Origin of the sequence: Streptomyces sp. NPDC012510 (assembly GCF_042955065.1) — a bacterium.
GTDB lineage: Bacteria > Actinomycetota > Actinomycetes > Streptomycetales > Streptomycetaceae > Streptomyces.
Genome location: NZ_JBIBEN010000015.1, coordinates 115,344 through 160,311, shown reverse-complemented (window position 1 = coordinate 160,311; position 44,968 = coordinate 115,344). Strand labels below are relative to the sequence as shown.

General features: G+C 70.6%; 37 protein-coding genes (1 of these 37 running past the window's edge). 17 read left to right on the top strand and 20 right to left on the bottom strand.

The features are described from left to right. Nucleotides 1-212: 212 nt before the first annotated feature. Nucleotides 213-392, bottom strand: a complete 180-nt coding sequence (locus tag ACFY9I_RS26870) for a hypothetical protein (protein ID WP_391005906.1) — start codon at nt 390-392, stop codon at nt 213-215. Between the two features lie 602 nt (nt 393-994). Here ACFY9I_RS26870 and ACFY9I_RS26865 point away from each other — a divergent pair. The 8 genes from ACFY9I_RS26865 (at nt 995) to ACFY9I_RS26830 (ending at nt 11,690) form a co-directional block, all read left to right on the top strand. After that, complete coding sequence (locus ACFY9I_RS26865) at nt 995-4,909, top strand: nitrate- and nitrite sensing domain-containing protein (protein WP_391005903.1); 3,915 nt, start codon at nt 995-997, stop codon at nt 4,907-4,909. A 9-nt stretch (nt 4,910-4,918) separates the two neighbouring features. Continuing rightward, nucleotides 4,919-5,332 (top strand): roadblock/LC7 domain-containing protein, encoded by a 414-nt coding sequence (locus tag ACFY9I_RS26860; protein WP_003973453.1) that lies wholly within the window; start codon nt 4,919-4,921, stop codon nt 5,330-5,332. A gap of 111 nt (nt 5,333-5,443) precedes the next feature. After that, nucleotides 5,444-5,842: a DUF742 domain-containing protein gene (locus ACFY9I_RS26855; RefSeq protein ID WP_086754757.1), complete on the top strand. Its 399-nt coding sequence runs from the start codon at nt 5,444-5,446 to the stop codon at nt 5,840-5,842. Continuing rightward, nucleotides 5,823-6,398, top strand: coding sequence for an ATP/GTP-binding protein (locus tag ACFY9I_RS26850; RefSeq protein WP_239757449.1), 576 nt, complete (start codon nt 5,823-5,825; stop codon nt 6,396-6,398). Before ACFY9I_RS26855 ends, ACFY9I_RS26850 begins: the two co-directional genes overlap by 20 nt. Before the next feature lie 398 nt (nt 6,399-6,796). Beyond that, nucleotides 6,797-10,036, top strand: a complete 3,240-nt coding sequence (locus ACFY9I_RS26845; RefSeq protein ID WP_391005900.1) for a nitrate- and nitrite sensing domain-containing protein — start codon at nt 6,797-6,799, stop codon at nt 10,034-10,036. Nucleotides 10,037-10,046: 10 nt separating this feature from the next. Then, entirely contained in the window at nt 10,047-10,460 is a 414-nt protein-coding gene (locus tag ACFY9I_RS26840) for a roadblock/LC7 domain-containing protein (RefSeq protein WP_004983065.1), read from the top strand. A gap of 98 nt (nt 10,461-10,558) precedes the next feature. Then, entirely contained in the window at nt 10,559-11,128 is a 570-nt protein-coding gene (locus ACFY9I_RS26835) for a DUF742 domain-containing protein (protein WP_391005897.1), read from the top strand. Beyond that, a complete protein-coding gene (locus ACFY9I_RS26830; RefSeq protein WP_013000463.1) occupies nt 11,109-11,690 on the top strand; it encodes an ATP/GTP-binding protein in 582 nt (193 codons plus the stop codon). Before ACFY9I_RS26835 ends, ACFY9I_RS26830 begins: the two co-directional genes overlap by 20 nt. 155 nt (nt 11,691-11,845) lie before the next feature. On the opposite strand, the gene ACFY9I_RS26825 is transcribed toward ACFY9I_RS26830, so the two are convergent. From ACFY9I_RS26825 to ACFY9I_RS26815, 3 genes are all read right to left on the bottom strand, one after another. Beyond that, on the bottom strand, nt 11,846-12,040 hold the full coding sequence (locus ACFY9I_RS26825; protein WP_391005893.1) for an acyl-CoA carboxylase epsilon subunit: 195 nt from the start codon (nt 12,038-12,040) through the stop codon (nt 11,846-11,848). Nucleotides 12,041-12,097: 57 nt separating this feature from the next. Next, complete coding sequence (locus ACFY9I_RS26820; protein ID WP_391005890.1) at nt 12,098-13,681, bottom strand: carboxyl transferase domain-containing protein; 1,584 nt, start codon at nt 13,679-13,681, stop codon at nt 12,098-12,100. 165 nt (nt 13,682-13,846) lie between these two features. Further along, a complete protein-coding gene (locus ACFY9I_RS26815) occupies nt 13,847-16,237 on the bottom strand; it encodes a polysaccharide lyase family 8 super-sandwich domain-containing protein (protein WP_391005888.1) in 2,391 nt (796 codons plus the stop codon). Nucleotides 16,238-16,384: 147 nt separating this feature from the next. On the opposite strand from ACFY9I_RS26815, the gene ACFY9I_RS26810 reads away from it, so the two are divergent. Further along, on the top strand, nt 16,385-17,002 hold the full coding sequence (locus tag ACFY9I_RS26810; protein WP_391005885.1) for a YceI family protein: 618 nt from the start codon (nt 16,385-16,387) through the stop codon (nt 17,000-17,002). A 103-nt stretch (nt 17,003-17,105) separates the two neighbouring features. Here the strand turns inward: ACFY9I_RS26810 and ACFY9I_RS26805 are convergent, their stop codons facing one another. After that, a complete protein-coding gene (locus ACFY9I_RS26805) occupies nt 17,106-17,681 on the bottom strand; it encodes a YdeI/OmpD-associated family protein (protein ID WP_391005883.1) in 576 nt (191 codons plus the stop codon). A 38-nt stretch (nt 17,682-17,719) separates the two neighbouring features. Beyond that, nucleotides 17,720-18,592, bottom strand: coding sequence for a phosphotransferase (locus ACFY9I_RS26800; protein ID WP_391005880.1), 873 nt, complete (start codon nt 18,590-18,592; stop codon nt 17,720-17,722). Between the two features lie 231 nt (nt 18,593-18,823). Here ACFY9I_RS26800 and ACFY9I_RS26795 point away from each other — a divergent pair, with 231 nt between their 5' ends. Beyond that, a complete protein-coding gene (locus ACFY9I_RS26795; RefSeq protein WP_391005877.1) occupies nt 18,824-19,606 on the top strand; it encodes a trypsin-like serine protease in 783 nt (260 codons plus the stop codon). 96 nt (nt 19,607-19,702) lie between these two features. Here ACFY9I_RS26795 and ACFY9I_RS26790 read toward each other — a convergent pair whose 3' ends face one another. The 6 genes from ACFY9I_RS26790 to ACFY9I_RS26765 all read right to left on the bottom strand — a co-directional run bounded on the left by ACFY9I_RS26790 (nt 19,703) and on the right by ACFY9I_RS26765 (nt 26,923). Further along, nucleotides 19,703-21,085 carry a hypothetical protein gene (locus ACFY9I_RS26790; protein ID WP_391005874.1) on the bottom strand — a complete coding sequence of 461 codons (1,383 nt, stop codon included), beginning with the start codon at nt 21,083-21,085 and terminating at the stop codon, nt 19,703-19,705. Nucleotides 21,086-21,215: 130 nt separating this feature from the next. After that, nucleotides 21,216-22,820: a citramalate synthase gene (gene cimA, locus ACFY9I_RS26785; RefSeq protein WP_391005871.1), complete on the bottom strand. Its 1,605-nt coding sequence runs from the start codon at nt 22,818-22,820 to the stop codon at nt 21,216-21,218. A gap of 358 nt (nt 22,821-23,178) precedes the next feature. Then, nucleotides 23,179-23,514 (bottom strand): hypothetical protein, encoded by a 336-nt coding sequence (locus tag ACFY9I_RS26780; protein WP_391005868.1) that lies wholly within the window; start codon nt 23,512-23,514, stop codon nt 23,179-23,181. 63 nt (nt 23,515-23,577) lie between these two features. Further along, entirely contained in the window at nt 23,578-24,399 is an 822-nt protein-coding gene (locus ACFY9I_RS26775; protein WP_391005865.1) for a GAF domain-containing protein, read from the bottom strand. A gap of 137 nt (nt 24,400-24,536) precedes the next feature. After that, on the bottom strand, nt 24,537-25,625 hold the full coding sequence (locus tag ACFY9I_RS26770) for a branched-chain amino acid aminotransferase (protein ID WP_391005862.1): 1,089 nt from the start codon (nt 25,623-25,625) through the stop codon (nt 24,537-24,539). Between the two features lie 254 nt (nt 25,626-25,879). Continuing rightward, nucleotides 25,880-26,923, bottom strand: a complete 1,044-nt coding sequence (locus ACFY9I_RS26765; RefSeq protein WP_391005859.1) for a 3-isopropylmalate dehydrogenase — start codon at nt 26,921-26,923, stop codon at nt 25,880-25,882. A gap of 166 nt (nt 26,924-27,089) precedes the next feature. Here ACFY9I_RS26765 and ACFY9I_RS26760 point away from each other — a divergent pair, with 166 nt between their 5' ends. Next, nucleotides 27,090-28,670 carry a fibronectin type III domain-containing protein gene (locus tag ACFY9I_RS26760; RefSeq protein WP_391005856.1) on the top strand — a complete coding sequence of 527 codons (1,581 nt, stop codon included), beginning with the start codon at nt 27,090-27,092 and terminating at the stop codon, nt 28,668-28,670. A gap of 54 nt (nt 28,671-28,724) precedes the next feature. Here ACFY9I_RS26760 and ACFY9I_RS26755 read toward each other — a convergent pair whose 3' ends face one another. The 3 genes from ACFY9I_RS26755 to ACFY9I_RS26745 all read right to left on the bottom strand — a co-directional run bounded on the left by ACFY9I_RS26755 (nt 28,725) and on the right by ACFY9I_RS26745 (nt 32,047). Continuing rightward, the gene (locus ACFY9I_RS26755) at nt 28,725-28,856 is read right to left on the bottom strand and encodes a hypothetical protein (protein WP_005479955.1); all 132 of its coding nucleotides are present in this window, start codon (nt 28,854-28,856) and stop codon (nt 28,725-28,727) included. A gap of 382 nt (nt 28,857-29,238) precedes the next feature. Next, nucleotides 29,239-30,870, bottom strand: coding sequence for an L-glutamate gamma-semialdehyde dehydrogenase (pruA, locus tag ACFY9I_RS26750; RefSeq protein ID WP_391005853.1), 1,632 nt, complete (start codon nt 30,868-30,870; stop codon nt 29,239-29,241). 250 nt (nt 30,871-31,120) lie between these two features. Next, nucleotides 31,121-32,047: a proline dehydrogenase family protein gene (locus ACFY9I_RS26745; protein ID WP_391005850.1), complete on the bottom strand. Its 927-nt coding sequence runs from the start codon at nt 32,045-32,047 to the stop codon at nt 31,121-31,123. A 127-nt stretch (nt 32,048-32,174) separates the two neighbouring features. Here ACFY9I_RS26745 and ACFY9I_RS26740 point away from each other — a divergent pair, with 127 nt between their 5' ends. From ACFY9I_RS26740 to ACFY9I_RS26720, 5 genes are all read left to right on the top strand, one after another. Beyond that, nucleotides 32,175-33,377 carry a helix-turn-helix domain-containing protein gene (locus ACFY9I_RS26740; RefSeq protein ID WP_391005847.1) on the top strand — a complete coding sequence of 401 codons (1,203 nt, stop codon included), beginning with the start codon at nt 32,175-32,177 and terminating at the stop codon, nt 33,375-33,377. A 158-nt stretch (nt 33,378-33,535) separates the two neighbouring features. Continuing rightward, nucleotides 33,536-35,023, top strand: coding sequence for an ABC transporter substrate-binding protein (locus tag ACFY9I_RS26735; RefSeq protein ID WP_391005845.1), 1,488 nt, complete (start codon nt 33,536-33,538; stop codon nt 35,021-35,023). Nucleotides 35,024-35,124: 101 nt separating this feature from the next. Continuing rightward, the gene (locus ACFY9I_RS26730; RefSeq protein WP_391006106.1) at nt 35,125-36,951 is read left to right on the top strand and encodes an ABC transporter permease subunit; all 1,827 of its coding nucleotides are present in this window, start codon (nt 35,125-35,127) and stop codon (nt 36,949-36,951) included. Continuing rightward, the gene (locus ACFY9I_RS26725) at nt 36,948-37,964 is read left to right on the top strand and encodes an oligopeptide/dipeptide ABC transporter ATP-binding protein (RefSeq protein ID WP_391005843.1); all 1,017 of its coding nucleotides are present in this window, start codon (nt 36,948-36,950) and stop codon (nt 37,962-37,964) included. The genes ACFY9I_RS26730 and ACFY9I_RS26725 overlap by 4 nt, the downstream gene beginning before the upstream one ends. Then, nucleotides 37,961-38,644, top strand: coding sequence for an ATP-binding cassette domain-containing protein (locus ACFY9I_RS26720; RefSeq protein ID WP_391005840.1), 684 nt, complete (start codon nt 37,961-37,963; stop codon nt 38,642-38,644). The genes ACFY9I_RS26725 and ACFY9I_RS26720 overlap by 4 nt, the downstream gene beginning before the upstream one ends. 6 nt (nt 38,645-38,650) lie before the next feature. On the opposite strand, the gene ACFY9I_RS26715 is transcribed toward ACFY9I_RS26720, so the two are convergent. Beyond that, nucleotides 38,651-39,259: a TetR family transcriptional regulator gene (locus ACFY9I_RS26715; RefSeq protein WP_391005837.1), complete on the bottom strand. Its 609-nt coding sequence runs from the start codon at nt 39,257-39,259 to the stop codon at nt 38,651-38,653. A 96-nt stretch (nt 39,260-39,355) separates the two neighbouring features. Between ACFY9I_RS26715 and ACFY9I_RS26710 the strand changes: the two genes are divergently transcribed. After that, nucleotides 39,356-40,957, top strand: a complete 1,602-nt coding sequence (locus tag ACFY9I_RS26710) for an MFS transporter (protein WP_391005834.1) — start codon at nt 39,356-39,358, stop codon at nt 40,955-40,957. Nucleotides 40,958-41,134: 177 nt separating this feature from the next. Here ACFY9I_RS26710 and serA read toward each other — a convergent pair whose 3' ends face one another. The 4 genes from serA to ACFY9I_RS26690 form a co-directional block, all read right to left on the bottom strand. After that, a complete protein-coding gene (serA, locus tag ACFY9I_RS26705; RefSeq protein WP_391005832.1) occupies nt 41,135-42,724 on the bottom strand; it encodes a phosphoglycerate dehydrogenase in 1,590 nt (529 codons plus the stop codon). A gap of 257 nt (nt 42,725-42,981) precedes the next feature. Next, on the bottom strand, nt 42,982-43,983 hold the full coding sequence (ilvC, locus tag ACFY9I_RS26700) for a ketol-acid reductoisomerase (RefSeq protein ID WP_033526863.1): 1,002 nt from the start codon (nt 43,981-43,983) through the stop codon (nt 42,982-42,984). A gap of 118 nt (nt 43,984-44,101) precedes the next feature. Continuing rightward, nucleotides 44,102-44,629, bottom strand: coding sequence for an acetolactate synthase small subunit (gene ilvN, locus ACFY9I_RS26695; protein ID WP_037712203.1), 528 nt, complete (start codon nt 44,627-44,629; stop codon nt 44,102-44,104). 25 nt (nt 44,630-44,654) lie between these two features. Further along, nucleotides 44,655-44,968: the final stretch of an acetolactate synthase large subunit gene (locus ACFY9I_RS26690; protein WP_391005828.1), read on the bottom strand. Its footprint extends 1,534 nt past the window's final position; 314 of the gene's 1,848 nt are visible here — the last part of the coding sequence; its start codon lies beyond the right edge, outside the window — the gene reads right to left on this strand; the stop codon is at nt 44,655-44,657.

The following is a 44,968-nucleotide window of genomic DNA, read 5'->3' as shown; positions in this document are numbered from 1 at the left end:
TTGCGGCCCCCCCTCACCGGCGGGGGCTGTGTGCGCCCCCCCCCGCATCCCGCGGCGGGGGGGGCCCGCCCCGCCAATCCGGGGGGGGGCCACCGGGCGGGGCGCCGGGGGGGGGCGGGGCCCCCTTCGGGTTCGCACGCGGGAAACCCACTGATTTTTCACAGGAACCGACTTGAGCGGCCGGCGGATTCCGCGCGTACTTGGACGTGCGACTACTCCGCCGCCCTGCCCGGGACCGTCACCAGGACCGTCCGGCGGGGGTTGGCGGTCTGGGAAGGGAGGTCGACGGAGTGCTCCTGCTCCGGCGTGCGCAGTTCCTCGGCGTCGGCGAGGTGGGCCAGCGTGGTGCGCCGGGGGTTGGCTATGGTGCGGAACATCGTCGTCGTCTTCACGGTTGTTCGAGACCTCGTCGTGTACGGGCGCAGGGCGGACCGCAAGGGCCGTCCGCGAAGCGCGGGTTGTCGGATTCGCCATCCCTGTAAAGCGTCAGGCTAAACATCCGATTCCCGGGTCAAGTCGCGAAGAAGGCATGATCGGCATGTGAGTTTGCTCACTCACTCATGGGCAAACCGGACAATTCAAGCCACCAACGCGCCCCCGCAAAACGGACATCAGCGACCTGAAGCCCTCATTCCGCTCCTGATCATGGCGACTGGGACACCCTGTCCGCAGCGGTGGTTCGCCGGAGTATGTCCGGTATGGGAGGGAATCCGCTCCACGGGCGGTGACATGCCCCTCACGTGCTGTCACAGTGAACAGACCGTTACCCATTGGCCTTGTTGCAGGTCCGGCACTGTGCTGGAATTCCACGGACCGCCGCCGGATCGTGCCGGCGCGCAGGGGCGCAACAGCAGCGCCTGGCGGCGGTGGAAGGGGGAGCCAGCGCCGGTCACTCACGACCATCAATGGGGACGTATTCAGGGCGCCCCCGAAGACGCCGACACCGTCCCGCCGTTCACGCGGTGGGACGCCTGGTCCAGAGGTTGCGACGCTAGTGCAGGGACGTTTCAAGAGGGATGGCAGCGCTTCGGCGGAGCCGGAGCCACACAACGGAACCGGTAACGGTTCCTCCCCCCAGCACGCCCAGAACCCGGGTCCGGCGGAGATCGGCGACGGCGGTGAGCGCTCCGGGCGCCCCGGCGCGTCAGTTCCTTCCGCGCCGCCCGGGAAGCCCAAGGGCGGCAGCAAGGCCGGCGCCGGAAGCGCCGGCTCTCGAATAGCGCTGCGCAACTGGCGCATCTCGACCCGTCTCGTGTCGCTGCTCGCCCTCCCCGTGGTGGCGGCGACCTCCCTCGGCGCCCTGCGTATCGGCGACAACGTCGACGACATCCAGCAGCTCGACAACATGCGGCTGCTGACCGACATGACCAAGCAGGCGACCGAGCTCGCCGCCGCGCTCCAGCAGGAGCGCGACCTGTCCGCCGGTCCCCTCACACACGGTGTGGACGCCGCCGACTTCACCGTCAAGGGCACCCGGGAGAAGACGGACCAGGCGCGCGTCCAGTTCACCGACGCCACCCAGGCCGCCGAGACGTCGAGCACCACCGAGAAGCTGCCCGGTGTCCGCGACAGCCTCGTCCGTGTCGTGCGCGAGCTGTACAACCTCAGCAGCATCCGCAAGAACGCCTACGCGGACCCCAAGAACTCCACGCAGACCGTCGAGGCGTACCACCGTCTGATCACCCAGTTGCTGGACCTCTCCACGGACATGGCCGAGGCCACCAGCAACCCGGACATGATCAAGCGCACGCGTGCCCTGGCGGCGTTCTCCTCCGCCAAGGAGTACGCCTCGATCCAGCGCGCGGTCATCGCTGCGGCCCTGCCCGAGACCGACGACAAGAACGGCTCGCTCTCCGAGAACGACCGGCTGTACGCCAACTCCGCCCTGGCGAACGAGGAGTCGGACCGCAGCACCTTCTCCGACATCTACGGTGACGGCGCCGAAGAGCTCACCAAGCCGATCGACGACGCGAGCCCCACCATCGAGGCCGCCGACGTCTACGCGGACCGCGTGCTCGCCAGTGCCGGCGGTCTGGGCGGCCAGGACAAGCGGTCCTACAAGGACTGGACCGACGACTCCTCGGCCAAGATCGAGCAGATGAAGAAGATCGAGGGATCGCTCCTCGAGCAGATGGAGCAGACCGCTCGTAATCTGCGTGCCGACGCCGAGCAAGAGGCGATCATCTCCGGTGCGCTGATCCTGCTCGTCCTCGGTGTCTCCCTGGTCGGCGCCTTCGTCGTGGCCCGGTCCATGATCCGCTCGCTGCGGCGGCTGCAGGACACCGCGACCAGGGTCGCCCAGGACCGGCTGCCCGAGCTGGTCAAGCAGCTGTCGGAGTCGGACCCGCAGGACGTCGACACCTCCGTCGAGTCGGTCGGTGTGCACTCCCGGGACGAGATCGGCCAGGTGGCCGCGGCCTTCGACGACGTGCACCGCGAGGCCGTCCGTCTCGCCGCCGAGCAGGCCCTCCTGCGGGGCAACGTCAACGCGATGTTCACCAACCTCTCGCGCCGCTCCCAGGGCCTCATCCAGCGTCAGTTGTCGCTCATCTCCGAACTGGAGTCCCGCGAGGCCGACCCGGACCAGCTCTCCTCGCTGTTCAAGCTCGACCACCTCGCCACGCGCATGCGCCGTAACGGTGAGAACCTCCTCGTTCTCGCCGGTGAGGAGCCCGGCCGCCGCTGGACCCGCCCGGTCCCGCTGGTCGACGTGCTCCGCGCCGCCGCGTCCGAGGTGGAGCAGTACGAGCGCATCGAGCTGGCGTCCGTGCCGACCACCGAAGTGGCCGGCCGGGTCGTCAACGACCTCGTGCACCTGCTCGCCGAGCTGCTGGAGAACGCCACCTCGTTCTCCTCGCCGCAGACCAAGGTCAAGGTCACCGGTCACGCGCTGCCCGACGGCCGGGTGCTGATCGAGATCCACGACACCGGTATCGGTCTCTCCCCCGAGGACCTCGCCGCGATCAACGAGCGGCTCGCCTCGCCGCCCACCGTGGACGTCTCGGTCTCCCGCCGCATGGGTCTGTTCGTGGTCGGCCGGCTGTCGCAGCGGCACGGCATCCGTATCCAGCTGCGTCCGTCCGACTCGGGCGGTACGACCGCGCTCGTCATGCTCCCCGTCGACGTGGCGCAGGGCAACAAGAAGCCCACCCCGGGCAAGCCCGGTCAGGGTGGTCCCTCCACCGGTGGTCCGGCCGCCGCGCAGGCCGCGGCCGGTGCCGCCGCCGCGCGTCGTCAGGCAGGCAACCAGTCGGGACCGCCGCTCGGCGGTGGCCCCTCCGCCGGTGGCGGACTCCTGGGCGGCGCGCCGCAGCGTGGGCAGGTCGGCGCGGGCCAGGGTCCGCGCGCCGCGCTGCCCGGCAACCCCAGCGGTCCGGGCGGCTTCGGAAACCCCGGTGGGCCGCGTGGCCCGCAGGGCGGTCCGCCGGCGCCCCCGCAGGGCGGCCGACCGGCTCCGGCCGGTGCCGGTGCCGGTGGGTTCGGCGGCGGTCAGGCGCCGGGTGCCCCGCAGGGCCTGCAGGCCGCAGGGACCGGCGGCCCCATGAACTTCGAGAGCTTCGACGACTCCGGACGCCAGAGCGGCTTCCCGGGCGGCGGGTCGGGCCTGCGCCCGGCCGGCGGCCCCGGTGACGCCGGTGCGGGCCGTCCGGGCGGGGCCGAGAGCGGCCCCGGCGCCGTGCCGCCGAAGCAGGGCAAGGAACGTTCCGGTAGGCGCCGTCCGCAGCTGCCCGGCCGCGGTGGCCCGCGCGCCGAACTGCCCGGCGGCAACTCCCCGGCGCGGCCGAGCTGGAGCGACGACAACGCGCAGCCGCCGGTGCCGCGTGCCTCGCTGGACGCCCCGCGCGGCCACGAGGAGCAGCCGGACGTCACCGCTCCGATGCCGCGCATCGACCCCCACCAGGGTCCGGGCTCGCCCGCGGACTTCCCGCCCTCCCCGCGTGCCGACTTCGACAGCCGGCGCCCCGGCGCGGGTACCCCGCAGAACGGCACCGGGTCCTACGTCCGCTCCGACGTGTTCGGCGGGGCCGGTGCTCCGCCGGCGCCCACGGGCCCGTCCCGCGGCGGCGCGCAGGACCCGTCGTCCACCGGCCAGTTCGCCACGCCGGGCTACGACGGTTCCGGCACCGGTCAGTTCCCGGCGCCGGGGCGGCAGAACCCCCGGGACACCGAGCAGTTCGGGGCACCCGGCCGACAGAACCAGCAGGACTCGGGCGAGTTCGGCACATCCGGCCAGAACGGCCGGGGCACCGGGCGGTTCGAGGCCCCGACCCACCAGAACCATCAGGACACCGGCCAGTTCGAACGGCCGCAGGTCAACGGCGAGAACTTCGGCGCCCCGCGTCCCCCGGTGCCGCCGCAGCGTCCGCCGGTGCCCCCGCAGCGCCCCGCGCGCCCTCAGGAGCCGGAGGCGCTGCCGCCGGCCACGGGCCCGATGGACGGCCGTACCCCGCTGTACGACACGCTGGAGACCAACTGGTTCCACGGTCAGGGCGGTCAGGGCGGTCAGAACGGGCAGCAGCCGGGCGTCGGTCCCGCGCAGCAGCAGCCGACCGCTCCCGCCCACCAGGCTCCGGCCGCTCCCCAGCGTCCGGCGCCCCCTGCCGCGCCCGCCTCCTCGGGCTGGCGCAGCACACCCAACGACGACCTGGTCCGCCAGGCAGAACGTGTTCGTCAGCCGTCGGCGGGCGGGGTCACCACCTCCGGCCTCCCGCGTCGGGTCCCGCGTGCGAACCTCGTGCCGGGCACGGCTCAGCAGCAACAGCACCAAACCGGTCCGCAGGTCTCGCGTTCGCCTGACGACGTTCGCGGCCGGCTGACCAATCTCCGTCGGGGCATCGCGCAGGGTCGACAGGCCGGTACCGGCCAGACCGGCAGCTTCCCGAGCCCCACTCACCAGCAGGAGCGTTAGTTGAGCCAGATGAGCCAGGCGGCACAGAACCTCAACTGGTTGATCACCAACTTCGTGGACAACACCCCCGGGGTGTCCCACACCGTCGTCGTGTCCGCCGACGGTCTTCTTCTGGCGATGTCGGAAGGTTTCCCTCGCGACCGTGCCGACCAGCTCGCCGCCGTCGCCTCCGGGCTCACCTCGCTCACGGCCGGGGCGTCCCGGATCTTCGAGGGCGGGAACGTGGCCCAGACGGTGGTGGAGATGGAACGCGGGTTCCTCTTCCTCATGTCCGTCTCCGACGGATCTTCCCTGGCCGTCCTCGCCCACCCCGAGTGCGACATCGGCCTCGTCGGTTACGAGATGGCGTTGCTGGTCGACCGCGCGGGCGCTGTGCTCACGCCCGACCTGCGCGCCGAACTCCAAGGCAGTCTGCTCCACTGACGCCTGCGGATCCACAGAACTCACCACATCACCGTCCGGCCGCCACAGTCCCCCCACCGGCCCCCGTCAGACGGCTCGACTGACCGACTTGCTGTCCCGCTCGGAGGATCAATGACCCCGCCCACCGCTCCTCACGATCCGTACGCAGAGCCGTACGGAGACGAGGGCGACCAGCCGCTGGTTCGGCCGTACGCCATGACCGGTGGCCGGACGCGGCCGCGTTACCAGCTCGCCCTCGAGGCGCTGATCAGCACGACGGCAGACCCCGCGCACCTGATGGGGCTGCTCCCCGAGCACCAGCGGATCTGCCACCTGTGCCGCGAGGTGAAGTCGGTGGCCGAGGTCTCGGCCCTGCTGTCCATGCCGCTCGGCGTGGCCCGGATCCTTGTCGCGGACCTCGCCGAGGCCGGACTCGTCGCGATCCACCAGCCCGGCGGCGACGAGAACGCCGGTGGTGCCCCGGACGTGACTCTGCTGGAAAGGGTGCTCAGTGGACTTCGGAAGCTCTGAAGCGGGACGGGCCACCACCTCGGCGAAGATCGTGGTGGCGGGCGGCTTCGGCGTGGGCAAGACCACGTTCGTCGGGGCCGTCTCGGAGATCAACCCGCTGCGTACCGAGGCCGTCATGACGTCCGCGTCCGCGGGCATCGACGACCTCACCCACACCGGGGACAAGACGACCACCACGGTCGCCATGGACTTCGGCCGCATCACGCTCGACCAGGACCTCATCCTGTACCTCTTCGGTACACCGGGTCAGGACCGCTTCTGGTTCATGTGGGACGACCTGGTGCGTGGCGCCATCGGGGCCGTGGTCCTGGTCGACACCCGCCGGCTCGCCGACTGCTTCCCCGCCGTCGACTACTTCGAGAACAGCGGGCTCCCCTTCGTCATCGCCCTCAACGGCTTCGACGGGCACCAGCCGTACACGCCCGACGAGGTGCGGGAGGCTCTGCAGATCGGGCCCGACACCCCGATCATCACGACGGACGCCCGCCACCGCGCGGACGCCAAGTCGGCCCTGATCACCCTCGTCGAGCACGCGCTCATGGCGCGGCTGCGCTAGGCCAGGGGGCACAAAAAGCCGTACCTGGACCTAAAACAGGACTCAAGTCCACAACGTCATACGGCAGTTGTCGTAGTTACACCGAAGCCGGCTGTGTCCTTTGACACGGTCGGCCTCGGTGTTCATAACGTTTCGACAGAGAAATAGGGTGGTACGACCACGCGTCGCGGTCGATCGGTGCCGCTGCGCTCACAAGGGACCCGCTTTTTGCTGGGGCTCGCTCTTTATGACCGTTTTATCTGGGACTTACATCACGCGGAATCGTTGCCTCCCAGTGTTTGGAAGTCCTCAGCGTGACGTGCTGGAATGCCTGAACTGCCCATTAGTCAAAGACGTACTAGGGCGTGGAGTCACCCGCGGCACGACGTAGGTGCCGGCGCCGAGAGGTTGTTGGTCGAGTGAGGCGAAGCAAGAAAGGTCCCGAGCCGTCGGCGCGGGGCAACTTCACCCCGCCGCCGCGCGGAGCGGCACCCGCACAAGTGACCGGACCGGAGCCGTCGGCAGCGTCCGCGCCCAGCGGCAGTCGTCTCTCCCCGCGCAACTGGCGTGTACCCACCCGCCTGAACGCGATTCTCCTCATACCCGTGCTGGTCGGCCTGGTCATGGGCGGTTTCCAGGTGAAGGGCTCGATCGACACCTGGCAGGAGGCGCGGGACGCCGAGAAGGTCGCCAAGATCGTGGCCGCCGCCGGTGTCTACGCGGAGGCCCTCCTCAACGAGCGTGACCTCTCCGCCCAGCCGCTGCTGGACGGCGACCGGGACAGCGAGGTCGTCAAGGACGCCCGCGCCTTCACCGACGAGAAGGCGGACGCCTTCCACACGGAGGTCGTCGGGATGCCCGCCGGGCAGGGCCTGGAGCGCCGTCTGCGTCTGGTGGAGGAGGCCGAGCCGTCGCTGGAGAAGCTCCGGCAGACCGCCTTCACCCGGGCAGCCGACCCGGTACAGACCGAAGAGGGCTACGTCACCGTCGAGCACCTCCTGGCGGAGTTCTCCAACGAGCTCGGCCTCGGTACCGGCAACATCACCGCGTACGGCCGTACGGTCTACGCGGTCACGCTCGCCAAGGGCGCCGCCTCTCTGCAGCGCTCGATCGGCACCCACCTGCTGGTCCGGCCCAGCGAGGACGAGAGGGTCTTCCGTCAGCAGGTCACCGCGTTCACCTCGTACGCGTACCTGGAGAACATCGCCGTACAGGAGTACGTCTCCGGCGGCACCGAGGCCGACGCCGCGCGCCTGGAGTCGGTCATGGCGCAGAAGACCGAAGAGGGCAAGAAGCAGGCGGCCGAGGCCGCCGCGAAGGACCCGGACTACGTCGCGCCGCCGGACACCATGCTGAAGATGATCCAGGCGATCGGCAGCGGTGCCTCGCCCGAGGACCTCGCGAAGCAGGGCGTCACCTACCAGAACTGGATGGCGGCCTCCACGCTGAAGTTCGAGGGCTACAGCGAGGTCGAGACCGAGCTGATCAACCGCGCGGTGTCCGAGGCCGGTCAGATCGCCTCCGACGCCCAGCGCGACGCCTACATCAACGGCGCCATCGTCATCGTCGCCCTGCTCGCCGCGTTCATCCTCGCCGGGATCATGGCCCGCCAGATGAGCCGCTCGATGCGCCAGCTGCGCAACGCCGCCTTCGGCATCGCCGAGCAGCGCCTGCCGATGCTGGTCGACCAGCTCTCGCGCACCGACCCCGGCCGGGTCGACACCCGGGTGGCACCGATCCCAATCACCTCCACGGACGAGATCGGCGAGGTCGCCCGCGCCTTCGACCAGGTCCACCGCGAGGCCGTCCGGCTCGCCGCCGAGCAGGCCCTGCTGCGGGGCAACATCAACGCGATCTTCACCAACCTCTCGCGCCGCAACCAGTCGCTGATCGAGGGCCAGCTCACCCTGATCACCGACCTGGAGAACAACGAGGCCGACCCGGACCAGCTCGAGAACCTCTTCAAGCTGGACCACCTGGCGACCCGTATGCGCCGCAACGGCGAGAACCTCCTGGTCCTCGCCGGCGAGGAGCCCGGCCGCCGCTGGGACCAGCCGGTCCCGCTGGTCGACGTGCTGCGCGCCGCCTCCTCCGAGGTGGAGCAGTACGAGCGCATCGAGCTGTCCGGTGTCCCGGAGGCAGAGATCCACGGCCGTGCCGTGACCGACCTCGTGCACCTGCTGGCCGAGCTCCTGGAGAACGCCACCACGTTCTCCTCCCCGCAGACCAAGGTCCGTGTCACCGCGACCCGTCTCCCCGACGGCCGCGTGATGATCGAGATCCACGACAAGGGCATCGGCCTCACCGCCGAGGACTTCGCGGACATCAACCACAAGCTGGCCAACCCGCCGACCGTGGACGCCGCGATCTCGCAGCGCATGGGTCTGTTCGTGGTCGGCCGGCTGTCCGACCGGCACGGTATCCGCGTGCAGCTGCGCCCCTCGGGCGAGCAGGCCGGTACGACCTCGCTGGTCATGCTCCCCGACGTCATCACCCACGGTGGCGGTGGCGATCTGCAGCAGCCGCAGGGCGACGAGTTCACCGTGTCGCAGATCATCCCGGAGCAGCAGCACGCGTTCCAGCAGCCGGCCGTGGCCCCGATGCGGACCGCCGCCGAGCTGGGCTTCGACGACAGCCGCTACGAGGTCCCGGACGACATCCGCGAGCTGGACCCCGTGGGCCGCTCCCTGATACGCGAGGAGCGTCGCGCGGCCCTGGAGGCCCAGACGCACCACAACCCGCAGCTTCCCGCAGGTGAGGTGCCGCGCTACGGCGACGACTTCCAGGCGCCCGAACCGTCCTACGACAACGGCGCGACGGCCTATGCGGACCCGCAGCGGTCGTACGACCAGCAGACTGCGTACGAGGAGCCTCAGCAGCCGTCGTACGACGAGGCGTACTTCGGCCGGCCGGACGGCGTGGAGAGCGGCAACGGGCATCTGCCGGGCGGGAACGACGCGTTCACCGCTACCGGCGGTTACCCCGAGCCCGCCTATGCGGAGCCCGTCCAGGAGGACCACGCGGCGACCGCCGCGAACGCCCCGGAGACGTACTCGGGCTTCGAAGAGCAGTCCTATCAGGACGACTGGCCGCAGCAGCAGGACTACCAGAGCCCGTACCGCTCCGAGTACGCTCCGGAACCGGAATCTTCGCAGGCCGCTGACGTGACGGAGCCGGACGGCGTAGGCTTCGACCGTCCGGGATCCACTCCCTCCGCCGGCCACGCGCTGACCGACGCCGGCCTGCCCCGCCGCGGCTCCACCGCGAGCGCGGGCGGCACGAGCGCGGGCGCCGTGAACGGACGGCAGGATGTGGCCCAGGACCAGCCGACGACGGCCGGGGGACCGAACGGCGACTGGCGCTCGGCCAACGACGAGCGCTGGCAGCAGGCCTCCCAGCTGAAGAAGCCCAAGGCGGGCGGGGTCACCTCCTCCGGCCTGCCGAGGCGGGTGCCCAAGGCCAACCTGGTCGAGGGAGCCGCCCAGACGACCCCTCAGGGAGGTCCACAGATCTCCCGTGCTCCCGAGGACGTCCGGGGCAGGCTGAGCAACCTGCGCCGGGGTGTCCAACGTGGGCGCAACGCAGGCAGTGAAACGAACGGCCAGGCCACTAGGAATCACCACAGTGGTCCTGACAGCACCTACAACCAGGAGCGTTAGTGTGAGCCCGATGAGCCAGGCGGCACAGAACCTGAACTGGTTGATCACCAATTTCGTGGACAACACCCCCGGGGTGTCGCACACGGTGGTGGTCTCCGCCGACGGACTCCTTCTGGCGATGTCCGAAGGGTTTCCGCGCGACCGAGCCGACCAGCTTGCGGCCGTCGCGTCGGGTCTGACCTCCCTGACCGCGGGTGCGTCCCGCATCTTCGAAGGTGGCAGCGTCAACCAGACGGTTGTGGAGATGGAGCGGGGATTCCTCTTCATCATGTCCATTTCCGATGGTTCGTCACTCGCCGTCCTCGCGCACCCTGAGGCGGATATCGGTCTCATTGGGTACGAGATGGCCCTTCTGGTGGACCGCGCCGGCACGGTGCTGACGCCCGATCTGCGTGCGGAGCTCCAGGGCAGCCTGCTCAACTAACAGACAGACGGTGCGTTTTGGCGTCCCGGGGCCGTAAGGTTTCGGGACGCGGCTTCCAATGAGCCATGGATGCCAGCACAGTCGGAGGAGGAGAGAACGTGGCAACACCCCCAGGCGGTTCATCGTCGGGCAACTGGTCCTACCCTGGCCAGGGGCCGGGCCAGGGTGACCAGAACCGGTACAACTTCCCCTCCGCACCGAGCCGCCAGCAGCCGTACGCACCGCAGGGCCCCGGCCCCTCGCCGTACGACCAGCCGCCGGCGCCGCGCATCCAGCCCGTGCAGCCGCAACGCCGCGCCCCTGAACCGGCCCCCGCCGGAGGGGCGAGCAACCCCCTGGTGCGCCCGTACGCCATGACGGGCGGTCGCACCAGGCCGCGCTACCAGCTCGCCATCGAGGCGCTGGTGCACACCACCGCGCAGCCGCACCAGATGCAGGGCCAGTTGCCCGAGCATCAGCGGATCTGCAACCTCTGCCGAGAGATCAAGTCGGTCGCCGAAATCTCGGCGCTCCTGACCATCCCCCTCGGCGTGGCCAGGATCCTCGTCGCCGACTTGGCGGAGGCGGGCCTGGTCGCCATCCATCAGCCCGGCGGCGACGAGAACGCCGGCGGCCAGCCAGACGTGACACTGCTCGAAAGGGTGCTCAGTGGACTTCGCAAGCTCTAGCGGCGGTCCTTCCCGCTCCACCACCTCGGCGAAGATCGTGGTGGCGGGTGGCTTCGGCGTGGGCAAGACCACGTTCGTCGGGGCCGTCTCGGAGATCAACCCGCTGCGTACCGAGGCCGTCATGACGTCCGCGTCCGCGGGCATCGACGACCTCACCCACACCGGAGACAAGACGACGACGACCGTCGCCATGGACTTCGGCCGTATCACCCTGGACCAGGACCTGATCCTGTACCTGTTCGGCACCCCCGGTCAGGACCGCTTCTGGTTCATGTGGGACGACCTGGTGCGTGGCGCCATCGGGGCGATCGTCCTCGTCGACACCCGCCGGCTCGCCGACTGCTTCCCCGCCGTCGACTACTTCGAGAACAGCGGCCTCCCCTTCGTGATCGCGTTGAACGGCTTCGACGGCCAGCAGCCGTACAACCCGGACGAGGTCCGGGAGGCGCTCCAGATCGGTCCGGACACCCCGATCATCACGACGGACGCGCGGCATCGGTCCGATGCGAAGTCGGCGCTCATCACCCTGGTCGAGCACGCGCTGATGGCCCGCCTGCGGTAGGCCTGCGGCGCCCGGCCGAGTACGAAAGGGGACCCTCTTCCTTCACGGGAGGGGGTCCCCTTCGTCGTATGTCGGCCGCGGCCCGGTGGGGGTTGCTCGCGACCCACACGCCAAAGGGCCCCCTCCATTCGGAAGGGGCCCTTTCAAGCCAAGGCTCAGCGCCAGCTGTGCGGCGCCCTGAAGCCCGGCTCGCGCTCCAGGCGGCGCCAGCCCGCGCGCAGACGGCCTCGGTGGACCGGAGTGGCCTCGGCCGGCCGCGCGGCCGCTCGGGCCAGCAGCAGCGCGGTGATCGCGGCCACCTCCTCGGGCTCGGCGTGGCCCTTCTCGACGCGAATATCAGGCAGCTTCATGGGTGTCAGTCTCCGTGAGAGAGGTTTCCGCAGAGGTACCGGGAAGGAACCGTCGGGTTACTGCGGCGGGTTGCCGTGCTTACGGGACGGCAGGTCCGCGTGCTTGGTGTGGAGCATCGCGAGGGAGCGGATGAGGACCGCGCGGGTGTCCGCCGGGTCGATCACGTCGTCGACGAGGCCGCGCTCGGCCGCGTAGTACGGGTGCATCAGCTCGGCCTTGTACTCCTTGACCATGCGGACCCGCATCGCCTCGGGGTCCTCGGCCTCGGCGATCTGCCGCCGGAAGATGACGTTGGCGGCACCTTCGGCGCCCATCACGGCGATCTCGTTGGTCGGCCACGCGTACGTGAGGTCCGCACCGATGGACTGGCTGTCCATGACGATGTAGGCACCTCCGTACGCCTTGCGCAGGATCAGGGAGATCCGGGGCACGGTCGCGTTGCAGTACGCGTAGAGCAGTTTCGCGCCGTGGCGGATGATTCCACCGTGCTCCTGGTCGACGCCGGGCAGAAAGCCGGGGACGTCCAGAAGAGTGATGATCGGGATGTTGAAGGCGTCGCACATCTGCACGAAGCGCGCGGCCTTTTCGCTGGCCTCGATGTCGAGGACGCCCGCCAGCGACTGCGGCTGGTTGGCGACGACGCCCACCACCTGGCCGTCGAGGCGGCCCAAGGCGCAGATGATGTTGCGGGCCCAGCGCTCGTGGACCTCCAGGTAGTCGCCGTCGTCGACGATCTCCTCGATGACCTTGGCCATGTCGTACGGCCGGTTGCCGTCGGCCGGGACCAGGTCGAGGAGGACCTCGCTGCGGCGGTCCACCGGGTCGGAGGGCTCGACGCGCGGCGGGTTCTCACGGTTGTTCTGGGGCAGCATCGACAGCAGGTAGCGCACCTCGGCGATGCAGGTCTCCTCGTCGTCGTACGCGAAGTGCGCGACGCCGCTGGTCTCGGCGTGCACGTCGGCACCGCCGAGGCCGTTCTGGGTGATCTCCTCGCCGGTGACCGCCTTGACGACGTCCGGGCCGGTGATGAACATCTGCGAGGTCTCGCGGACCATGAAGACGAAGTCGGTGAGGGCGGGGCTGTACGCCGCGCCGCCGGCGCACGGGCCGAGCATCACGCTGATCTGCGGGATGACACCGGAGGCCCTGGTGTTGCGCTGGAAGATGCCGCCGTACCCGGCGAGGGCGGAGACGCCCTCCTGGATACGGGCGCCCGCGCCGTCGTTCAGGGAGACCAGGGGCGCGCCCGCCGCGATGGCCATGTCCATGATCTTGTGGATCTTCGTGGCGTGGGCCTCGCCCAGGGCGCCGCCGAAGATGCGGAAGTCATGGGCGTAGACGAAGACCGTGCGGCCCTCCACCGTGCCCCAGCCGGTGACGACACCGTCGGTGTACGGCTTCTTGGCCTCCAGACCGAATCCGGTCGCCCGGTGCCTGCGAAGCTGTTCGACCTCGTTGAAGGAGCCCGGGTCCAGCAGCAGCTCGATGCGCTCCCGGGAGGTCAGCTTGCCCTTGGCGTGCTGCGCCTCGGTCGCCTTCTCGCTCGGGCCGGCCAATGCCTGGGCACGAATCTCGTGCAGTTCGGCCACTCGCCCGCGCGCGTCGGTCGGCTCACCCGGTGCCTCATCCAAAACGGTCATGTAGCGACCATACGAAGCCGCGCGCGCAAACCGGTCCGTCGACTCCGTACAGTCTCCGGCGTGTTTTCCTGGTACCCCTGAACAGAACCGTGCCGGCATGCAGTCGAACCGACTGCTCAGGGGGTGTGGGGCTTGTCGGGGTCGTACAAAGTCATGACGGTCCTCTCAGGCGAGAGTCAGGTCACAGGTGTGGCTGGCGCAGGCCGTGCCGGGGGTGACGCGCAGTCGTAGTCGGCCGGCCGTCGCCGCCAGGACCTCGACCGTGTCGTCCGCCCCGGCCACCGCGCGGACCGGTCCGCGCCAGGTGATCTCCAAGGGCTCACCCGTGCGCGGCGGTTCGCTCACGCAGAGGGTAGCGGTCCTCCCACGGCGGCGTACCAGGACACTCGCCCCGGCGGAGGCGGTCAGCGGGCCCACCGTACCGGGCTGCCAGAAGTTGGCCGCCGTCAGTCCGAGGGAGGGGACGCGGACGGCCTGGCAGGCGCTGTCGTTGGCGTAGATCGACAACCAGCGCCGGTCGGCGGACCGGGCCGCGACGGCGTGTCGGGAGGCGCCGGGCATCAGCAGATAGGCGTACGTGGCGTTCACCGGGTCGGTGCCGTGGTCCAGCCAGAGGGTCTGCCAGCGCCGGGTGCGACGTTCGGCCGTACCGGCGGCGTTGATGTCGGACCAGGCTCCGGTGCGGTCCTCGCGGAGGGTGCGCGGTGTGCCGCCGCGCGGGTCCGGGAAGACCCAGCCGCCATGGCCTTCCAGGTGCGCCCAGCGCCGGCTCCGTACGAGGGAGGGTGGCTCCCCTGGGGCGCCGGTCTCCCCGGGACCGGCATCGCCCGGCTCCCCCAGGTTGCGGTTGTCGACCACCGTCTCCACCGGCACCCCGTCCGTGCAGGTGATCCCGGCCCCCAGGCAGATGACCGCGTCCGCGACGCAGAACCACGACTTGCGGGCCTGGAGGGTGGAGCCGAGCCCCTCGAGGTGCTGGCCGATGGCCGCGTACTCGCCGTCCGTGGTGCCGCCCACCCATCGGACGGCGGGTCTGGGCGCTCCCCATTCGCCGCCCGCGTTGGGGGCGAGCCGCTTGGTGGACACGGTCGTGCCGGGGAGCCGGTACCAGTCGACGGTCGGCCAGAACCAGTCGGTGTACTGGCCACCGTGCCCCTCCGCCCACCACAGGGTCACCCCGGCGCCCGTGTGCCACCCGCGTGGGTTCTCGCCGTTGCCGCATTCGTAGTGGGCGATGCGGTCGGAGGCCATGGCGATGTTCACCACGAAGTCCGGACGGCGGTGCACGGCGCGGTCCATGGCGGCGAAGAGGCGGTGGCTGACGGGTTCGGGGGCCGCGGCCACCGGAGAGGCGGCGACGGCGTGCAGACGAGTGAGGTCCGCGACGTCGAACTGCCGGGCCGTGAGGATCGGCGTCACCGTGTCGCGTGCGATCCACCCCTTGATCAGCCCGTGCCACCGCTCGCGCCTGCTCGCGTCGACGCCGAGCGCGAGCAGGGCGATCGCGGCGATGATTCCCTGACCATGGAAGTGATCGCCGCGCATGAGGTGCCGGTCGTCGCTCCTCAGGTAACCCCGGCTGATGGCACGGCCGTTGACGCTGTCCATGACCAGCCCGTCGTGGAGGAGCGGCACGTACGCGCGTTCTACGCTGTCGAGGATGATCCGCCGGTTCGGATCGGTGACCTCCCACGCGGACCCGGCCAGCAGCGCGAAGAGCCTCCCCAGTCCATCGAGCATGACCTGCCCGTACGTTCCCGTATAGGCGACCCACGTGTGCTGCACGAACGAGCCGTCGGCGTACAGCCCGTCCCCCTGGGTGACGTACGGGAAGACGGGTGAGAGGGCGTCGCGGGCGAGGGCGATCTTCTCGGGGGCGCGGCCGAGGATGCCGCGCAGGGCGACCGAGCGGCAGAGGTCGACCCGGTTGGCGCCGGTGGAGGTGCCGGTGTAGTCGCGGAGCGCCGAGTCGGGGACGAAGTGGTCGACGGCCGCGCAGGCGTCGGCCCGGCGAGCGGGCGTGACCTCGTCGTACAGGGCGGCGACGATGTCCATGAGGAGGCGGGGGCTGCCGATCTGCCACTCCCACCAGTTGCCGTAGCGGGTGGTGGAGGGGTTGTAGACCGTCGCGGAGAGGTGGTCGAGGCCGCGCAGGATGTCGGCGAGAAGGGCGGGGTCGCCCGTCGAGCCGGTGCCCGGTTGCGCGTACGCCTGGGCCATCGTCCAGAGCCGGCTGTAGCTCTGGGTGATCCCGGCGGGTGGGTCGAAGGGGTGCCCCGGCCAGAGGGAGCCGTCGGTGGGGGCCATGGCCGCCCGGAACGCGTGGGCGAGGTCTCCGGTCTCGCGGAGGCGGGTGGCGTAGGGCTCGGCGGTGGGGTCGTAGCCGGCGCCGAGCGCGATGGTGAGCCAGCGGCGGCGGAGGGCGTCGTACGCGTCGCCGACGGCACGCTCGGCATCGGCGGCGTATGCGGTGGATCCGGCGGGTGCCGTGGGGGTGGCCGTCGTCAGGGCCGCGGCGGAGAGCAGGAAGGCACGGCGGGTCGGGGTCATGCTCATCCCGTCTATCACCGCCGGAGGCGGAGATCAACAGCACGCGACGCACCGGTCACTCACACAACACGGTTGAATATTGAACGGAATAGACCTACGGTAGGCCGTGTTGAGTTTGTTGAACGTTGAACGACATCGCGCAAGGAGCACGTCATGGGTATCTTCGGCCGCAGCGACAAGACCACCGAGACCACCATCGCCACGGCGACCGCCTCCGCGGTCAACCCCGACCTCGCCGCGCTGACCGGCGACTACACGATCGACGCGTCCCACACCACGATCGGCTTCACGGCCCGGCACGCCATGGTCACCAACGTCAAGGGCGGCTTCCTCGACTTCTCCGGGAGCCTGCACCTCGACGGCGCGGACCCGTCCCGGTCCACCGCTTCCCTCGACGTCAGGATGGACAGCATCGACACCGGCAACGCCGACCGTGACGGTCACCTGAAGAGCGCGGACTTCTTCAAGACGGAGGAGTTCCCGACGATGACCTTCCGCTCCACCAAGGCGGAGGCCCTCGGTGGCGACGACTACCGCATCACCGGCGACCTCTCCATCCTCGGCACCACCAGGCCGCTCACCATCGACCTCGAGTTCAACGGCGCAGCGAAGGACCCCTTCGGCAACGAGCGCGTCGGTTTCGAGGGCAAGGCGGAGATCCTGCGCTCCGAGTGGGGCCTGACGTGGAACGCGGCGCTGGAGACGGGCGGGGTCCTGGTGTCCGACAAGATCAAACTGAGCTTCGACGTCTCGGCGATCCGGAACGCGTGAGCCTCGGCGCGACGCCGAACCGTTCCCACCGCACCGAGCACACCCGCCCTCCGGCTCCCCCGTGGACGAGGGCGGGTGCTCGGCATGTCCGTACCCGGGCGTTTCACGCGTCCGCCTTCTCCAGCCGCGCGACCGTCGCCGCCAGGCGAGCCGCCCGGCTCCGCGGTGTACGGGCCCGCAGCACGCCGAGCATGGCGAGGTACCGCTCCGTCCTGCCGAGCGCCTCGAAAGCGGCCTTGGCACGGGGGCTTCGTTCCAGCGCGGCCGTGAGGTCCTCGGGGACGGCGGCGTTCCGCTGCGACTCGTACGCCGCCGCCCAGCGTCCGTCGGCCTTCGCCGCGGCCACCTCCGTCAGACCGCCGGGCCTCATCCGTCCGGCGTCGGTCAGCTCCTCCACCCGCCGCACGTTCACCATCGACCAGTGGCTGCCCGGCCGGCGCGGAGTGATCCGCTGCAGGAAGTACGACGCGTCGAGGCGGCGCCGGCTGCCCGTGATCCAGCCGTGGCAGAGGGACACGTCATTGACCTCAGCGGCACCGACACAAGTGATCCCGACCCCCTTCTTGGCGACCTTGACCCAGAGGCCGCCGGAGGGCGGGGCGGGGTGGGAGGTCAACCAGGCGTCGAGGTGGTCGGCGTCGGGGAACGCGTGGGCCTCCGCGGCTTCGGGAGTGGTCATACTGTGCACGGTAGGCCCCTGGTAGGTCGGGTCCTGTCCTATACGACCGCGTCGTCCAGCACCTGGTCGAGCACCCGGCGCTGCCGTCCCTCCGGGTCGGGGCTGGACAGCCCGGCCGTACTCACCAGCGCTTTCCACAGCGCCCAGCCGCGCGCCCGTCGCCAGGCGTCGTCGGGCAGGCCGACCGCCTCGCGGAAGACCTTCCGTTCCTCGCCGGTGAAGTAGTTCCAGGCGATGACGAGGTCGCAGGCGGGGTCCCCGACGCCGGAGGAGCCGAAGTCGATGACGGCGGAGAGGGTGCCGTCCGTGGCGAGGAGATTGCCAACCGAGACGTCACCGTGGAACCACGTCGGCGAGAACGGCCAGGCGGAGGTCAGCGCCTGCGCCCAGACGGCCCGGCAGGCCGCGACGTCGACGAGGCCCGCCAGCCTCTCCAGTGCCGCCTCGACCTCGTCGCCGTACACGCTGGGATGGCAGCCGCGGAAGTAAGAGTGCCGCCCGGCCGCCGGTCCCCGCCCGACCGGGGCCTTGCGCAGTTCGGTCAGGAACCCGCCGAGATCGCGGGCCAGTCGCGTCCGGTCGATGTCGGCCGCGACCTCGACCGTGTCCCCCGGAAGCCATCGCCGCACCGACCACGAGAAGGGATACCCGGCCCCGGGCCGGCCCACGGCGACCGGCTCCGGCACGGGCAGCGGCACATGTCCGGCCAGCTCGGGCAGACACCGGTCCTCCTTGGTCACGGCGGCCACATAGCCCTCCGCGCTGGGGACCCTGACCGTCAGCTCCTCCCCGAGCCGAAAGGTGCGGTTGTCCCACCCCTGACGCTCGACGGGTCTCACCGGAAGGTCGCCCCACTCGGGGAACTGGGCACAGACCAGGGCGCGTACGAGTTCTGCGGTGATGTCGATCACCAGGTCAGTGTGCGCGCCGCCCCGGCGTGGGCGCACCCGCTTTTCGCGGAGCGAAGCTGGCCGGTTCGGACCTCTTGTGTGCCGGCTTCCGACGTTCTCATAATCCTGCAACAGAAATTCACCTGGGCATGCCAGCAAGGCTGATTTCCTGCCGTTTATTGGCATGCCCGCGTCATGTTTGGTTCGGCTCCACCCGTCATCGCATGTCAACCCCCCACGGAAGGCATCACGTTGAAGCGACTCATCACCGCCCTGAAGAGATGTGCGGCCGTCGGTGCCGCCGCGCTCGCGATCGCCAGCCTGCAGCCGGTGTCGGCGGCGACGGCCGCGCCGGCGCCGGTGGTCGGCGGAACGCGTGCCGCGCAGGGCGAGTTCCCGTTCATGGTCCGGTTGTCGATGGGCTGCGGCGGCTCACTGCTCACGCAGCAGATCGTGCTGACGGCCGCGCACTGTGTAGGCGCGACCGGCAACAACACCGGCTACACGGCCACGGCCGGTGTCGCGGACCTCCAGAGCACCAGCGGCCGGGTGCAGGTCCGCTCGACCAAGGTGTACCGCGCCCCCGGCTACAACGGCGACGGCAAGGACTGGGCGCTCATCAAGCTGGCCTCGCCCATCAACCTGCCGACGCTGAAGATCGCCACGACCACGGCGTACAACTCGGGCACGTTCACGGTCGCCGGCTGGGGCGCGGCCACCCAGGGCGGCGCGCAGCAGCGGTACATGCTCAAGGCGACCGTGCCCTTCGTCAGCGACGCGACGTGCCGTTCGTACAGCGGCTACAGCGGGCTCATCGCGGGCGAGGAGATCTGTGCCGGGTACGCGGCGGGCGGTGTCGACACCTGCCAGGGCGACTCCGGTGGCCCGATGTTCCGCCGGGACAACGCCAACCAGTGGATCCAGGTCGGCATCGTGAGCTGGGGCATAGGCTGCGCCAAGCCCAACGCGCCCGGTGTCTACACCGAGGTGTCCACCTTCGCGTCCCAGATAGCGGCGGCCGCGGCCACGCTCTGACCGACGCCCCCGCACCACTTCCTGCGGCGACGTCGCAGGAGATCGTCCACGGGCCCGGCGCTGTCCAGCGCCGGGCCCGTGCCCGTGTCCGACCGGTCAGAAGCCGCCGAAGTCCCCGCCACCCCCGAAGTCCCCGCCACCTCCGTAGTCGCCTCCGCCGCCGAAGCCGCCGGTGAAGTCGTCCGTGTTGAAGTCGGCGCCCGAGACGTCGCCGCCCTCGTAGCCGGAGGCCGCGCCGAAGTCGCCGTAACCGGCGCCGTACATGGCCGCGTAGGAGGGGGTGGCCATCATGCTGCCGAGCATGGTGCCGACGAGGAGGCCGGGCAGGATGCCGCCGCCGAAGTACCCGCCCGCCCAGGGGCCGTAGGCCGGGCCTGCGTCCCAGTAGGGGCGGCGGGTGCCGTAGTCCGTCTCCACCTCGCGGATCATCGGGTCCCGGCCGTCGGCGAGGCGGGCCCGGTCGGCGGCGCAGACCGGTATCTCACGGGTGGCGCCGAGCGACGGGGTCCAGGGGACGTCCGCGACGGACGGGCCGTGGCGGGGGTCGAAGAAGCACGGGGCGCGGCGTTCGGGGAGCGGGCGGCCCTCCCTGCGGGCGGCGAGCAGGGCGAGGGAGAAACGTCCGTCCTCCAGGGTCTGGGTGACCGCTCGGACCTCTTCCGGGCGGGTGGTTGCCGCCATGAGGGACTTGGCGTTCTCGTACGCGTCCAGGGCGCGCTCGTAGTCGGCGCGCATCGAGTCGTCCGCGCCCGCCTCGGCGGGGTGGAAGTCCAGACGGTCCAGCTCCTCACCGAACGCCGTGATGTCCTCGTCCACCACGACCGCGAGCTTGGCCAGCGCCTCGCGACGCTCCTCCTCCTTCCTGCGGCGGTTGCGGCGGGCCAGCGCGTACGCGCCCGCGCCGCCCGCCACCACGACCGCGCCCGCCGCCGCCAGGGCGCCCGCGTCCACGCCCTCGTCCCCGCCGCCGCTCCAGCTCGACGGGGCCGTGCCACCGGGGTCGCTGCGCAGGGCGTCGTCGACGAAGTCGTTGAGCTGGGCCTTGGGATCGCCGGCGCCCTGGACCGCCGTGACGAGGTTCGACACGGCCTCCTGGCTGAGGACGCCGCTGTCGGCCCGGGCGTCGAAGCGGTCGCCGAGGCGGACGGCGTACAGGCCGGTGACACCTGTCTCCGTGCGGAGGTTCTGGAAGAGGTTCTGGGTCGGCTGGTCGGCCGGAAGGACCGCCACGAAGATCGGCTCGTCCGCGCCCTCGATCTTGTCGGCGAGGGCTTCGGCGTCCGCCGACGAGAGCTGGTCGGAGGCGGCCGGGTCGACGTAGACGGGGCTCTCGCGCAGCGCCGCCGCCACCGTCGAGAGGTCGGTGGCGGCGTGGGCGCTCGGCGCACCGACCGACAGCACCGCCAGAGCCGCCAGAGCCATCGCGGCGAGCGGCGCCATGAGGAGGCGGAGCAGTCGGGAGAACAGTGCGCCCTTCATACCTTCGAAGCTACCTCTATCGCAACGAAAAGGACGATACGGGCGACAGGGGGACGAAAACTCCCTGAGCGAGCAGGGCCGAGCTCTCAGGGTGTCACTCGGCGTGCCCCTCGACGTGCCCCTCGGCGTGTCACTCCGCCGGTCGCACACCCGCCCGCAGCAGCCCGTACGTGTACGCGTCCTCCAGGGCCTGCCACGACGCGGCGATCACGTTGTCGGCGACGCCCACCGTGGACCACTCCCCCGAGCCGTCCGAGGTGGAGATCAGGACGCGGGTCGTGGAGTTGGTGCCGTGCTTGCCCTCAAGGATGCGGACCTTGTAGTCGACGAGCTCCAGCTTGGCGAGCTGGGGGTAGATCTTCTCCAGGGCGACGCGCAGGGCGCGGTCGAGGGCGTTGACGGGGCCGTTGCCCTCGGCGGTGGCGACGATGCGCTCACTCTTGGCCCACAGCTTGACGGTGGCCTCGTTGGCGTGGCTGCCGTCGGGGCGGTCCTCCACGATGGCCCGCCAGGACTCGGTGCGGAAGTAACGCTGCGGCTTGCCGGCGACCTCGTCGCGCAGCAGGATCTCGAAACTCGCGTCGGCCGCCTCGTAGGTGTAACCCCGTAGCTCGCGTTCCTTGACCCGCTCGACGACCCGGCCGACCAGCTCGCGGTCGCCACCGAGGTCGACGCCCAGCTCCTTACCCTTGAGCTCGATGGAGGCGCGGCCCGCCATGTCGGAGACCAGCATCCGCATGGTGTTGCCGACCTGCTCGGGGTCGATGTGCTGGTACAGGTCCGGGTCGACCTTGATCGCGGAGGCGTGCAGGCCGGCCTTGTGCGCGAAGGCGGAGACACCGACGTACGGCTGGTGCGTGGACGGCGTGAGGTTGACGACCTCGGCGATGGCATGGGAGATACGGGTCATCTCGCGCAGGGCGCCGTCGGGGAGGACCTTCTTGCCGTACTTCAGTTCCAGGGCGGCGACGACGGGGAAGAGGTTGGCGTTGCCGACGCGCTCGCCGTACCCGTTGGCCGTGCACTGCACATGGGTGGCGCCCGCGTCGACGGCGGACAGCGAGTTCGCCACGGCACAGCCCGTGTCGTCCTGGGCGTGGATGCCGAGCCGGGCGCCCGTGTCGGCCAGGACCGTCGAGACCACCGCGTGCACCTGCGCCGGGAGCATCCCGCCGTTGGTGTCGCAGAGGATGACCACGTCGGCGCCGGCCTCCGACGCCGTCCGGACGACGGACTTGGCGTACTCGGGGTTGGCGCGGTAGCCGTCGAAGAAGTGCTCACAGTCGACGAAGACCCGGCGGCCCCGCGAACGGAGGAAGGACACCGTGTCGCGGACCATCTCCAGGTTCTCGTCCAGCGTGGTGCGCAGGGCGAGTTCCACATGCCGGTCGTGGGACTTGGCGACGAGGGTGATGACCGGGGCACCGGAGTCGAGGAGGGCCCTGACCTGCGGGTCCTCGCTCGCCTTGCCGCCCGCGCGGCGGGTCGCGCCGAAGGCGACCAACTGGGCGTGCCGGAAGTCGATCTCCTGCTGCGCGCGGGCGAAGAACTCGGTGTCCCGCGGGTTGGCGCCGGGCCAGCCGCCCTCGATGAAGCCGACGCCGAAGTCGTCCAGGTGCCGAGCGATCGCCAGCTTGTCCGCGACCGTGAGGTTGATGCCCTCGCGCTGGGCGCCGTCGCGCAGGGTGGTGTCGAAGACGTGGAACGAGTCGTCGAGCTCGCTGGTTTCCGTCATGGTCTCAAGGCTCCTGTGTTGGATCTCGGTCTGTACCGGAATGACCGGCTCCACCGTCCTCCCATGATCCCTCGCGCTGCGCTCCCGGCTGGGGGTGGGCCAGAAAAGCGAAAAAACCCCTCGCGGGTGCGAGAGGTCTGCGCGCGGGTCGAGGACGACGGTGTCCGCCCGTACCTGGTCGTACGTGGCGGTCACTGCGGACCGGCGCGCCTGCTGCCAATAATCGTGGCGAACGAGAGCACGGCGGCAGTCTGGCACAACCCGTCGCCGTACTCACCCGCCGTCTCAGGATGCGAACAGCGCGTTGATCGACCGGGTTCGGTCGGGGCGGAGCCGGATCGGCAGCTCCGGTGATGCCTCAGTCGCCACGCCCGGGCGGTGAACCGTCCGTCCCCTCCAGGCGCAAGACCCGTCGCGCGAAGTGCGCGGCCAGGACGAGCGCCGGCACCAGGAGCGCGACCGGAAGCAGACTCCACCAGCCGAACCCGAGGGCGAAGAGACAGACGGTGATGACACCGAACACGAACGATCCGACGACGGTGACACCCAGGTGGGACACATACCGTTCGCGCGGCCGGTCCAGTTCGGCCCGCACACGGCGGTGTGCCTCCTCCAGGGCGGCGCGGTACGCGTACTCATGGGCGACCAGCCGCCGCCATGCCTCGGGGGTGACGCCCTCCATGGACTCGGGCATGAAAGGCTCACGGGGCTGTCTGCGCGGCCACCGCCGGTTCCGCTGCGCCACTGGAAGCCTCCGCTACTTCAGGGCGTAGGACGCCGCGAGAATGTTGGCCAACGACTCCATCAGCGTGACATGCGCGCCGGTGAAGTCCGAGTACTCGGGCGCGTCGACGGAGAGGATGCCCACTTCCTCCGTGCCGTTGATGACGGGTACGGCGATGACCGCCTTGTAGCCGGTCCCGACCGGGATCAGATAGGAGTGCGGCTCGTTCTCGCCGTCGATCCTGAAGGTCTTGCCTCCGCCACCCAGGATCTGGTTCCTCATGTGCGCGGCGCCGACGGGGTCGATGACGCTCCTGGGCGTCCGATGGCCGGGTTGGGTACCTGCCAGCGTGAAATCACCCGTCGCGGCGTCGTACAGGTAGAAGCTGCACCGCGCCCGCGGCACGAAGGTCGGCCCGACCGGCGGGGCGGTGAGGGAGACGGCTGCGGCGAGGACTTCGTCGAGGATCCGCCTGCGCTCGCGGTCGATGTCGGAGACGGTCTGCGCGGGCGTGCCGGCCGGCAGGCGGGCCACGCTCCCGTAGAGCGTGGTCATCTGCCTGAGTCTGTCACTCAGGGGCTGCAGCGTCGTCGTGTACGCGTGGATCAGGTGTGCCTCGGCCTGGGCGGCCCGCAGTTCGGCACGCGCCCTCCCCTTCTCCACCAGGCGTCTCTCGAGGTGGGTGATCAGCACGACGCCGAAGGCACAGACGCCTGCTATGAGGGCCCAGAGCCTCTTGTCGTTCCCCTGGGCGCCGTCCGCCCACACGGAGACAACGGCGACCGCCACACCCAGGACCGCGGAGAACAGGAGGAACAGATAGTGAAGGCCTCGGTCTGCCAGCCATTGCTTCATCCGTAAGCATCGCTCCGCGCTCGTCGACGATCTCCCGGGCAGAATCCCATACTTCGGGTACGAGGCGCCCGAACAGTGCGGCGAACTGGTGCTCCCCGCACTCCGGTTGACGAGTGCGGGGGCCGGTCGATCACGGCTCAGCCCAGTCGGTGCATCCAGCCGTGCTGGTCCTCCACCGTGCCGCGCTGGATGTTCAGCAGGGCCTCGCGCAGTTTGAGGGTGACGGGGCCGGGTTCGCCGCCGGACTGCTGCCAGGCGGCGCCGGTGCGCTTGACCGTGCCGACGGGGGTGATGACGGCGGCGGTGCCGCAGGCGAAGACCTCGGTGAGCGCCCCGCTCTCGGAGTCGGCCTGCCACTGGTCGATGGAGATGCGGCCCTCCTCGGCGGTGTAGCCGAGGTCGGCGGCGACCGTGAGCAGGGAGTCGCGGGTGACTCCCTCCAGGATGGAGCCGGTGAGGGTGGGGGTGACGATGCGGTCGCCGTACACGAAGTACAGGTTCATGCCGCCGAGTTCCTCGACCCACTTGCGCTCGACCGCGTCGAGGTAGCAGACCTGGGCGCAGCCCTCGGCGGCGGCCTCGGCCTGGGCGAGCAGGGATGCGGCGTAGTTGCCGCCGGTCTTGGCGTCGCCCATGCCGCCGGGGACGGCGCGGACGTGGTCCTCGGAGACCCAGATGGAGACGGGCTGCACGCCGCCGGGGAAGTAGGCACCGGCCGGGGAGGCGATGACCAGGAAGAGGTACTCGCCCGCCGGCTTGACGCCCAGTCCGACCTCGGTGGCGATCATGAAGGGGCGCAGATAGAGGGACTCCTCACCGCCGTGGGCCGGGACCCAGGCCTCGTCCTGGCGGACGAGCACGTCGCAGGCCTCGATGAAGGTCTCGACCGGCAGTTCCGGCATGCCCAGGCGGCGCGCGGAGGACTGGAAGCGCCTGGCGTTCTTCTCGGGCCGGAAGGTGGCGACGGACCCGTCGGCCTGGCGGTAGGCCTTCAGCCCCTCGAAGATCTCCTGCGCGTAGTGCAGGACCATGGTGGCCGGGTCCAGGGAGATCGGCGCGTACGGAACGAGCTGACCGTCGTGCCAGCCGCGGCCCTCGGTCCACTTGATGACGACCATGTGGTCGGTGAAGTGGCGTCCGAACCCGGGGTTGGCCAGGATCGCCGCGCGCTCGGCGTCGGAGAGCGGGCTGGCGGAGGGCTTGAGCTCGATCGTGGGCGTCGTCATGAGTGGTTGTCCTTCACCGGTTTGTGTGTGACGGGCCGCGCTCACACCCGCACGGCCAGTGGCCAGTGTGAGGACGTCCGAGCATTCCCTCATTCCGCGGCTCCGCGTTCGATTATCTCAAGAGGCGCGGGCGGAAGAAAACGGCGTGAATGCGGCCCAGGGGATGATGGTGACACCCGGCGGGGACATGCGGAAGCCGCCGGGTGCGAGGTGCGACCCGGCGGCTTCGAAAGAGTTCGAGCGAGCGCGGCGGGTCAGCCGGCTACTCGTACGGCGAGGGCGTCGCCGATCTCGGCCGTCGAACGGGCGGGCTTGCCGACGCGCTCCGCGAGGTCGGCGGAGACGGCCTCCTCGATGCGTGCGGCCTCGGCCTCGTAGCCGAGGTGGCGCAGGAGCAGGGCGACGGACAGGACCGTGGCCGAGGGGTCGGCCTTGCCCTGGCCGGCGATGTCCGGGGCCGAGCCGTGCACGGGCTCGAACATGGACGGGAACTCGCCGGAGGGGTTGATGTTGCCGGAGGCCGCGACGCCGATGCCGCCGGAGACGGCCGCGGCGAGGTCGGTGATGATGTCGCCGAAGAGGTTGTCGGTGACGATCACGTCGAAGCGGGCGGGGTCGGTGACCAGGTAGATCGTCGCCGCGTCGACGTGGATGTAGTCGGTGGCGACCTCGGGGAACTCCTGGGCCACCTTGTTGAAGATGTTCGTCCACAGGTGACCGGCGAAGGTGAGCACGTTGTTCTTGTGGACGAGGGTGAGCTTCCTGCGCGGACGGGCCTGCGCGCGGGCGAACGCGTCACGGACCACACGCTCGACACCGAAGGCCGTGTTCACGGAGACCTCGGTGGCGACCTCGTGCTCGGTGCCCTTGCGGATGGTGCCGCCGTTGCCCGTGTACGGGCCCTCGGTACCCTCGCGGACCACGACGAAGTCGATCTCGGGCTGCCCGGCGAGCGGGGTGGCAACACCCGGGAGCAGCTTCGACGGACGCAGGTTCACGTGGTGGTCGAAGGCGAAGCGGAGCTTGAGCAGGAAGCCGCGCTCCAGGACTCCGGAAGGGACGCTCGGGTCGCCGATCGCGCCCAGCAGGAGCGCGTCGTGCTGCTTCAGCGCGTCGAGGTCGGCGTCGGTGAGGGTCTCACCGGTGGCGTGGTAGCGCTGGGCGCCGAAGTCGTACTCCTTGGTCTCCAGCTTCACATCCTGCGGAAGGACGGCGGAGAGGACCTTGAGCCCCTGGGCCACGACTTCCTGACCGATGCCGTCACCGGGGATCACTGCGAGATTGAGGCTGCGAGACATGACGGCACCGTACTCCTTGTCCCACGGGATGACACGGACCGTCCGCGATATGGACGCGCGAGGGTGGCGTCACGGTCGCGCGAGGGTGACGTCCGCACCGAGCCGTTGACCGGCGTTCACCCGTGCGTTTGCCGGGAGTTGGGGTCTGCTGGGAAGTTGAACAGCCATGGACACCCCGAACCTCGGTATCCCGGAGCCCCTCGCTCGCCGCCTCAGCATGCCGGAACAGTACGAGTACCTGCGAGCGAAGCTCTCCCGGCGCCGCACGCTGACGGCCGCCGGCGCCGTGGCGAGCGGGCTGCTGGCCGGCGGCTGCTCGGGCTCCCAGGACGAGCCGGTGAGGAAGCGGCCGTCCCCGCCGGCGCCCGCGACCGCCACGGGCCGGGTGCACGGCTCGGTCGTCGTCCCCTTCGGCCGCCGGCTCGCCTTCGGCGCCGACCCGAAGACGCAGATGCGGATCTCCTGGCAGGTCCCGTTCGCCGTCCGGAGACCGTACGTCCGGGTCGGGCCGAAACCGTGGGAGCTGAGCCGGAAGATCGAGGCGGAGGTGCGGGATCTGCGCACGCCGTCCCTGTCGAAGAAACTGCCGGCGGTCGAGCAGTACTACGTCCACGCGGCCCTCGACGGCCTCAGGCCCGGCACGACGTACTACTACGGCGTCGGCCACGAGGGCTTCGACCCGGCCGAGCGGCTGGAGACGCTGGGCACCTTCACCACCGCCCCCGCGAAGGCCGGGTCCTTCGTCTTCACCGCCTTCGGCGACCAGGGCGTCAGCTACGACGCCCTCGCCAACGACCAGGTGATCCTCGGCCGGAACCCGGCCTTCCACCTCCACGCGGGCGACATCTGCTACGCCGACACCACCGGCCACGGCGAGGAGGACGACGTCTACGACGCCCGTGTCTGGGACCAGTTCCTCGCCCAGACCGAGTCGGTCGCCAAGTCGGTGCCCTGGATGGTCTCCTACGGCAACCACGACATGGAGGCCTGGTACTCGCCCGACGGCTACGGCGGCCAACTCGCCCGCTGGTCACTGCCGGAGAACGGCTTCGACCCGCGCGGGGCGCCGGGCGTGTACTCGTTCGTCTACGGCAACGTCGGGGTCGTATCGCTGGACGCCAACGACGTGTCGTACGAGATCCCCGCCAACCGCGGTTACACGGACGGCCGGCAGACGAAGTGGCTGGACCGGCGGCTCGGTGAGTTGCGGGCCTCGGAGGCGGTGGACTTCATCGTCGTCTTCTTCCACCACTGCGTGTACTCGACGTCCACCCACGCCTCGGACGGCGGTCTGCGCGACGCCTGGCTGCCGCTCTTCACCGAGCACCAGGTCGACCTCGTCATCAACGGGCACAACCACGTCTACGAGCGCACTGACGCGATCAAGGGCGGCAAGGTGGGCAGGCGGGTGCCGGTGGGCGCGTCGACGGACCCGACGCGGGACGGGACCGTGTACGTCACGGCGGGCGGCGCCGGCAAGGATCTGTACGGGTTCCCGGACGGAGTGGCGGACAGCTACGAGGGACACCTCGAAGACGCTGACGACCTGGAGTCCGTGGAGTCGTACCACTGGACCGAGGAACGCGAGAAGAAGTCCGAGACGGTGGAGTGGTCGCGGGTGCGCTACACCGGGTTCTCGTTCCTGTCGGTCGAGGTGGAGGCGGGCGCGACTCCTCGTATGACGGTCTCGGCACTCGCCCAGACCGGTGCGCGGATCGACCACTTCGAGGTGCGGCGCGGCGCGTGAGCCGTCCGCCCACGGCCGTGCCGCACCCCGGACGGGTGCGGCTCCCGGCTGGTGTCAGTGCCCGGTCGAACCGCCGTTGTCCCGGCGGTCGAGCGCGCGCTGGAGCGCGGCGGCGGCGTTCTTGCGGTCGGACTCGGTTGTCCGGGAAACGTGACGGACTCGGCGGCGGACGGTCGTCTCGGCCATGGGGAATCGACTCCTTCGAGGCATTCCGGAGTACGGAAACGGGGGGTTACGAGACGCCGGATGGGGCGGGGAGCGAGGGCCGCAGGGGTTGCCTGCCTAGGGTCCGGCTCACGACCGCCATTCGCTGGATCGAGCGAGACGTTCGGCTCCTACAAAGCTAAGTGAGCGCGGCGCATCTGTCTCCATAATTAGTCGGACTTCCTACTATCTGAGACGGCGCATGGGGTCACACCGGGCTGACCTGCGCTTTCACGCGCCGGGCGCCCACGCCTCTCAAGGGGCGTGGGGAACTGCGCGGTCCACCACACACCACCCGCACACGCCGACGGCCCCGGCCCCCGAGTTCTCTCGCCAGGGGGCCGGGGCCGTTCCACCGAGGCCGTCAGCCCATGTGCGGGTAGGTGTAGTCCGTCGGCGGCACCAAGGTCTCCTTGATCGCCCGCGTCAACGTCCAGCGCATCAGGTTCTGGGGGGCGCCGGCCTTGTCGTTGGTGCCGGAGGCCCTCCCTCCGCCGAAGGGCTGCTGCCCGACGACCGCGCCGGTGGACTTGTCGTTGATGTAGAAGTTGCCGGCCGCGTAGCGGAGCTTCTCCATCGTGTGGGCCGCCGCCGCGCGGTCACTCGAGATGACCGAACCGGTGAGCGCGTAGGCGGACACCGACTCCATCTGGGTCAGCATCTCGTCGTACGCGTCGTCCTCGTAGACGTGCACGGCGAGGAACGGGCCGAAGTACTCGGTGGTGAAGACCTCGTTCTCCGGGTCGGTGCACTCGACGACCGTCGGGCGGACGAACCAGCCGACCGAGTCGTCATAGGAGCCGCCCGCGACGATCGTGCAGGTGGGGTCGGACTTGGCGCGGTCGATGGCGGCCTTGTTCTTGGCGAAGGAGCGCTCGTCGATGACGGCACCCATGAAGTTCGACAGGTCCGTCACATCGCCCATGGTCAGGTACTCGACCTCGGCGGCGAACTCCTCCCTGAAGCCGGAGTTCCAGATCGACGCCGGAATGTAGGCGCGGGAGGTCGCGCTGCACTTCTGACCCTGGTACTCGAAGGCGCCACGGGTGAGGGCGGTCTTCAGCACGGCGCGGTCGGCGCTCGGGTGGGCGACCACGAAGTCCTTGCCGCCGGTCTCACCGACGAGGCGCGGGTAGGAGCGGTACTTCTCGATGTTGGCGCCGACCGTCTTCCACAGGTACTGGAAGGTCTTGGTCGAGCCGGTGAAGTGGATGCCGGCGAGCTCCGGGTGCTCCAGGGCGACGTTCGACACCTCGATGCCGTCGCCGGTGACGAGGTTGATGACGCCCTTGGGCAGGCCCGCCTCCTCCAGCAGCCGCATCAGCAGCACGGCGGCGTGGGTCTGGGTCGGCGACGGCTTCCAGACGACCACGTTGCCCATGAGCGCGGGAGCGGTGGGCAGATTTCCGGCGATCGCGCTGAAGTTGAAGGGCGTGATCGCGTAGACGAAGCCTTCGAGGGGGCGGTGGTCCAGGCGGTTCCAGACCCCCGGGGCGTTGGCCGGGGGCTGCTCGGCGAGCAGGTCACGGGCGTACTTGACGTTGAAGCGCCAGAAGTCGACCAGCTCGCAGGGACAGTCGATCTCGGCCTGCTGGGCGGTCTTGGACTGGCCGAGCATGGTGGAGGCGGCCAGTGTCTCGCGCCAGGGGCCGGCGAGCAGTTCGGCGGCGCGCAGGATGATCGCGGCGCGGTCGTCGAAGGACATCGCGCGCCAGGCGGGCGCGGCGGCGAGGGCCGCGTCGATGGCGTCCTGGGCGTCCTGGGCGGTGGCGTTGCCGTAGGTGCCGAGGCGGGCCTTGTGGTTGTGCGGCTGCACCACGTCGAAGCGGTCGCCGCCGCCCATCCGCCGCTCGTCGCCGATGGTGCAGGGCAGATCGACCGGGTTCTCGGCCAGCTCCTTGAGCTTGACCTCCAGCCGGGCGCGTTCGGGCGAGCCGGGGGCGTAGCCGTGCACCGGCTCGTTGACGGGGGTGGGGACCTGGGTCACAGCGTCCATGGGTTACCTCTTCCGAGTGGTTCCCGTGCTTCAGCCGGAGGGAGCTGAAGCGGTTGCGTATGGTGAGCAACGGTCAGGGCTTGACCGTCACGAACTCGCCTCGGCGGGCTCGTGAGAAGCCCCCTCGGGGGCGGAGTCACGGGTTCCGTAACTCCTTTCCGCGGAACCGGGTCCGGCTCAGCCGGCCGCGGTGCGGCTGTCGGTCTCCGAACATCTCTCGGAGGCCGACAGCCGCCGCTCATCCAGCACATCACCCCTTGCTGACCATCGAGCGGACGAAAAACCGCAGGTTCGCCGGCTTTTCCGCGAGCCTCCGCATGAAGTAGCCGTACCAGTCGGTGCCGTACGCGGTGTAGACGCGCATCCGGTGCCCCTCGGCGGCGAGCCGCAGGTGTTCGTCGGTGCGGATGCCGTACAGCATCTGGAACTCGTACTCGTCGGGCTTTCGGCCGACGCGGTGCGCGAGCTCCTGGGCGATGGCGATCAGGCGCGGGTCGTGGGAGCCGATCATCGGGTACCCGGCGCCCTCCATCAGAATCCCGAGGACCCGGACGTACGCCTTGTCGATCTCGTGTTTGCGCTGGTAGGCGACCTCGGCGGGCTCCTTGTAGGCGCCCTTGACGAGCCGTACGCGGCTGCCGTTCTCCGCGAGGCGACGGGCGTCGGCCTCGGTGCGGAAGAGGTACGCCTGGATGACACAGCCGGTCTGCGGGAAGTCCCGCCGCAGCTCCTCGTGGATGGCGAACATCGAGTCGAGGGTGGTGTGGTCCTCGGCGTCGAGGGTGACCGTCGTACCGATGGCGGCGGCGGCCTCGACGACCGCGCGGACGTTGGCGAGGGCGAGTTCGTGGCCGCCCTCCAGTGCCTGCCCGAACATGGACAGCTTGACGGACATCTCGGCCCTGGTGCCGAGGTCCAGTTCCTTCAACCGGTCGACGAGGGCCAGATAGGCGTCGCGGGCGGCTTCCGCCTGCTGGGGGTTGGTGATGTCCTCGCCGACCACGTCCATCGTCAGTTCCAGCCCCTGGGCGGTCAGGTCCCGGATGATCGGCACGATGTCGTCGACCGTATCTCCGGGGATGAAGCGGTCGACGACCTGCTTGGTCACGGGCGCCGCCGAGATCAGGCGTCGCATCCGGTCGCTGCGCGACGCGGCGAGAATCACGGGACCCAGCACGGGGCACCTCCACAGACCAGCAGATAGAACCACCGTGAAACCTAAGGATCCTCCCGTTCGCCGACCATCGACAGCTGTCACGCATCCGTGCCGCGGATCTCAGACAGATGTATGAAGGTCTTCGAAAATGCGGGAGAATGCCCGGGTGACACCGGAAGCCGCATCGTTCCACCACATGGGTGACTACCAGGAGCTCGTCGACGAGATCTCGGCGCTGCTCGGCGCCCCGGCGACGCTGGAGAACCGCGACTTCGAGCTGATCGCGTTCGGCGCGTACGACAGCGAGGGCGAGCTCGACCCCTCGGCCCTGGACCCGGTCCGCACCCGCTCGATCCTGGCCCGCCGCTCCACGACGGCCGTACGGGAGTGGTTCGAGGGCTTCGGCATCACCCGGGCGACGGCCCCGGTCAGGATCCCACCCACGCCCGAGGCGGGGGTCCTGCGCGGCCGTGTCTGCCTGCCGGTACGCCATCGGGGTGTCGTCCTCGGTTATGTCTGGCTGCTGGACGGCGACCCGGGTCCGACCGACGGCCAGCTGTCCGCCGCCATGGCGGTCACCTCCCGCATCGGCGCCCTCCTCGCGGACGAGGCGCAGGCCGGCGCGGACCTCACCCGGGAGCTGCGCGCGGTCCTGACCGCCGAGCGCGACTGGGAGCGCGACATGGCGGTCGCGGAGCTGCGCACGGCTCTCGGCCCGCGCGGCGACGGCGTCCACACACTGGTGTGCGTGGCCCCCTGGCCGTCCGCCGACCCGGACGACGCGCCGTCCTTCCGTACGGTGCCGGGGGCGACCGCGCTGTGCACGGTGCCGTGGGGCACGGCCGGCCAGGGCCTGGCCCTGCTGGTCCGGCTCCGCTCGGCGGACGTCGCGACCCCGGCGCTCACTGCCGCCGCCCGCCTGCTGGAGCGCGCGGGCTCACACGCGGCGGCGGGGGTGGCCGACGCCCGCACCGGCCTGGCCGAACTGGGAACGGCCTGGCGCGAGGCCTCGGCGGCGGCCCGTGCGGCGCTGGCGGAGCCCCGCTTCGGACCGGTGGCCCAGTGGCGCTCCATCGGCCCGTACCGCCTCCTGACCGCGCTCCCCCGCGACACCCCCCAGGACCCCTCCGTCCGCTCGCTCCTCACCCCCGCCCACCGCGAACTCGCCCACACCGCCGAGGCCTTCCTCGACCACGCGGGCCAGGCCGGCCGTACCGCCGCCGAGTTGGGCATCCACCGGCAGACCCTCTACTACCGGCTGTCCCGCGTCGAACAGCTCACGGGCCTGCGTCTGACCGACGGGGAGGATCGGCTTCTGCTGCACATGGCGCTGAAGGGGGCACGCCTCTGACGCGGCCTCTCTCCTGCCGGTGGGACTGTCGAGTGGCCCGTCGCGGTGGCGCCGAGGTGCCTGCAGGTGGCGCAAATCGCACTTCTGAAAATGATTGTCATCGTGCTACGGTCGGTGCGCGTTCAACCTTTGACCACCCCTTTACTCGGAGTGTCACCGTGCGTCTCCCGGCCCGTTTCGTCCCTCTCACCGCGGTCACCGCGGCCTCCGCCCTGCTCACGGGCTGTTTCGCGTCGACGGGAGCCGAGGAGACCGGGAGCGAGGGCAAGCGGATTCGGATCGCGATGATGCTGCCGCCCCGCTCGGGCCTGTCGCCGCTGTCGGACGACGCCTTCAAGCTGTCGCGCTGGTCGACCGCCGAGACCCTGGTGAAGCTGAACGCGGAGGGCGACGCGCGGCCCGCGCTGGCCACCGACTGGAAGCAGTCGGGCAAGACGTGGACGTTCACGATCCGGGACGGCGTGACCTTCCACGACGGGACGGAGCTGACCGCCGAGGCCGTGGCCCGCTCCCTCACCGAAGCGGCCTCCGCCGCACCCAAACCCCGCATCCTGGACGGTGTGGAGCTCACCGCGAAGGCCGACGGCGACGCCGTCACCGTCACCACGGGCACCGAGGACCCGCTCGTCCCCCACCGCCTCAGCTCGCCACAGCTGTCGATCCTCGCGGCCAAGGCGTACGAAGGGAAGACGGTGAACCCGGTCGGCGCCGGCACCGGCCCCTTCGAGCTGACCAAGGTGAACGGCACCGCCTCCGCCGCCCTCGACCGCTACGACGACTACTGGGGCCGCAAGGCCAAAGCCCCCGGCATCGATGTGAGGTTCGTGCCGGACGGCACCGCCCGCGCGGCCTCCCTGCGCACCGGCGAGGCCGACATCGTCGAGGCGATCCCGGTGTCGCAGGCCGCCGTGCTCGACCAGGACCTGATCACCGAGGTCCCGATGCCGCGCACCAACACCCTGTACCTGAACACCGAGAACGGCCTCTTCAAGGACGCCTCGCTGCGTGCCGCCGCCCGGGAGGCCATCGACGCCGAGTCGATCGTCAAGGGCGTGTACGAGGGACGCGCGGATGTAGCCGAGGGGCTCCTCGGGCCGGCGCTGCCCTGGGCCGCCGAGCTGCGGTCGCCGGTGAAGCACGCCAAGGCCGCCGACCCGGACGGCCGGACCGTCACCATCGGTACCTTCACCGACCGAGCCGAACTGCCCGAGGTCGCGGCCACGCTGCAACAGCAGTTGCAGAAGGCCGGGTTCAAGGTGAAGCTCGACGTGCGCGAGTACGCCAACATCGAGTCCGACGCGCTGGCGGGCGAGTTCGACGCGTTCATCCTCTCCCGGGCGACCGTCCTCGACTCCGGCGACCCGGCCGCCTACCTCTACAGCGACTTCGCCTCCACGGGTTCCTTCAATCTCTCCCAGCTCGCCGACAAGACCGTCGACACCGCCCTGGTCAAGGCCTCCGACACCGCCGCCGGAGACGCCCGCCGCCAGGCCGTCATCGACGCCGAGGCCGCCGTCCTGTCCACCGACGCGGCCGTGCCGATGCTCCACGAGCGCGTCATCCAGGGCGACGCGGCGGGCGTCGTGGACGCGGCGCACGACCCGCGCGAGCGGGAGCTGGTCACGGCGGACACCTACGTCAAGTGAGCACATCCGCAGGGAAGCCGGCCGCCCCGACGCGGGCGGGAGGCGCCGCGAGGAGCGCCTGGAGAAGGGTCGGCCCCGCCGGGGCGACCCGTCTCCTCTGTCTGATCGCCGTCCTGGCCGTCGTCGGTCTGCTGCCGTGGCTGTCCGGCCGCGACCCCGCGCTGACCGTGCTGCGCGCCCGGTCGGCCGAGCAGGAGGCGACGCCCGAAGCCCTGGCGGCCATCCGCGCGGATCTGGGCCTGGGCGCGGGCCCCCTCTCCCTGCTGGGGGACTGGGCCTCCGGGTTGCTGCGCGGCGACCTCGGCACCTCCTGGGTGTCGGGCACGGACGTCCTGCCGTCCGTGATCTCCGGCCTCCAGGTCTCCCTCGGCCTGATGGGCGCGGCCTTCGCCGTCGCGCTGCTGCTGGCCTGCGCGCTGGTCGCTCCCGTGCTCGTACGGGGCCGGGGATCGGCCGGCGCGTTCGCCTCGATGCTCGCCGCGGTGCCCGAGTTCCTGCTGGCCACAGTCGTGCTGCTGGTGTGCGGGGTGTGGCTGGGCTGGCTGCCGACGGCGGGCTGGGCGGGTCCCGAGTACCTGGTGCTGCCCGCGATCGCCCTCGGCCTCCCGGCCGGCGGTCTGCTGGGCCGCCTGGTCGCGGACGCACTGCCCGCCGTGCTGGACGAGCGCTGGGTGGAGCTGTGGCGCGGAGCGGGCGTGAGCCGGGCCCGTGTCTCGGCGGCCGCCCTGCGCCGCGTACTGCCGCCCCTGATACCGCAGTTCGGCATGGTCGCCGTCGGCCTGACGGGCGGCGCGGTCGCCGTGGAGACGGTGTTCGCGGTGCCCGGCATCGGCCGTACGGCACTGGGCGCGGCCAAGTCCCAGGACCTCCCCCTCCTCCAGGGCTCGGTCCTCGCCCTCCTCGCCCTGGGCCTGGTGGCCGGCGCCCTGGCCGCACTCGCCCGGCGCCGGCTCCTTGGTCCGGCGCTGCGCGACGCGGGCCTCACCCTCCCGTCGGCCCGCCCGGTCCGCGCCCACCCCGCGATACCGCTGGCCCTGGCCACCGTGCTCCTGGTCACCATCGGCTGGGGCCTGCTGCGCGACCCGTACGCCGTGGACACCACCGCCCGTCTCCTCCCGCCGTCCTGGGCGCACCCGCTCGGCACGGACGGGCTCGGCCGTGACGTGCTGGCCCGCCTCGGCCACGGCGCGTCCACCACGGTCGGCACCGCGGCGGCGGTCTGCGTCCTGAGCCTCCTCGCCTCCCTGGCACTCGGCTTCCTGCCGGGCGTGGCGTCGGGCGCGGCGGACATCGCCAACGCGCTGCCCCCGGTGATCGTCGGCATCCTCGTCGCCGCGGCGGCCGGCCCCGGCACGGGCGGCGCGGCCCTCGCCGTGTCGCTGATCTCCTGGCCCGCCCTGTCCGCCCACGCGGCGGCGCTGGTCCAGGAGGTCCGCGCGTCCACGTTCCTCATCGCCCAGCGGGCCATCGGGGCGAGCCCCTGGTGGATCCTCACCCGGCACGTCCTGCCGTCCGTCGCCGCCCCGGTCACCCGCCACGCCGCCCTGCGCCTCCCAGGCATCGCCCTGGCCCTCGCCTCCCTCGGTTTCCTGGGCCTCGGCGCCCAACCGCCCACCCCCGAGTGGGGGTTGCTCCTCGACGAGTCCCGCGCCTACGTGGAACGCGCCCCGTGGGCGGCCCTGGCCCCGGCGGTCGCCCTGGCCCTGCTGGCCGGGCTGGCGGTGTCGGGGGCGGCCTACGCGCAGGGACGGGGCGGCCGGAGGACCGGCGGGGCGCGCGCGAAGAACGGGTCCGAGCCGAGGACCGGCTCCGAGTCGAAGAACGGCCGCTTCCATCTGCGGACCGGCCGGTCCCAACCGAAGTCCGGCGAGCCCGCCGCCGAGGCCGGCGGGCCACACGAGGACCGTGACGAAGGAGGCTCCCGTTGACGTCTGACGACGTACTGCTCTCGGTGCGCGGGCTGCGGATCGCGTTCGACGGGGTGGAGGCCGTCCGGGGTCTGTCCTTCGACCTCCGCCCGCGTGAGGTGCTCGCGCTGGTCGGGGAGTCTGGCGCGGGCAAGTCCCTCACGGCCCGGGCGCTGCTCGGGATGGTGCCCAAGGGTGCGACGACGAGTGGCACCGTGAGGCTGCGCGGGGAGACGGACCTCGTCGCGCAGCGGGGCCGCCGGATCGCCCTGGTGCCCCAGGACGCCCTCTCCGCCCTGTCTCCCGTGCACCCCGTGGGCGACCAGCTCGCCGCCGCCGTGCGGTCGGTGAAGGGTGTCTCGCGCAGGGAGGCACGTGCGCGAGCTACCGCCGCGCTCGACCGGGTGGGGATCCCCGACGCCGTACGGAGGGCGCGGGCGTATCCGCACGAGTACTCCGGTGGTATGCGCCAGCGAGCCGTGATCGCCATGGCGACGATCAACGAACCGGACGTCGTCGTCGCCGACGAACCCACGACCGCCCTCGACGCGGAGTTCCAGGAACAGGTGCTCCGGGTCCTCGGTGAGCAGCGCGAGGCGGTCGGCGCCGCGCTCGTTCTGGTCACCCACGATCTGGGCGTGGTCCGGGAGCACGCCGACCACGTGCTCGTCATGTACGCCGGGCGTCAGGTGGAACGGGGCACGGCGAAAGCGGTGCTGGGGCGGCCCAGGGCGCCGTACACGGCCGGGCTGCTGGCCTCGTTGCCACCGGATGCCGCCGACGCCTCCGCTCCCCTCTCCCCTGGTCCGGCCACTCGTCGCCGTCGGCTGCCCTCCATCCCCGGATCGCCGCCCACCCTCGACGCCCTCCCGGCCGGCTGCGCCTTCGCGCCCCGCTGTCCGCTCGCCGAGGACCGCTGCCGCCAGGAGGCGCCGCAGTCGTGGGCGGCGGCCGACGGGCATGAGGTCTCCTGTCACCGCCGGGACGAAGTCCCCCACCCCGCAACCGAGTTGTTCCTGGAGCAGCCCGCATGAACCGGCGCGAGGCCGTACTCGACGTGCGTGATCTGGTCGTGCGCTACGGCACGGTCACCGCGGTCGACCGTGTGTCCTTCACGGTGGACGCGGGCGAGACCCTGGCCTTGAACGGCCCGTCCGGCTGCGGCAAGTCCTCCACGGTCGCCGCCGTGCTCCAACTGCGCCGCCCGGACGGGGGCGAAGTCCGTTTCGAGGGGCAGGAGTTGACGACGCTCACCGAACGCGAGCTGCGCCCGCTCCGCCCCCGCATCCAGCCGGTCTTCCAGGACCCCTACGGCTCGCTCAGCCCGCGCCACCGCATCCGGGACGCGGTCGCGGAACCCCTCCACGTCCAGGGCCGCTGGGACGCGACAGGACCCGACCGGGTCGCCGAACTCCTCGACCGCGTCGGCCTGGACCCGGCCTACGGCGACCGCTTCCCCCATGAGCTGTCCGGCGGACAGTGCCAACGCGCCGGCATCGCACGCGCTCTGGCGTCGGAGCCCCGTCTGCTGGTCCTCGACGAGCCGGTGTCCGCACTCGACCCGTCCATCCGGGCCGGAGTCCTCAACCTGCTCGCCGACCTCCAGGACGACCTGAACCTGGCCTACCTCTTCATCTGCCACGACCGCGCCCTCGTACGCCACTTCGCGGACCGCTCGATCGAGATGCGCGCAGGCAGACTCGTACCGGCCTAGGGCGGCCTAGGGCCCTTCTGGCCCCGTGCCTCCGGGCTGTGCCGCCGCCTCCATCACCTGACGGAGCCCTTCGGTGAGGGCCTCGGCGTCGGGGGCGCCCTCGGGGTCGAAGGTCCACTGGGCGACGAGGCCCAGCAGCAGGGTCAGGTAGAAGCGGCCGAGGGTGTCCGCGGCCGAGTCCGGGACGTCCTCGTCCCGGCCGCCCATGAACAGCGTCACGATCCCGCGCGCGCCCTCCCGCTGGGCCCGCGCCAGGTGCTCGCGCACCTCCGGCAACTGGTCCCCCATGGCCAGCACCTCCATGCTGAGCCGCCACAACGAGCCCGGCTCGCGCATGGTCTCGACGGCGTTCGCCCACACCTCGCGGAACCGTTCGACCGACCCGGGCGCACTGCCGCTCCCGACCGCCCCGCCGCCGTCGAAGGTGTCCGAGACCTCCTCGACCATCGCCACGTACGCCTGCGCCAGCAACGCGCCCTTCGAGCCGTAGTGGTAGCCGATCGACGCCAGGTTCGTCCCCGATTCCTTGACGATGTCGCGCGCCGTCGTACGCGCGAACCCCTTCGCCAGCAGGCAGCGCTTGGCGCCTTCCAGCAGATCCTCACGATGTCCCATGCGGATCAGCGTAGTCGCACCCATACAGTCGTCCCAGACGAACGTTTTATACGATCGTTCTAGACGAGCGTCTAATACGCCCGTACAGTCACGGTCATGACGACGAACCCCCTGAACCCGGCCACCCCCCATGCCCCTCGACACCGGGCCGGGCGCCGTGAATGGACCGCTCTCTGCGTCCTGATGCTGCCGCTGCTGCTGGTCTCGATGGATGTGTCGGTGCTGTACTTCGCGGTGCCGGCGATCAGCGCGGATCTGGAGCCGAGCGGCACGCAGTTACTGTGGATCTTCGACATCTACGCGTTCGTGCTGGCCGGGCTGCTGATGACGATGGGCTCGCTCGGTGACCGCATCGGCCGCCGTCGGCTCCTGATGGTGGGTGCGGCGGCGTTCGGCGCGGCCTCGCTGGTGGCCGCCTATGCGAACAGCGCCGAGACGCTGATCGCGGCGCGCGCGGTGCTCGGCATCGGGGGCGCGACGCTCATGCCGTCGACGATGGCACTGACCCGGACGCTGTTCACCGATCCCGTGCAGCGGGCGAAGGCGATCGGTGTCTGGTCGGGTGTGATGGCGACGGGCGTCGCACTCGGTTCGGTGCTCAGCGGCGTCCTGGTGGAGTACTTCTGGTGGGGCTCGGTCTTCCTGGTGAACCTCCCGGCGATGGCCCTGCTTCTGCTCCTCGGCCCCTTCCTGCTCCCCGAGTCGAGGAACCCGCGCCCCGGCCGCTTCGACCTGCTGAGCGTCCCGCTGTCGATGGCGGCCGTCCTGCCCGTCATCCACGGCCTCAAAGAGATCCCGTCGGAGGGCTGGAACGTGCGGTACGTGATGTCGGTGACCGTCGGCCTGCTCTTCGCGGCCCTGTTCGTCCACCGCCAGCGCACCGCTCCCTCCCCCCTGGTCTCCCCCGCGCTGTTCCGGGGCCGGGGCTTCACCCCGGCGCTCGCCCTCAACCTCGTCGCGTCCTTCGGGATGATGGGCTCGGTCTACTTCACCACCCAGTACCTCCAGTCCGTCCTCGGCAAGAGCGCGTTGGAGGCCGCTCTCTGGGGCCTGCTCCCCTCCGTGCTCGTCGGCGTCGCCGCGCCGGTCACCACACATCTGGTGCAGCGAGGGGTGGACCGCGCACACATGGTGGCGGCGGGCTTCGCGACGGCCGCGTGCGGCTACGGGCTGCTCGCCACCGTCGGCCCGGACTCGCTCTGGCCGGTGCTCGTCGGCTCCGGCGTCCTCGCCGCCGGCATCGTCACCGTCCTCTCCCAGATGACCGATCTCGCCCTCGCCGTCACCCCGGTCGAACGCGCCGGCTCCGCCTCCTCCGTCCTCGAGACGAGCCAGGAGTTCGGCGGCGCCCTGGGGATGGCCGCCCTCGGCTCCATCGGCACCGCCGTCTACCACCACGACATCCCGGCCTCCGCCCCCGCCCCGGCCCGCGAGACCCTGGGAGGCGCCCTGGCAGTGGCCCAGCAACTCCCCGCCCCCGCAGCCGAAACCCTGAGCACGGCGGCCCGAGCCGCCTTCACCTCCGGCATGCAGAGCGCGACGGCCACGGGGGCCGCCGTACTGCTGGGCGCGGCGGTGTTGGCGGCGCGGACCCTGCGAGGCGCACGACACGGGAGTTGCCCACCGAGCGGCTCGCCCAGCGCCTCACAGAGCGCGGGGAACCGCGCGGCAAGCTCCCGTCCACCCGCTGCCGACTGACGCGCCCAAGAAGGGCCCAAGCGGATCGAAGGGGCGCGGCCCTGGTGGGGGCACCTGCCGCCCCAGCGAAACCGCGAGTGACGGGAGAGACGGGTAGGGGTGGGGCGGCGGCGAAACAAAAGGCGGGACCCGGTCACCCAAGGTGACCAGGTCCCGATGACCCGCGGAAACCAAACCTCAGACGAGGTTCACCGATCGAGCCGACGTCGCCCCGATCTCCTCCGCGACCTCCGCCAGCACCGACTGCGCCACCGTGTCATCCACGGTCAGCACCGCCAGCGCCTCACCCCCGGCCGCGGACCGCGCCACCTGCATCCCGGCGATGTTGATCCCGGCCTCACCGAAGATCCGACCGACCGTACCCACGACACCGGGCCGGTCGACGTAGCGGAAGACGACCATGTGATCGGCGAGCGCGAGATCCACGTCGTACTCCCCGACCGCCACGATCTTCTGGTGGTGCTTCGGCCCGGCCAGCGTGCCGGAGACCGACACCTCCTCACCACTGCCGAGCGTGCCCCGCACGGTGACGACATTGCGGTGGTCCGGCGACTCCGAGCTGGTCGTCAGCCGCACCTCGACACCGCGCTCCTGGGCGAACAGCGGAGCGTTGACGTACGACACCGTCTCGTCGACGACGTCCTCGAAGACACCCTTGAGGGCGCTGAGCTCCAGCACCTTCACATCGTGCTGGGTGATCTCGCCGTACACCTCGACATCGAGGCGGACCGCGACCTCACCGGCCAGTGCGGTGAAGATCCGGCCGAGGCGCTCGGCGAGCGGCAGGCCCGGCTTGACGTCCTCGGCGATGACGCCGCCCTGGACGTTCACCGCGTCCGGCACCAGTTCACCGGCGAGGGCCAGCCGCACGGACCGCGCCACCGCGATGCCCGCCTTCTCCTGGGCCTCGTCGGTGGAGGCGCCCAGGTGCGGCGTGCAGACGACCTCGTCCAGCTCGAACAGCGGCGAGTCGGTGCAGGGCTCCTTGGCGTACACGTCGAGGCCCGCGCCGGCGACCCGGCCCTCCTTGAGCGCCGAGTACAGCGCGGCCTCGTCGACGATCCCACCGCGCGCGGCGTTGACGATGCGCACCGACGGCTTGACCCTGTGCAGCGCCTCGGAGCCGATCAGGCCGACCGTCTCGGGGGTCTTGGGCAGGTGGACGGTGATGAAGTCGGAGACCTCGAGCAACTCGTCCAGCGACAGGACCTTCACGCCCATCTGCGCGGCCCGCGCGGGCTGCACATAGGGGTCGTAGGCGACGACCTTCATGCCGAAGGCCGACATGCGCTGCGCCACCAGGGCACCGATACGGCCGAGGCCGACGACGCCGAGGGTCTTCTCGGCCAGCTCCACGCCGGTGTACTTGCTGCGCTTCCACTCGCCGTTCTTCAGCGCGGTGTTCGCCTGCGGGATGTGGCGGGCGGTGGCCAGCAGCAGACCACAGGCCAGCTCGGCGGCGGTCACGATGTTGGAGGTGGGGGCGTTGACGACCATCACGCCGGCCTTGGTGGCGGCGGAGACGTCCACGTTGTCGAGGCCGACGCCGGCGCGCGCGACGACCTTCAACTTCTTCGCGGCGGCGATCGCCTCGGCGTCGACCTTGGTGGCCGAGCGGATCAGGATCGCGTCGACGTCGGCGATGGCCGGGAGCAGTTCGGCTCGGTCCGCTCCGTTGCACTGCCGGATCTCGAAGTCCGGGCCGAGCGCGTCCACCGTGGCGGGCGACAGCTCTTCAGCGATGAGTACGACTGGTTTCGAGCTCACGTGAGTCCTCACAAGTCCAATACTGCGGACGGCCGTCCCGACGGCCGCAGGCGGTGGAGGGGAGTGACACCCGGAATTCCCCGGTGTCGCTTGGCCGCGTGGAAGACGCACGACGCTGTGGGCCTGACGCGTATGTAGTCCAGCAGTGTAGTGGCGCCGGGAACGTCGTCTCACGCCACTGCGGAAGGATCACCCGGACGGGAAAAACGAGGTCGGCCGTGGCACCGGGTGACCCCGCCACGGCCGACCTCGAGAAGTCACGCCTCTTCGTCGTTGACCCACGACATGAGCTTGCGCAGCTCCTTGCCCGTGGTCTCCAGCAGGTGCTCGGAGTCCTGGGTCTTGTACTCGTTGTACTTCTTCAGACCGCCGTGGTACTCGTCCATCCACTGCTGGGCGAAGGTGCCGTCCTGGATCTCGGCGAGGACCTTCTTCATCTCGGCCTTGGTGGCGTCCGTGATGATCCGCGGGCCGGTGACGTAGTCGCCCCACTCGGCGGTCTCGGAGATCGACCAGCGCATCTTCTCCAGGCCGCCCTCGTACATGAGGTCGACGATCAGCTTCAGCTCGTGCAGGCACTCGAAGTACGCGATCTCCGGCTGGTAGCCGGCCTCGGTCAGCGTCTCGAAGCCCGCCTTGACCAGCGCGGCCGTACCACCGCAGAGAACGGCCTGCTCACCGAAGAGGTCGGTCTCGGTCTCCTCGGTGAAGGTCGTCTTGATGACGCCGGCGCGGGTGCCACCGATGCCCTTGGCGTACGACAGGGCCAGCGCGAAGGCGTTGCCCGTGGCGTCCTGCTCGACGGCGGCGATACACGGAACGCCGCGGCCCTCCTCGTACTGGCGGCGGACCAGGTGGCCCGGGCCCTTGGGGGCGACCATGCAGACGTCGACGCCGGCCGGGGGCTTGATGAAGCCGAAGCGGATGTTCAGGCCGTGGCCGAAGAACAGCGCGTCGCCGTCCTTGAGGTTGTCCTTGATGTGGTCCTCGTAGACCTGCGCCTGGATCGGGTCCGGGACGAGGATCATGATGACGTCGGCCTCGGCGGCGGCCTCCGAGGGGGTCACCACGCGCAGGCCCTGCTCCTCGGCCTTCGCCTTGGACTTGGAGCCCTCGTGCAGACCGACGCGGACGTCCGCGCCCGAGTCGCGCAGGGACAGCGCGTGGGCGTGGCCCTGGCTGCCGTAGCCGATGACCGCGACCTTGCGGCCCTGGATGATGGACAGGTCGGCGTCAGCGTCGTAGAACAGCTCGGCCACTTTGGGTTCTCTCCTTGAGTGCAGGTGTTGCGTCCCACCGTATGACGGCGGGGGGAAGTGAAGTCTCGGGGTCTCGGTATGCGGGCGGCCGGATTCCCCCGACCGCCCGAACGCTTGTCTAGGCCGACCGGTCGAGGGCGCGCAGCGAGCGGTCCGTGATCGAACGGGCGCCGCGGCCGATCGCGATCGTGCCGGACTGGACCAGCTCCTTGATACCGAACGGCTCCAGCATCTTGAGCATCGCGGACAGCTTGTCGCTGGAGCCGGTGGCCTCGATGGTGACGGCCTCCGGGGAGACGTCGACCGTCTTGGCGCGGAACAGCTGGACGATCTCGACGATCTGGGAACGGGTCTCGTTGTCGGCGCGCACCTTCACCAGAACGAGTTCCCGCTGAACGGCGGAGCCCGGCTCCAGTTCGACGATCTTCAGGACGTTGACGAGCTTGTTGAGCTGCTTGGTCACCTGCTCCAGCGGGAGTTCGTCGACCACCGACACCACGATGGTGATGCGGGAGATCTCGGGGTGCTCGGTTACTCCGACCGCGAGGGAGTCGATGTTGAAGCCGCGACGGGAGAAGAGGGCCGCGATCCGGGCCAGGATGCCCGGGGTGTTCTCCACCAGGACGGAGAGCGTGTGCTTGGACATGGTCGGGTTCCTTTACCTGCGGCTCTCAGTCGTCTTCGTTGTCGCCGAAGTCCGGGCGGACGTCCCGGGCGGCCATGATCGTGTCATTGGAGGTGCCGGCGGCGACCATCGGCCACACCATCGCGTCCTCGTGGACGATGAAGTCGACGACGACCGGGCGGTCGTTGATCGAGTTCGCCTCCTCGATGGCCTTGTCCAGGTCCTCCGGGCGCTCGCAGCGGATCGCGTAGCAGCCCATGGCCTCCGACAGCTTGACGAAGTCGGGGACGCGGGTGCCGCGGGCGTTGGGGTTGACGTCGTCCGGGCCGCTGTGGAGCACGGTGTTGGAGTAGCGCTGGT

Excerpts from the sequence above, each read along its gene's own strand:
- ACFY9I_RS26860 (WP_003973453.1), top strand. The coding sequence starts at position 4,919 with ATGAGCCAGGCGGCACAGAACCTCAACTGGTTGATCACCAACTTCGTG.
- ACFY9I_RS26855 (WP_086754757.1), top strand. The coding sequence starts at position 5,444 with ATGACCCCGCCCACCGCTCCTCACGATCCGTACGCAGAGCCGTACGGA.
- ACFY9I_RS26840 (WP_004983065.1), top strand. The coding sequence starts at position 10,047 with ATGAGCCAGGCGGCACAGAACCTGAACTGGTTGATCACCAATTTCGTG.
- ACFY9I_RS26825 (WP_391005893.1), bottom strand. The coding sequence starts at position 12,040 with ATGAAGCTGCCTGATATTCGCGTCGAGAAGGGCCACGCCGAGCCCGAG.
- ACFY9I_RS26820 (WP_391005890.1), bottom strand. The coding sequence starts at position 13,681 with ATGACCGTTTTGGATGAGGCACCGGGTGAGCCGACCGACGCGCGCGGG.
- ACFY9I_RS26815 (WP_391005888.1), bottom strand. The coding sequence starts at position 16,237 with ATGAGCATGACCCCGACCCGCCGTGCCTTCCTGCTCTCCGCCGCGGCC.
- ACFY9I_RS26810 (WP_391005885.1), top strand. The coding sequence starts at position 16,385 with ATGGGTATCTTCGGCCGCAGCGACAAGACCACCGAGACCACCATCGCC.
- ACFY9I_RS26805 (WP_391005883.1), bottom strand. The coding sequence starts at position 17,681 with ATGACCACTCCCGAAGCCGCGGAGGCCCACGCGTTCCCCGACGCCGAC.
- ACFY9I_RS26790 (WP_391005874.1), bottom strand. The coding sequence starts at position 21,085 with ATGAAGGGCGCACTGTTCTCCCGACTGCTCCGCCTCCTCATGGCGCCG.
- cimA (WP_391005871.1), bottom strand. The coding sequence starts at position 22,820 with ATGACGGAAACCAGCGAGCTCGACGACTCGTTCCACGTCTTCGACACC.
- ACFY9I_RS26780 (WP_391005868.1), bottom strand. The coding sequence starts at position 23,514 with ATGCCCGAGTCCATGGAGGGCGTCACCCCCGAGGCATGGCGGCGGCTG.
- ACFY9I_RS26775 (WP_391005865.1), bottom strand. The coding sequence starts at position 24,399 with ATGAAGCAATGGCTGGCAGACCGAGGCCTTCACTATCTGTTCCTCCTG.
- ACFY9I_RS26770 (WP_391005862.1), bottom strand. The coding sequence starts at position 25,625 with ATGACGACGCCCACGATCGAGCTCAAGCCCTCCGCCAGCCCGCTCTCC.
- ACFY9I_RS26765 (WP_391005859.1), bottom strand. The coding sequence starts at position 26,923 with ATGTCTCGCAGCCTCAATCTCGCAGTGATCCCCGGTGACGGCATCGGT.
- ACFY9I_RS26760 (WP_391005856.1), top strand. The coding sequence starts at position 27,090 with ATGGACACCCCGAACCTCGGTATCCCGGAGCCCCTCGCTCGCCGCCTC.
- ACFY9I_RS26755 (WP_005479955.1), bottom strand. The coding sequence starts at position 28,856 with ATGGCCGAGACGACCGTCCGCCGCCGAGTCCGTCACGTTTCCCGGACA.
- pruA (WP_391005853.1), bottom strand. The coding sequence starts at position 30,870 with ATGGACGCTGTGACCCAGGTCCCCACCCCCGTCAACGAGCCGGTGCAC.
- ACFY9I_RS26740 (WP_391005847.1), top strand. The coding sequence starts at position 32,175 with ATGCGGGAGAATGCCCGGGTGACACCGGAAGCCGCATCGTTCCACCAC.
- ACFY9I_RS26720 (WP_391005840.1), top strand. The coding sequence starts at position 37,961 with ATGAACCGGCGCGAGGCCGTACTCGACGTGCGTGATCTGGTCGTGCGC.
- ACFY9I_RS26715 (WP_391005837.1), bottom strand. The coding sequence starts at position 39,259 with ATGGGACATCGTGAGGATCTGCTGGAAGGCGCCAAGCGCTGCCTGCTG.
- ACFY9I_RS26710 (WP_391005834.1), top strand. The coding sequence starts at position 39,356 with ATGACGACGAACCCCCTGAACCCGGCCACCCCCCATGCCCCTCGACAC.
- ilvN (WP_037712203.1), bottom strand. The coding sequence starts at position 44,629 with ATGTCCAAGCACACGCTCTCCGTCCTGGTGGAGAACACCCCGGGCATC.